Raw genomic sequence first — 57,671 nt, forward strand, 5'->3', positions numbered from 1 at the left:
ACCAGGCCCGGCTTATCTTTTCTATCACATTTAATCCCGTCTTCGGAGAGCTGGATCACTCGGTCGAAATCATTGCTCTTAAATGCTTTCTCTATTTCGTTTGTTCGGATTGAGGCGTTAGAAATATGCTGGCCGACATACTTTTCAACTTCATCCTCACTTTTAAATCGCCTCAATAAACCCAGCTTTAGAGATTGCGCTTGTTCCATTTCATACTCTCCGGATAACGTATCCAGACAACCCAAAATAACATCTGCTTCATTTTCCTTTTCAACCAAGTCACTGGCGAGATCTAATATTCCCAAATGCCAGTCCCAACCTTCAAATTTTTTTGTGTTAAAAGACCAAATGCAGTAATCATAAACCTGTTTTCTTAGGATCTCAGAAAGCTCCTGTTTTGATAGCTCTGAAAGTAAAGCCATTGCCGATTCAATAAAATAGCCCAGATCTCCACTACTGTCGTCAGCAAATTGGAAGGCATCAGTTACCTCTTCAAGCAAAGCTGTAGTTATAAAAAAAACATTTTCATAATTCCTATTTTTCAAAGAACGATTGGCATTCTCCAAAAAAGGCATTAAAGTATTTACAACATGTTTCATTTCCGACCAGTCAATCCAATCATATTTTCCGGCGGCTGTTCTTAAGATGTAATGAATTTGTTTTTGATAAACTTCTTTCGACTGGTTTTTACTTAAATAGCCAAAAGTCGCTAAAAAATAATTTGCAAATTTTTTATCATTCTTACACTGCTCTTCTGTGAAGGCGATGAGTTCCTGATGTGGAATGTCTTTTAACAACGCCTTTATTTGTTGGGCAGTTGAAGCGGTTTTTTTCTTTATTGTTATTTGTTGGGGAATTTCCGTGAGTTGTAAATAATGTTTTTGCAGATAGAAAATAGTTGCAACTACGTGTTTACACACAGAGCCGAAATAATAAGGGCAATCACATTGATGCTCATTGATGATTTCGTTCTCAATTGTTAACCGAACAGTGTAATGTTCCCTACCAGCAACAATAGCTTCATATTCCCCACTAGCATTCTCTGAAAGATCAATGACAGAGCCTCTTTTATAATAATTAACTCCTCGTTTTAAAATGGCTTCATCAACGATTTGTTCAAATTCGTTTAAAGGTATTTGCATAGCGTCAAGCTTTTATAAAGACTTAGAGATGGGTTCTTTTTCCAAATCGTAAACCCCTGTTGACAGCTCTACCTGAAACCACTCTTTAAACATTCTGTAATTCCTGTTTTGGGGCCATTGTTTTTTATTGGTATGTCTTTCTTCTAGTTCGAGAATAAATAACTTATCAAAGTTCTTTCTAAGCCAGGCTTCCACGTCCTCAATATCTTCACTTAACAGGTAAGTTTTTGTTTCAATTGTCTCATCCACATCTGGGTGCAAATTAGAATACCAATTCAAAGAAGGTTGCAATGGTTTTAGTATGATTGCACTGCGATTGATATAGTTTTCTTCGAAATCCTCCTGACTATGCTCATCTTCCAACTCCTCCAACATCGACGCCAGATAATCGTCTTTCGCTTGGGTAACCACAGATAAAATAGGTTCTCCACTGGTTTCTTTTATTTCAAAATCTACAATAAAACTATCATAGTCCTTAAATTTTACTGTTTTTGAGTAAATCATTCTCTTCAACAAATCCAAATTTATGTCCGTTTTCTTGACAGAACTGAGAATGGCATCAGTTTCTTCCTTTGGCAATAACATTTTCAGATTACCAAAATTCCAAGCATTGATGGCAAACTCAAAAATGTCTTCATAATATTCTGTATCAGCAAAATCTGACATATAGGGTTCTATGAACTGTTCCAGTAATTTTGAATATTTTACACCTTGGTTTTGGATAATCGTTTTATTTCCAAATAAATTGATGCCTTTGCTTTTCATTTGTTAATTAGTTAAATTATTTAATTTGCTTCAGTAACATTTATCAAAAATAATAAATCTTTTTAATGACTTTAAAATATCCCCTATGGTTGTATAAGGCACTTAGGAATAAAGTTCTTCAAGAAAGCATTTTTTTAACAAGTCTTCTATATTTTTCGCTGCTCGTAATGCCGTTTAAATTGGTCAGCCACATTTTCCATATTTTTGTCAAGTTTAAAATGAAATCACCGTTTCCTCAATTCGGGATAATCTGTAATCAGGTCGTTGAAGCGACGAAAAGGCTTTTCACGGGAAAGTGCCATGTAGAACTCTTCCTGTCTTTCAGTGGTACCACCTCACTTATAAAATCCTCTATCATGGTAAAGGTTGTTGTACTATCCATTCCTTCGAGTCGAATATAGTCTGCTCAATTTTTTCGATATCGTCTATAAAAAGTTCATCATAATATCCTATATTTTTCAAGGGGTCGGTATAAGACATAAGCTCTACGTTAACATTATCATAAAAACAAAGCATACCCATGTCCAATTGCTCCGCAATCACTTTGATCATTTCTATATCGGGCATCTTCATATCTTATCAATTTATTGAATTACCATTTAATTTCTGGGAAATCCCTGAATTCCAGTTCATGAATTTCACATCCATGGACCCGGGCGGAATGATTCAAATCTTGAATTATTCGTTTGTTCTCAGGCGACCAACTCGAAAAATAACTGTGCAGCAATTGAGCTATCTTGCGAAACCTTGCTTTCCCACCTGGCATGGATACAAAATCTATATGCAGTGTTTGGTAAATAATAAAAGCCATTTCGCCTCCAGTGCTCAGGCCACGACCGAAGAGCGGCACAATATCAGCAGCGCCCACGGCATCATATTTTAGCAAAGCCTGCTCAGTAACATATTCCAGCATATAAAGATTGGCCTGGTTCTTTCGGTCAGTCATTATAAAGCCAGCATTTTCTCGAAGCGTATTTATAAAAATCAGTAAATCGGTCCACACTAACTGAAAACCATAGTAATGATGAGATTGTTCATCGTCAAAAGAGACCTGTTGGATAAGCCGTGTGCCCTGGAAGGCATGTCTAAGCTCATAAGCAAAATTCAAAAGCAACATATGCGCCCCTTTTTGATAAATATTACTTTCATCCAGAGCATCAGCAACATGATGCACGGTATCATAGAGACTGTTCAAATCTCCATAATCTCCGTAGATAGAGATTCCTGTTCCGTTTTTTGTCGGCGTAGCTTGTAACATATTTGCTAATATTAATAATTTCTCCCCCTAAGTTAGGGAATCTCGGGAAAGCTCTTATAAACAATTCCACTTTCCAAAAAACAGGTTAAAATGTTTTTTACGATCTGCCTTCGGAATTTTATTTGAAACCCAAAAAAGGATCTCCTTTTCCGGCACTTATGAGAAATGTTCCGTACTACTGGAAAAGAATAAGTTATGACTAACTGCTGAAGATGAGCAGGATCAATACATCCTTAAACCCATTTCGGCGACTGGCAGAATGACAACAACACATACAATTACCCTAATTCTATTACAATTATTAATTATATTTACCCTAATTCTGTGACAGAAAGTGAAGTAATTAACCCTAATTCTGTGACAAAACATTCATTAATTAACCCTAATTTTGTAACAACAACTAGTTTTGGAATTAAAGTTTGTCAAATGTTCGATAGGATAATATTTACAGAGTTAGAAAAATGGCTTACCAAATCAAATCGTAAGCCATTAGTGATACGAGGCGCTAGACAGGTAGGTAAGACGACCGTTGTTGGGCAATTTTCAAAAAAATTTAAGCAGTACATCTATCTCAATCTGGAGCTTGCTGCTGACAGAAAGCCTTTTGAAGAATTCACAACGATCGAATTACTCGTGCAGTCTTTGTTTTTTATTAAAAATCAGTCACTTACCCAAAGAAACGATACGCTTTTGTTTATTGATGAAATACAGGAAGTGCCTGAGGCTTTAAACATTCTACGTTATTTTTATGAAGACCAACCAGGGATTGCGGTAATAGCCGCGGGCAGTATGCTCGAAACTTTGTTTGATAAAAACATTAGCTTTCCGGTCGGAAGAGTAGAATATATGGTTTTAAGACCTGTTTCTTTTCCAGAGTTTTTGAGTGCTATGGGTGAGCGGGAAGCGATAAGCTATTTACAACAGGTACCCGCACCAACCTTTACACATGATAAACTCATGCAGCTATTTCATACCTATGCACTTATAGGGGGAATGCCGGAAGTTATTAAAGAGTATAGTAAAAACAAAGATCTACTGGAGTTGTCAGCAATCTTCGATTCGTTGATTACGGCATATATGGACGATGTTGAGAAATATGCCGGTACAAATGCACAGGCCTTACATATAGGTCATGCGATAAGGGCATCATTTGGACAGGCCGGTCAGCGTATTAAGTTTGAAGGTTTCGGAAATTCGCCCTATCGGTCCAGGGATATGGGAGAAGCATTAAGAACGCTGGAAAAGGCGCTATTAATTGAGCTCATTTACCCCTCAAGTGATGTAAAACTGCCTTTGCTGCTAGACTATCGGAAATCTCCAAGGCTTCAGGTGCTGGATACTGGAATGCTTAATTATTTTGCTGGTATACAGACAGAGATTTTAGGAACTGATGATTTAAATAAAGTCTATCAAGGGACCTTAATTGAGCACTTGGTTGGTCAAGAGTTATTAGCCACACAGTTTAAATCTTTAAGTGCACTCCATTTTTGGGTACGGGAGAAGACTACTTCAAGTGCGGAGGTGGACTATGTTGTACCTTTTGAAGGGCAACTAATTCCGGTAGAAGTGAAATCAGGAGCTGAAGGTAAATTAAAATCTTTGCATATGTTTATGGATCTGTGCCCACATAATATGGCCATCCGATTTTATGCAGGCTCGCTGCACATTACTGATGCCGTTACCCCCGGCGGAAAGAAATACAAACTATTGAATCTCCCTTATTATCTGGTATCTCAAATCGAGAATTACCTAACCTGGTTCAAAACACAAATCTAGATTAGCAGTTTACACGAATTTTTTCAAAAGAATTAAAATTGACGAATCTTAGGCTTAATCTCTAAACATTCGGAAAGGCCTGTAATCAGGAAAGACAATCTTGAAGAACAAAGTATCTAATTATCTCGGGACAATAGTTCATACACTAAATACAAGTATTTCCTGCCCCATAACCAAGCAGATCTTTAAAATCTAGCCTAGAATATCGAGTAATTTAGCTGAATCAAACTTTGTATGCTCTCCTGATCTTACGTAACCAAGCTGGTTGGTAAGCATTGTTGTTTCACCGATTTTAAAAGATGAGGTGTTGTGGTGATGGTGACCATATATCCAATAAAGAGGATTATATTTTTCTATCATCTCAGTTAATTCTACAGCAAAGGCTTCATTCAGTATACTTCCCAAAAACCTGGAAGGATAGTTCATTAAAGTTGGTACATGATGAGTAACTACAATCTTTTGCTGTCCATTTTCATTTGATATTTCTCTCTGAATAAAGTCTAAGCTTTCCTGATGTAATTTATTGTAATCAGTTGGCCTGAAAACTTGCCCATTATTCCGGATTACGTAAAAATCAGACATCCCATCAAATATCTGTCTCTCATTTGGAGGACTAATGTGAGACCACATTGTTGAAAAGATTAAATCGTAATCTGTAGCTTTGATCGTAATGTTGTTGACCAGTTGAACATTATTTTTGATCTGCTCTAGATGGGACCCAGAACATCTGGCGATATCACCATAATAATATTCATGATTACCCGGGATCCAATATACCTGTTCAAAATTATCTGAAACATAATTAAAGAAATCCATACGTTTTTCAAGCTGGCTAAAAGTTACAATATCGCCAGCTAAAATCAATACATCAGCCTTAGGTTGAATTGGGAACTTATTCAGATAATCATGATTTTCAGGGAATTCTAAATGTAAATCAGATGCGTATTGGAAAGTCATGGTTATTAAGTGTTTTACAATTGAAAATTGGTCATCTATAATCTTACCAATAACTATAGAAATAATTTATAGCTAAGATTTATTGAAATATAGCTAAATGTAGCAATGGGAGAGTTTGCCATTACACCAAAACAAATGACATCATCTTTTTGTTGAGATAAAGATATCAATTGCCTGAAAATCAATAATTTATGGAAAAATCCGACGAAACCAGAACAAATTTTATTTAAACAACTTTCTGACTATCAAATACTTGTAAAACACAACTTCGACTCACTAACTGTCAAAATGACGGCTTTTGGACTCAAATGTTATCACTCAAATCTACAAAATTGATTCGTTTTACACAAGAAAAATCATCTAATACGTACGGCCAACTACAAAATATCAAGAAGATTAATAAATGACTTTCGCGAACATTTCAGCAACAAAAACATACATTTACCCTAATTCTATTACAGATATTACAAATATTTACCCTAATTCTGTTACAGAATAACAATCTATTTACCCTAATTTTGTAACAACACACAGGAAATTACCTTATTTGAGTTGTCGGTTACAAGTTATTCGTAATATAAAAATTCTGCTATATGGTTTCCCGTAACATTAACAACCTCCTTCATACTATTTTTAGTTAAAAATAAAATATGGAAACAATTCAATCAATCAAACCTGGCCCAAAGCCGAACAAACCAGATGGAACGCCTGACAGAAGGAGACGGGTTACACCAGAAACCCAACCAAAGCATCCTAAGCTAAAACCTCATGAACACAAGCCGGGTGATGCTAAATGATTTAAATTTTATGAATGTCAAATCATTTGATTTATTATTTCGGGTTGTGCTTCTCCATACAACCCGAAATATCTTATTACCTAGGTTTTAAAAAGATTAGCTTATTCGGCATTAATTTCCAACCCCCCCATCATTTTATTAACTTAGGAAATATTTAAACCCTCTTGAATTCATCCCGCCAGAAATACCTTAAAGCTTTTAATCGCCTTAAACAAGGTGTAACTAAATATGGTCCAGCGCCACACAAGCCTGTATTGCTGCTCAGCCTAATCGAACTTATTGAAAAAGGTTTAGTCACCAATAACCAGTTTGAAGTCAATGCTGATCTGGTGGCTACTTTTAAAGAGAACTGGTTATTGCTTGTACCCACTATGCACCAACCAGATTTTACGCAGCCTTTTTACTATTTGCAAAGCGAAAAAATAGAAGGACAAGCTTATTGGAAGTTACAACCCAATTTGGGCATGCAAATCAATGCACACATCAAATCGGTAACCCGGTTAAGCGAAACCTGTGCCTTCGGGTATTTTGAGCCACAGCTATTTCTTTTGTTAAGTGATTCAAACAGCAGGGCTTCGGCCACTGCAATGCTGCTCGATACTTATTTTCCTCACAGCAAAGCGAGATTTATTGCTGCTAAAAAACATGGCGAAGGCTACCTGCATGATCAGGAAGATTTCGTATTGAATGAGTCCGAAGCCAAATACAGGAGCATCATCATCAATACCGAAGAAGATGTTTTCGTTAGAAACGGATTGTTCAAAAAACTGGTGCCTAAAATTTATAATAACCAATGCAGTTTTACAGGCATGCAATGGAGCAGTACTTTCGGCCATAGCTTTGTTGATGCATGTCATATCGTACCTTTTAGCCAAACACATAATGATAAAGTAACTAACGGTATAGCCCTATGCCCAAATCTCCACCGGGCATTTGATCGCGGACTAGTGAGTATCTCTGCCGACTACACCATTCTCGTTTCTGATCATCTGATTGAAAAGGAAAACCATACGTATACTTTGAAAGGACTGGTAGGAGGAAAGATTTTATTGCCTAATAAACGGATACATTTTCCAGATGCGGAAGCAGTAGCGTGGCATCGGGAACATATTTTTAGGGGCTAAGTATCCAATAAGATATTTAGAAAACCAATGTCGATAACCTGTAGGTTACAACACTCCTGATTTTTACCATAGCTCTCATTACTCGTGGCTGTCGTTATAATGCGGCTCATTATAACAAAGTCTGGCGATAATGTTCTACTAATCATTTATAGTTCGCCATTCTTCCCGATTAATCCGGGGCGGTAAAACGTTGGTTTGCTTTACCTGATAAAAGCGCTCCTTTAAAAGCAAGGGGCAGCGAAGATACCACCTAACCATTAAGTATCTCGGTCACCGCATCCGCCAAAATAAAGGCCATATTTGCTAAACAAATCACCACCTATCCACTCACCAATTTAGCAGAATCTTTCCACAAGTAATTTGGAATAGGCTCTTGCAACTCCCAAGTAATAGACATCGGTTTAGAGCCTTCATATTTAATAAAGTTAGCGTCTCCAATAAAAACATAGCCTTGAGTATTACCATATTCGTTACTCTTAGCCTCTCTTACAAAAAGTAATATCTTTTTACCCAGCTTTTGGTGGTTAATATAGGTTAAACCTTTACCGCTATCACTACGGGTTTGATTTTGAGATTGCCAATGAAATAAGATCTCATTAATGGCATAATCATCATATAGGGTAGTAGGCGAGAAATCCTCTTCCGACTTAGTCAGGTCTATAAAAAGTAATTCGGTATTTAAATCTTTGTTTTCTGCTACGCCCTCGCGATTGCTTGATTGGCTAGATAAAGTACTTAATCTAAAAGCAACCAATACCTGGTCTCTCGTATACCTAGCGTGAAGTTTTAAAGGCTGTGCATAAGATAGATTTGTTAAATCATATTCCTCAAAATCGGTTTGAGCCAAACGGTAGGTTAAAAAGGAAATAATTTCAGCTACATAAGTTCTATTTCTCCCAATCTCTTCAATGCTTTCAACCAGACTGCTGTCCGTAGGTTTTTGCCAAAAGTCATAGTGCAGCATCACCAACCCTAACTCATCCGTCTTAGAGAATTTTTTGTTTTTGATCACGAAATTCGCTTTGGCCAAATTAAGTAGAAAAGTAAAATAGCTGTGCGAACTGGTGCTTAACCACTTATTCCTCAGCATAGCGGTGTATAATTTTTCGTTTAATGAATTATAGTCTGCTATTACGTTCGCTTCATCACATAGTTTCGACCAGCTGCTTCTTGCGTAAATCAAGTTAACATCTAAATGGTAGATGTATAAGAAATTACCTAAAGTCAAAGGCAAGTCGGTATGTTGCGTATAGCTCTTTATCTTATGGATTAGGTTTTTTCTGCTCAGATTAGTAGCCCGTTTAATATTGGCTAAAATAGTCTCTTTCGCTTGCTTCTCTAAAACGATAGCGCAGCCCAAGGGCAAATGTGGAAAGTCGTTCTCAATCTCTTTTTGTACCGTGGTATTGGTTTTGCCAATCAGCGTCCTAAACTTTCCTTCAAAATCGTATTCGGCATTGGCATTACCTACAAAATCCAATACAGTAAGCACATCCTTTCCATCATGTAATCTAAGACCTCTTCCCATTTGTTGTAAAAAAATGGTTAAGCTTTCTGTAGGCCTTAAAAACAATAGGGTATCTATTTCAGGAATATCTATGCCTTCATTTAAAATGTCAACCACAAATAAGTAGTTAATCTGCTTTGTGCGCAACTGCATTAAAGCTAGCCTACGTTCTTCGCTACTCGTATCGCTGGTTAACGCTTTAGATTTTAGCCCGGCCTTATTAAACCGTTCGCTCATAAATATCGCATGATCTTTAGACACACAAAAACCTATCGCAATCAAATCCTCAAAATCTTTAGTATACTGTTCTAGATTTCTGATAATCTCACTCACACGTCTATGATTAGCCGTATACACTTTGCTTAGCTCGCTGGCTACATATCTACCTTTTTCCCACTTTACCTGAGATAAGTCTGTACTATCTGCAATAGCGAAATATTGAAAAGGTGTAAGCAGTTTCTGGTTTAGCGCTTCCGGTAAACGTATTTCTGCGGCAATATGGTTATCGAAATAAGGTAAAATACTTTCGCCATCCATGCGCTCTGGCGTAGCGGTAAGCCCTAAAAGAATTTGTGGTGTAAAATAGCTAAGTGCCTTTCTATAACTATTGGCGGTAGCGTGGTGTCCTTCATCTACAATAATGTAATCGTAATAATCTGGACTTACCTTCATCGCTTCCAACTGATTATTGAGCGTTTGTACAGAGGCAAAAACGTGTCTTTTATCCGTAATCTCTAATCCATCTACCCAAAGTTCGGCAAAGCTTGCATCTCTTAAAATATTTCTAAAAGTATGGCGGGCTTGCGTTAGTATCTCTTTTCGATGGGCAATAAAAAGAAAAGTTGTCTGAGGGTTTTGCTGTCTAAACCGCTTAAAATCAAAAGCCGAGATCATCGTCTTTCCTGTACCTGTTGCCGCAACAATAAGATTTTTAAACCTACCATGAATATGACGCTCTACCTGCAATTTTTCCAATACCTCTAATTGGTAATGGTAGGGTTTAATATCAAAAAAGTTAATAATGCCCTCTTCTGCTTTTCCTATCCGGTTGTTTTTAATGGCACCACTAAGCTTTTCGTAATGTAGCAGATCATCGTAAAGCTCAAACTCTGCATTCTGCCAATAAGATTCGAAAGTTTTCTGAAACTTTGCAATAATATGTGGAATCTCCTTAGTGGTAATTTTTACATTCCATTCTAAGCCATCTGTTAAAGCAGATCTCGAAAAGTTGGAAGAGCCAATATACCCCGTATGAAATCCGGAATTTCTGTAAAACAGATACGCCTTTGCATGGAGTCTTTCTCTATCTACATTATACGATACCTTAATTTGGGTATTAGGAAGTTTGGCTAATTCTCTGATTGCCTTCGCATCGGTAGCACCCATGTAAGTGGTGGTAATTACCCTTAATTGGCCGCCATTAGCAGTAAAATTTTCAAATGCGGGTTTTAAAATGACGATGGCTTTCCATTTTATAAAAGAAACCAATAGATCAATGCGATCGGCTGAAGCTATTTCTTTTTTTAGTTCACTTTCTAAGGACAAACCTACATTGCCACCAGTAAAAAGTTCACTTTGTGTGAGTCTGGTTTGTGGGGTAATTTCTTTTAAGCGTAGATCCAAATCAGTATAATGATTGTCTATCGTGGTAAAAACTGCCCTTAGGATCGTTGCCTCCGCATCAATAATATCTTCTTTGAAATCATATTGCGCTATCTCCTGCTGTAAAAGGACAATAATTTTGTTAGCAATTTCAATCTGCTTAGTAATATCTTTTTTAATTAAATTAAACGCCTGCTGCATCGCCGAACTTAAATGTTGGGCTAGTATTCGTGAAGCTTCCTCTTTGTCTATCGGGGCGGTGTTGATATAAAACGATTGCCTGTCTAAACTGTCTAGTTTCGCTTTAAGTACTTCGGTAATTAACTGTTCGTATATGCCTAAATTCATCGATATAATTCCATTAACTTTTTCACCACTGGCACATCTGCCGCTGCCCAATCGTACGCCATTAGGTTGGCTATCTTTTCCCACTTTACTTGCGCATGCTCCACTGCGTTAAGCTCACCACCTTTGTATGTGCAAATAAATGGATAAAGGTGCAACGAAAACTCTGGGTAATGGTGCATTACGTTCGTTAAACCTTTGTCAACGCTGATTTCTAGATTTAATTCTTCTTTAATTTCCCTAGCCAGACAAGCTACTTTACTTTCGCCTGGCTCTACCTTTCCACCAGGAAATTCCCATTTCAAAGGTAATTTCATATTGGTGCTACGTTGGGCAATCAATACACGGTTATCTTTAAAAATGATGGCGCAAGTAACTTCTAGCATCAGTAATTTTTAGTTTCCTTAGGTGATTAGCAAGCTATACCCAGACAACTCTTCAAAGTCCTATAAATTACTTGCTAAACAAAATGATTATCCAACATTGGCTTTTGCCTAATATAGTGAGGAGTTTTTAATAATTAAAAATCAACAAAAAACTAAAATCTATTTAAAGTAAGATAGACTGTGGTAATATTGATTTTTCCTTTAACCATTCAAAAGAACTTACTATTTGTTCAATCTTAAATCTTTTTTTCTTATCATGCCAGCCATAAAAGATTTCTATTAATGCATCTAAGGAAACCCTATCAGTTGCAATTAATTCGAGAGCACAAGCAAGAACTGTAGCCGCAAGCTCTGTTTCTTCCGTTTTCTTATACCTAAACAGCTCTATTATGAACTGTATGTGGCTGTCTTGATCAGAAAAATAATTTTTATAATAGTTCTTTTGTGCGATTAGATTTTCTAATGGGAAGTATTTAGGAACAATATAATCTCCATTTTTAATATTTTTTGTTTCGAACCATTTTTGTTTTTTAAATTCGTTATTAATTGAATGCATAAATTTATTATCGAAAGGACCAGCAGCATGTTTCGTATACCTTGATAACTCCATATTGGATATATGTTCACATAAATAAACTAATTTCTGGAATTTTATGCGACCAAATGTAGGCTCCTCTCTTAGTTTAGATACTATCTCAGCACCTAAAACTGCACGTTTAAAATAGGTATTAGATTTCTCCCTAACTACTTTTTGTTCGTATTCTGAGAGCTCTTCCTTTTCTTCAAGTTCTTCTATAGATTTTGGAGTAATAAGCCCTAAAAGCATAAGTCCTTTCTCCAGATCATCCATCGAAAATATTGTATTATTGTTCTCCATTGATGATATCTATTTCCTTTTTTATTTTAAAAATTAAACGTTCGCGAAGTTTTCGTATTGCTGGTTCTTTAATATTTAATTCTAAGCAAAGCGATGCTACAACATCATCTGGTAGATATTTATGATTTCGCTTGTATTCTATATCAGCAATTAACACTTTCTTTTCTTTTTCGTTAAGTTTTTTTAATATACGTAAAGTGTATTCTTTTATCTGATGATTTTTTCTAACATCAAATTTTAATGTTTCTTGTAGATCTTCAAAATATGAACTTGACTTAACCCATGTTTTATTATTTTTATTGTGATAATCTTTAAATAGGTTAATATATATTCTGTAAAGAAAACCCATTATAGCAAGACGTTCAGTACTTCCTCTTAATTTGTTTCTATCAAACGATCTATATTTTTTAACCTTTTCGAAAGTATCATGGGCAATTTGTAATCCAATGTGTTTATCGAGTTTACGTCTTTCACATATTTTACTGCATTCAGTTTCGACATCTTTTATGTATCTACTTACGAACGAACTATATGAAACATCATTTGCATCATTTCTGCAAATGTTTTCCAACAGCTCGGTATCCGATTGATGTTGTAAATCTTTAGTTTTCAAGAGCTTCATTTAGATATACTATAAAGCGTGACAAGAAGTTTGTCACGCTTTATAGTATTATGGTTAAGCAAGTTTCCGAAATAACATTGGATTTTACAAGAGTAATCAAGTAACGATTTTAAAACTGATGTAGTAACATGAAAGTGAGCCACATTTTATTTATACGGAAGAAGTTTGCGAAATTAAATTATGAATTATGATTTTAAAAAAAGAAAATTTCAATGCTGGTAAATATGAAAGTGATACTTTCATTACAGAAAAACAGTTGGTAAGAATACTTGATAGTTGCCCAGAATTTAAGACGGATCTCCTGAAGATATTTAATGTTGATGATAAAAAAACAACAGTTCTGAAAGTTGGCAATTCGAAACAACTCATCCAGGCGCTCCATTCACTAGATAACCAATGTCAAAAGATTGATTTAACATGTAAAATGAGAGATGTTCATCTTAAAAAACTTTTGGAGGGTGAAAAGGCTACATTCGAAATTTTTTCCGTTAAAGATCAATATCTTGTTAAAAAGATAAAATCAGATTTATTAATTGCGGAAACGAGATATAATGCTAAATCAGATATATTGGATTATTATAATCTTAGCAAATTTGCAAACTACTGTAGGGATAACCAGTACGATGATTTAGTAGATAATATCCAAGAATACTTGTTAGATAAAAATAAAACCAACGTAGATCTTAGAAACTTTAGAATTGTACATCATAAAAGCGATGATCTATTTTTCATAAGAGCTCTAACTTCCAGTGGAGACTATAAAGATTTTGGTATAAATTTTTCAGTATTCGTTGCAATTAAATCTTTGGCCAATTACGTTGAGAAAAGTCAAAATGAAATTTTTATAGATAATTTTCAAGTAGATGATTCTAATGTCTATGTTTCATTTGCTTTTTCAAATAAAACTAAAATCAATGACAAAATAGACCTTTCTTTTAGTTTGATATTAGAGAATGACGAAGTTAAAAGAAGTGCAGTATCGTTCAATGGGCTTTTTAAATTAACATTTAATGACAAGGCTAATTCTGGATATTTATATATCAAACCAAAAGGACTTAAAAAAGACGATAATTATCATCCGGTAGATTTACTAAGTTATCAACACAGGGGCAGCGTAAAAAATGTTTTTGAAAAAATTCAAGAACTTCCGGATTCGATTGATTTCTTTATCAAGCAAGTAAGTGAGGATGCAAAACGAATTGCTTTGATAAAGCATCCCGATGATGTCAGGAAGTTCATCAGTAATAAGGTAAAAAACTCTAAAAAACCAGAATTTAAAGTGTATAAGGAAAAGGTTTTTAATAAGCTAATGAGCGTGAGCGTGGATAACACCTTTAAATTGTTTGCCCTGCTGAGGCAAATTGAAGATTTGTTTGAACATGATGATGTAATCTCACTAAATTTTTGGCGAACCAAGCTTTACGAGGCATTGGTAGAGAAAGAATAATTATTAGAAATAAGTGAATTACCTTTGAATGGATGAACATAGGTAAGTAATTAATAGTTACTCAATTTAAGAGTCCGAGCTAACGCACTAGGCGGAAATTATAAGTAGAAAAGCATGGCTAGTTTTACAAAAGCAGACCTTATTTATACTGGATACAAAGATTCAGCTAGGCCGGGAGACAATCCAAACGTCACTGGTAAACCTGATGGCAATCATCTAAATCGTTCTGAGTCATATGAGATGGTTTATTTCATAAACACTTATATGAAAACGAAGAATTGGCAACAAAAGTCAACGTTTAATAAGATTGAGACTTACCTAAAGAAAAGTCCGCATGTGAATAAATCACATGATTTTTGGAGAAAAGACCTCGATGCAAACTTTAGGTTAAATTAAAAATTGAGGCAGGGTGGTCGGCATTTCGACTGCCCTTTTTCTTAAGGGTTAGTTCTTTTATTTCAATTTTATGCTATTATGGCATTTAGGATATTTGGTACAACCCAAAAATACACTGTGCTTGCCAGTTCGCTTTACCATAAAGCCACTATTGCAACTTGTGCAAAGCATACTATTATTTAAAATATCTACATTTTTGAAAGTTTGGTTACAGCATGGGTAATGTGAGCAGCCTAAAAACTGACTATTGTTTGCAGGATTTTTTTTAATCACCAATTTGCCCGTTTTACAATAAGGGCAGTTGGTACTTTGATAGGATTCGCCATTTTTTGTTAAAAGATATTTGCCATCCTCAAGTAACTCCTGTACAAACGGACTAGCCTCATTAGGTATGAGTAATACTACCTCATTTTTTGTACGTGTTAATGCCACATAGAACAGCCTACGCTCTTCGGCAAACCTGTAAGATTCGTCATCGCTTAAAAGTAGCGATAGAATTGGGTCGTCAGTTACTTTGTTTGGAAAACCGAGCCAATCGTTTTTTAGGTTCAGCAAAATCACATTATCAGCCTCTGCACCTTTAGATTTATGAACCGTTAAAAAATTAATTTCTACATCTTCGAACCCTTTTACTTCTAGCTTGCCTGCTCTTTCTATAAATTTTACACTGCCATTAGAAAATTTAATTAAATCAATGATATCAAAGCTGTGTCTTCCTAATACTAAAATTGTTTTTTTCCCATATCGGCTAACTAAATTTTGCACTTCATTCAAAAAAATTGCCTCAACATCTTTAGAATTGTAATGCACAAATTTTACTGGCGAAGCCACAGCTTCCTTTTTTGAAATGGGATTTTTAGCAATTTGCTTAGGGTTCTTTTTTACGAAACTTGCAGACACATCTATCAAGGCTTGCGAGTTTCTGAAAGTTTGTTCTATCAATAATTGTTCATAGTAACCTACATATTTTCCAAAGTTGCTAAATAGGGAAATATCGCTGCCTGCAAAGCGATAGATAGATTGCCAGTCGTCGCCTACGCAAGTTAAACGAGCAGCAGAAAGATCTCTTATTTCTTTAATTAAATTAAACCGTGAAAACGAAATATCTTGGTATTCATCAATAATAATATACTGATAGCTATATTTAGGCTGGTTATTTCTAATTAAATCAGTAGCCCTATTAATCATGTCGTTAAAATCAATCTCGCAGCGGTCTTTTAAAGTTTGGTTATATTTATTTAGAATGGGTAACGTAAATCTTAAAAACATTTCGTGCCGCTCGGCCATAAAAAGATTTTTAATGCTAAACTTAGTAGCGTAAACGTCTTTTAAGCTCGACTCCTCCAGTTTTCTAGATTTACTTAGGTTAATAAATCCTTCAATAAGTTTAATAATTTCTTTTCCGAAATTGTGATCATTGGCCAAAACCTGCAAGTAAATGTCTTCTGCTTTTAAGGGCTTAAACAAAACTTTTTCTACTTCCAATATTTCTTTAAGCTTAATAAGCAAAATTTTGTCTCTATTATAATAAGAGTAGGTTTCAAGCAATTTTGTATTGAACGTTTTGTGGGTTTCGCGTTTCAATCGCATATCTTCCACATAGTTTTCTGCATTTGCAGGAGATAGCCATTTTGCTTCGTTGTTTTCATCAACACCAAAATGCTCTAAATAAATATGGTAATCCGTAAGATAAAAATCTGGGCGATATACCGTTGTACCATGTGGATAAGATTTTTCATATTCATACGCTATCCCATTAACGTATAAGAAATTCGCTATAATAAGTTCTTCAATGCTTTTTACCCTTTCACCCTGAATGGTGTCTAGTTTTAAGTTTTTAGCCAGATTTGCAGGCTCACATTTTGATTTTAACGTCTGGAAATCGATACCTTTTTCTGTATCGATTTTCTCGCCAAGCGAATGATAACTGTCATTTTCTTCTGGTATATTCATGTAGCAAGCCACGTACTCCACATAAGCTTCTAATGCTTTTTTATCGCTTAATATATCCGTTTTTAAATATGAGGTAATTACCTTGTTTAAGGTGTTTTCGTTGGTGGTAACTGGTGCAATGTCTTCAAATTGTTTGATGGTGTTGTAGCCTAATTTATGAAACGTTACCGCACGTGTACCTAAATCTAGTGCTGTTATTCTTGCGTTTAAATCTTCAACTGTTTTATTGGTAAACGATAACAATAAAATATTATCAGGGTTTACATTTTTTTTCTCAATAAGGTATTTTACTTTGGCCAGTATGGTTAAGGTTTTGCCAGAGCCAGCACCAGCAATAATTAGGTTCGAATACTCGTCTGTAACTAAAGCAGTGCGTTGCTGCTCATCTAAACTTTTACCTTCAATATCATCAAAGTATAATTTTAGCTTTTCCTTTTCAGCTTTAACGTAATTAAAATTATGCTGCTTAATGTTTTGGTTAAAGTTTTCGTAAGCATTGTTAAACTCGCTAATGCGTTCTTCTTGCTTGTAAAATTTGTTTTTGTTATTAAAGAAGTTCCCTGTGTTTGCAAATGCTAATTTTATTTTATCGCGTTCTACCCAGGTGATATAACCTTCTAAGGATTTAATCAGATTTAGAAATTCAACAAGTTCTTTTAGCCTAGCCAAATAAGTAGGATTGGTGTACTTTTTTTTGCTTTGCTTAGTAAGGTAAAGCCAAATTATAGTTACTACGGTAAGGGCTAAGGCTAATAGTTTTAACAGCTTGGACATCGAATTACCATTTACGTAAGTTTTGGCTGGTGATGACACCACCAGAATATTAAAATCAGTTATTAAGACTAAACTATACCTTTTTCCTTCAATAACTTCATTAATGCTTTAAATTCTATATGAGCTTTACTTGAAAGGTCATTCATTTTGTCAGAATCTATTCTGGCTTTATCTCGATTGCTATCTTTGAAAGGTACGAGGAAGCCAGCGGGATGGCCAGAAACATGATAGCCCATAAAGTCGGTAAATTTCTCTAGTTTAAAATTAAATCTTCCCAAGGCTAAATTAATATCGCTATCGAGGATTTCATTTTTTGATAACCTACTAGCATATTGATAATCTATAATGCTACTAACAGTATTTTGCCGATAACCATTCCACGCATCATTATTGCATATATCCTCCTCAAATGCATTCACATCCAATTTCTTCAACAGCCTGTTTAATGCTTTAATATCAGATTGCTTAGGCTGAGAATTGAGTAACTTAATTTCTTCTCTTTTAATTCTTAGTTCTATTAATAATATGCTACAAAATATAGTTAAACAGAATATAATGGTTATTCTCCAATCAGAGAACAACTTTGGCAGAGTGTAATAGTTGGTAAGATAGGTTAGTAGTATAGGTACAGCAATTAGTGATATATACCACTTTTCAATAATGCTTTTCATTAAGTAATCTTTCTAATTATTCCTGAACTTTTAAGTATAGCAAATAGAGGAGAACGCTTTCTGTAAATTTTACCACCTTTAAATGCAACCTTCGCCAAGCTAGTGTTGAAAGTTTCAAATTCAAATAAATTAGAAACTGTTTTAACAAAGTCTTCATAACTAATGCTCTCTACTGCCCCATTATTTCTAGATGGTGCCGAATAAGAGATATAAATGTCATTAATCTCGTGTACAGTATAGTGTATTTTATAATCTAAACTTTTCACGATAACATCATTATTGAGGCCTTGTCGAATTCGCTCCCACAATTCTATTGGATTTGTATTTTTAACTTCGAAAGAATAATTTGCCATAAGTTCTAATCTTGAAATTTTATAAAGCTTAATCTTATTTAGAAAGGGATTTACTGTAATAAAAAGTAAATGTGGACTCTGCAGAAATTGTCAGAGAATTACAAAATGTAATCAGTGCTCAACTCCACAATACATTTACTTCGAATAGCAACTAATGAAAATCAATTCAAAGCCAAATTGAATTAATTGATTTTCATTAATAAATACATTTCAACATCAATCCACTATTTGATGGTTCTTTAAAATATCAAAATTAATTTTCATATCTTTTTGGATCGAGAGTTCTGCTTGCAACGCTATAGTAATCTCCGACAACCATTGGCCCATTATCGAACTCTGGTGGTATGTAAGATGTAGTATAAATTACTTGAAAGTCGTTAGGATTAAATGACTTTAATCTTTCAATTAACTTCCTTTGGAAATTTTGTGCTCGTTCTTCCTCAATACCTTTATCCTCCATATTATCTGCTAGAATGAATCGTGGGTATCTCATTTCCGAAATGGATAGTGACGCTAGGAAAATTGCAAATCGGGCCGTGATTTTTAGATAAAAATTAGAACTTGCCGAGAACCTTTCATACTGAGATGATAAGAAAGCTATATTATTTGCAAAATCGATATTAAAAGCATTTGCGTCCTTAAATGCATCTTGGCGATGTAAATCGTTATTTAAAAAATATAATGCTTCAAGCTTGATTCGATGCTCAATGGCGTCTCGCAATGCATTTTGTTTAGCTTCAGCTTGACTTATCGACCAGCTTAAAGATTTTATCTCCTGGCTTAATAAATCAGCTCTCTCCTGAAGCTTGCTATAAAATTCTGCATGCTCAAGCATTGTTCTTATCTGCAAAATTTCACCATCAAGAAAACCTTTTTGTGTTGAAAGGCTAACAATTTCTTCTTGCCTACTAGAATTTACATCCTTTACCTCCTGATTGAATTGATTTTGAAGATCCTCTAAAATTGCCTTTTCTTTCTTTAATGATGGCAGAAGAATTTCAAGTTCTTTTTTCAGATCGGCTTGTATCTGATTAGACTCAATAATCTGAAAATCAATTTCTTGACTTAGCCTTCGAGATTGAGTTAATGCATAAGTGCTATCTAAGGGTTGCTTGCATAATTTGCAACTATGCTCATCTCTAAGTTGAGCATTATCTTTTATTTCTGATAGACACTCTGGGCAGAATTCTAAAGTGAAATTATTTAAAAATGCTCTAGTCTGAACAGAGTTATTCAAAGCTTTCTTTTTCTCTTCTAGACTAGTGATAAAGTAAACATTATCTGTAACTTCGAACTCATATTGTTGAATTTGCTCATTTAGCTCCGATACAATTTCTCTTCGCTTTACAATTTTATTTGCGAGTTCATAATACCTAAAATCATCAACCGAAATAGTAGTTTCCTTACTTTCTATTTTAAGTTGTGAAATTGTATTCTCTATACCCGAAATTTCTATCTGTATATTTTCTATCCTAGTCTCTAAATGCGTCGGATTTAAAGCTAACGCATCTGAATAAAAGCCTCTGGTTGCTCTTAGCTGAGCTCTGACTTCATCACGTTCTTTATTTGCATCAATCAGGCGTTTACGAGATTGATAAAGCTGATCATCATAAATCCCTAATAATAGATCCGAAGTGGTTTCTCTTGTAATTTGTGAATCAAATTGCTCATATAGAAAAAGAGAACCTGTTGGCGAATCTTGGTCAACATACATCAAACGTAATAGTTGATGAATTGTGATATTGCTATCAGCTTTGACTTGAGGAATATCAAGGTTATCAAAAATCACATTTGAGAAGCTTTTGATATTTGCTTGGGTGCGGTAACCAAATTTTTGCCAATGCTTATCTGGTGGAGGGTTTCTGCTATCTTCAAAGTCTCCCCAATAGAAGTACATTGGAGTTCTAGTTTTAACTTTATCACCTTCCAAAATTAAATCCCGACGAATGGTTATCAAAGCTCCGTTCATCTCCGTTTCTGCGAAAACACTCTCGCATTCCTTTGCTTCAGGAACAAAATCTACAAACTCGCCACCGAGAACATAAAATATAAAATTTGATATGGTAGATTTTCCAGCACTATTGTTACCCCGGATGATATTGACGCCCTTATGAAATAATTCATCATACGCGACACGACCATCATTAAGATAAACAACTAGCCTATTAATAAATAGATGATTTTCAGTCATATCTGCTTACCATTAATTTGGTTCTACTTTTTAACCCATCTGGACCGAACATCGATAGTTTATAAAAATGATTGACCATTATAGTTACAACATTTTGTTCAGTTGGAGTGAGTGGCTCAAATTTAGATTCATATTCACTCAAAAGCTCTTTCGAAATTATCGAAATTCTATTTTCAGCTAGTAACGACTTATTTATTATTCCATACGAAGCGAGACAATGCAACGCTGTCAACTGATAAGGTCTTAAACGCTCAAACACCTTCTTAGAGTCAATTAATTTATTGTAAGGATTATCCTTTCGGATGAAATTTTTTCTTAATTGTCTAATCTCTTTCTCATCTTGTTTTAAAGTGATTGTATGAACCTGTTCTGGAAACAAGAGATAAAAATCCCAAATCCTGATTCTATCCAATTCGACAAATTCAGTATGTCTATAGTTAGTCAAAATTCGGATCATCCTATAAATAGCGTGATAATAATCGAAAGCCTGGTTATACGTTATCATAAATTGTCCAATTTAAATGACACTTACCGGTAAGAAAGAAAATCATTCCGTAAATATCATCCATATCATAATTTAAAAAATCATCATAAGCACCGTGTTCATTTAAAAGCTCACAGATCGGATTAACTACCTTTTCTCTCACAGCCAACTTGATTTCCGACGTATTAGCCTTTTTTTCAATTAATGGTTCGATGTACGATTCAAAATTGTGGTTGATGAAAGAGAAAATCTCAAGATCAATTTTTTGAGCGGTTTCGTAAAACTTATTTTTCTCCATCTTTTTCCAATATTTATGCTTTCGAAGTGTCGCTCTTCGAATTTCAATGGAATTGAATCCTCCATCCTGTAACTTGTCAGGCATACTGCGTCCATCCAACTCAGTATTATAGTATTTAAAATCGTCAAGAAAATCCTCTACAGTTTGGTTCTGCTGAACTTCTTCTTGCAAACGCTTAAACCTTTGTGCAAGCCTACTGAGTGGTGAGACAAATATATCTCTCACCTGATTGGCGTTTATTTGATTTGTTACAGGTTCATTGTTTTGAACATTATTGGTACTGTCCATTAAAATGATAGATTCCCATTGATAATACCAGCATTGACTTGTTTTTCAACCTTCTCATTGTTCGTTATATTTTGCATAAGAGAATTTTTCAACAATTGTTGGGAGTTGGTCACAAGTTCTTGAAGTGATTTTGCGAAGTCAGGATCTTCTGTGAGGTACTGTTGTAATTGTGCAGAAAATTCCGTTTCGTTATTAACTGCTAATTCTTTAACTTCTTCCTCATTTCCTTTTTTCTGAAACGGCTTTTTTATAAGATTCCAGATGTCTTCCCCTATTTTACGACCTAAACCATCATTGGTGGCTTTAAGAAAAGCTTTTGCCATGGTAATGGCGGTGGGTGCGAGCGTTATTAAGTCCATTTATTATTTATTTAGATGTGGTACACTTTTTTTGAGATTATTGACGGGTTTAATGTAGGTTATTTTTAATAACTATGAAATGGCTAGCTCATTATTTTTGATTTGCTTTAGTTTTATTGATTTTAAACAAGGTCGAAAATAATTATTGCGTTGATTTTGCGAACCTCTCTCTAAAAGTAACCCCAGTGTTTCGGACTAAGCTAGACGGCTATTTGCTTTCCGGATTCTGCCTATGATGTCACTTTCCCTTTCGATGATAGATATGATATTTATTGTTGTTTCTTTCGTAGAACAAAATCCTTAAACTCTTTTGTAATCAGTTGTCTGTTTTTACTTCCATTAACATTTTGTGAATCATTAATCAGAGCATCAATGCCGTATGCTATTAAATTATCAAGGGAGATTTGTCCTTTTAGGTGTTTTGAAAAAATTGGAGTGAATGCTTCTGATAAATTTTTGATAATAAATTCACATTGATTAAGTGTTAAATCAACATTTTCTTTAAGTAAGTCAAAGGAATCTCCTAAGGATACATTATAAGTGCCAAAGTAGAACTTTATCAAGGCCTGTAAATTTTCATTGGTTTTTGGGAAAATATTCTCTTTTATATTTGGCATTACTATTATTACTTCTCCATTGAACTTACTTTTAAAATCTCTTAATTTTTTAATCAACTCTGGGTTATTCACCTTAACATTCACACCTTTTTTCTTGTCCAGTTTTTCAATCTCGTAAGGTATGCTTTCTTCTTTGTTCAATCTCTTTAGTTCTTGCTCAAGAGCTTTGGTTAGTCCTGTACTTTTTCTTCCCTGTTCTGCTAGTAAATCTCTATTATCAACTTCTAATAATTCTCCTATCTCATTCAAATTATCATCGCTAGGTTGCGAAGTATTAGCATTCCAGGCACTAACCGTGGTATAATTTACATCCGTCCACAATGAGATTAGTCGATTGGAAGCACCAGCATCAATAGCGGCATCTTTGATACGATTAATCGATTTTGCGTCACCAACTTTTTTTCTACCCATTTATTATAAAAAAAAATGTATTAAAAGTTTGCACTTAGTGCTAACTTTATTATATTTGTTAACAGTTATTTATAGCGACAAACAGAGTCGGGACATACCTGGCTTTAACGATGTCTCTCATGAAAGAAAACCGCTAAATTTCCACATGAGCCGATCGTGAGTTCGCCTATCTATTGAGTTTTGCTATCTTCGTGATATCTTATATTCAATAGGGCGATACTCATGTCAGTCTTTTGTGGAACACAAACCTAGTTTGTGTGGTTCTTAGCGGTACCTCTTTCAAAAGCATTGAGTTTCGCCCTATTGGTTTTTAACCAATTTGGTTTCCCATTTGCTTTTATTGAGCCTGCATCGTTTTACATAAAAATTAACCGTTTATGAAAACGAAAAAATTAAGCGCCATCAAAATGATTCACCTCCAGGAAGTGATTCGTAATTATTCCCTACAACTACTATTAAAGAACGTCATTTGTTCTCCATCGTAATACGTGCCAGAATTCCAAGTAAAAATATAGCCCAAAAGAGCGGAGGCTGTGTGAAAGAGAGAGCGCACAAAGTCCCGGCGGGTTAATTTAGCTTGGTACCAGCCCTTTATTGCTGATTAGGCAAAGGTGCAGTACGATGGTTTTTCGCAATCCCAAGGTAAGTATCTTTTTCCTAATAACAAATACGGTTTCCCGTATCCGCACATTAAAATGCGGAAGGGCTGGTTTTTGCCTAAATTTTAACACACCAATAAAGTCAATTTAAAAACATGAGCTTAAGCAACCACTATCATTTCGATAGGCTTTACCCTTTAAAGCCTAAGAATCCCGTATGATCTGAAAAAAACCAAAGGCAGGTAACCTGAATGGTTAAATAGAAATAGGTTCTTTAATGATAACCTGCCTTGGTTTTATTTCGAAGAGCTCTTCTTAAACCAACTAACTAAAATTCATGAAAAAAACGATAATTATATTAGTGATGGCTATGCTTTGCCTAATTTTTACCCAAAGACTTCCCGCTCAGACCTCTACTATTCAAGTCCTTAAAATTAGCGATAGATTAAGAGATGCTTTTTGGAGTCAGGAACACCAGATCTACTCGAACGGCGAGGTTAAAACACGGACTCTGAATGAATTCAAGGGAAAGATCCTGATCCTCGATTTTTGGGCCACCTGGTGTGGAGGATGCCTGGCCGAATTTCCAAAACTTTCGAAGATTCAGCAGAAATTTGACAGTTCTATCCAGATTATACTGGTAAACTGCGAAAATACTGGCGATACAGTCGAGAAGATTAAAACTTTCCATAACAAAAGAACTGACCTATTTCCCGGGCGCTCATTGCCTGGGGTAGTTATGGATAAATTCTTAATGCGCTCATTTCCACATCGCTTTATCCCACATTATGTATGGATAGACCAATCTGGAAAAATCTTAGCATTCTCAAACAGCACGATGGTAAACGAGGCCGTTATCCAGCAGATGATTACACAAAATAAATCAAAAGAGCAACCATGAGATACGTACTTATCATTTTAATAGTGGCAATTACAGGTAGTGCTTTTGGCCAAAATATAATAACTGGACAAATACGTGCTAAAAAAGATTCCCTGCCCATTGCAAACGCTATAATAAAAATATCAGGTCAAACTTTTAAAAGTGATCATGAAGGTAAATTTAAACTTCCGATATCAGCAGAAACTCAAAAAATTTACATCCACCAATTTGGCTATCTGGATCAGACCATTGAAGTAGATAGTAAAGTTAACAGGCCTCTATTGATTTTTCTGAACGAAACCGCTAACCAACTTGAAGATGTGACTGTAAGTACGGGCTATCAGAAAATCCCAAAAGAACGTGCAACAGGTTCTTTTACCCAAATTGACAACAATAGTCTAAATCTGCAGTCTGGAGCAAATATATTGGCACGCCTTGAGGGGATAGCAAGTGGCGTTCTATTCGATGCGAAAGAAACCAATACGAACCAACGCAAACTCAATTTCAGCATTAGAGGATTAAGCAGCATCAATGGACCATTGGACCCGCTGGTTGTGCTTGATAATTTTCCGTATGAGGGGAACATTGCAAACATTAATCCGAACGACGTGGAAAGCATTACCATACTGAAGGATGCTGCTGCGGCCTCAATATGGGGGGCGAGAGCAGGCAATGGCGTGGTCGTCATTACAACTAAAACTGGCAAGTTAAATCAGACTATGTCTATTGAATTTGGCGGCAATGTTATAATATCATCGAAGCCCAGATACGATAAATTGCCAGAAATATCTTCAGATCAATTTATTAATGTAGAACAGATGCTCTTTAATAGAGGCTACTTCGAAAATATAATTGGCTCACAGCCTTATCTGGCACTAAGCCCTGCTGTTGAAGTATTCTTAGCCAGGAGAAACGGTACACTTTCAGCAATCGATTCTGCAAAGCAGATTAACCTACTTAAATCGAAAAGTACATATAGCGATTACCAGAAATATTTTTTAAGGCAACCTCTTTTACATCAGTATTTTATCAACTTAAGTGGTGGTACATCTAAAAATGCATACTCGGGTTCTGTGAGCTTTGATCAGGCCTATTCCGCTCAAAATAGCAAAAGCGATAAGGTTAACTTGCGTTTCTCAAATACTTACAAACCAACAGCTGGATTGCGCATCGACATTGGCTTTTATTACACAAATAGCAATAACCATAGCGGCAAGCCCGAAGTAAGTTTACTTACGGTTGGATCAAAAAAAATTCCTTACCTGGATCTCGCTGACGAGGATGGTAATCCATTAGCAATCCCAGTTACCTATAGTAAAAGATTTACCTCTACCGCCGGGAATGGTAAGCTTTTGGACTGGAATTACTATCCGCTTGATGATTATAAACATGCCCTGTCCACTGAGAACCTCACAGACCTGCTGGCCAATGTCGGCATCCGTCAAAGGATATTACCATGGCTTACTTTAGAGGGTAAATTTCAGTTTGAGCGTCAGCAAGATGTATTGAAAGGCATTCAGGATGAATTTAGCTATGGGGCACGAAACCTCGTTAACAGCTTTTCTCAGATTGGAACAACCGGACTAGTGACATATAATGTGCCCAAAGGTGGCATCCTGAATGTATCTGAGACAAATTCGACATCCAAAAATGCCCGTGGCCAAATTAACGTAGACAAAGCCTGGCGAAAACATGCCCTGGTTGCAATTTTAGGTGCTGAGCTGAAAAGTTTAGATAACCAGGGTAATGGCGATATCTATTATGGGTACAGAGAATCACCGCTTCAGATTGCCAATGTTGATCTGGTAAATAGTTATCCCAATTTTATTACTGGGGGAAACCAGAAAATACCTGGAGGACCCTTAATCAGTCATTTGGTAAATCGCTTCATATCTGTTTTTGGCAATGCCAATTATACATTTTTAGATAGGTACTCCGTATCTGCGAGTGCAAGAAAAGATGCCTCGAACCTGTTCGGTCTCAATACAAATGACAAATGGAAGCCCCTCTGGTCTACAGGTTTGAGTTGGAATATTTCAAAAGAACCTTTATATCATATAGAATCCCTCCCCGTATTAAAATTGAGGGCTACTTATGGCTATCAAGGCAATGTAGATTTATCACGCACAGCGCTTACCGTTATGCGATACGCGTCGAATAACGCGGCCTCCAATTTAGCTCAGGCCAATATAACACAGCTTGGCAATCCTGAACTCAGATGGGAAAAAACAAGTCAGCTTAATGTAGCGTTGGATTTTAGCTTATCAAATGATATACTGATAGGTAGCCTGGAATACTATCACAAGCAGGGCAAGGATTTATACGGCCCTGTAAGTTATGACTATAGTACCTGGGGGAGTAGTGACCAGATTACCAAAAACGTTGCAGAGATGAGGAGTAATGGGATAGAGTTGAATCTGCAAAGTAAAAACCTAAATGGGGAGTTAAAGTGGAATTCACAATTCCTGTTCAATTACAATACAAGCATTACATCTGATTATTATGCGCCTACAGGATATTCGGCTGGTATAATTGGTACAGGCCAGAGCATTACACCCATAATTGGAATGCCGCTTTACAGTATTGGCAGCTACAAATGGGCAGGCTTAGATTCAAAGGGGAATCCACAAGGTTACCTGAAGGGAAAAATATCAACAGACTATGCTGCGATCAGGAACGATGTGAATATCAACGGAGTCGAAAGCGGCAGCATTACGAATCACGGATCCAGTATACCTAAAGTACTGGGATCGTTAAGCAACTCATTCAGCTGGCGCAACCTGGAACTTTCCATAAACTTATCTTATAAACTAGGGTATTATTTCAGGAGACCATCAATTTCTTATGATCAGCTTTACAGCCAGGGAGTGGGGCATCAGGATTTCGACAAGAGATGGCAAAAAGCTGGGGATGAAACGATAACAAATGTGCCTGCATTGGTTTATCCTGCTGACAGTAACCGGGACTATTTCTATTCTTTCTCTGAGGCAACGATAGCCAGGGGCGACCAGATTCGTATTCAGTATATCAACTTTAGCTATAAGCTACAAAACGAATTTATAAAAAAAATTGGGGTTGGTTATGTCAGGCTATTCGCCTACGCCAGCAATCTGGGCGTAATATGGAAAGCAAATAAGGATCATATTGACCCGGATTATGTTTACGGTCTGGCGCAGCAGCAAAATTATACTATCGGCATGAGAGCAAAATTTTAACCATATCAATGATGAGAAATTACAAGTACACCAATCTGAATTGTAAAAGCAAAGCACATACTCTGTTATTCATTCTTTTAACAATCGTCTCACTTTCCTGTAAAAAATATCTTGAGGCTAAACCTGATGATAAATTGACTTTGCCGGAGAATTTACAGGATTTGCAGGCGCTATTGGATAACGCAATCGTAATGAACAATAAAACAGCATGTTACGATGAAGCCTCCGCCGATAATTATTTCTTAACCCCGGCAAATTATCTGGCAATTGGGCTTAAAGGACAAGCGGCTTATAGCTGGCAACCGTATCCTAACAATTATACAAATGACTATGCTTCTGCGTATTTAGTCGTTTACAACAGCAACGTTTGCCTTAATGCATTGGATAAAATTGAAAGAAATCAACTTACCGCTTTAAGTTTCGACAACGTACGTGGTTCCGCACTTTTTTTCAGGGCCTCACAATTCTTAAAGTTATTATGGATATACGCAAAGGCATATGACCAGAGCTCAGAAAATGATTCCGGTATAATTTTACGTTTAGGCACTGACTTCAACGAGGTATCAAAGCGTTCTTCAATAAAGGATTGCTACGACAGAGTGATTCAGGATTTAACCACCTCAATAGACTTACTACCCAACATTCCTCAACATGTTCTTCGACCATCAAAGGCCGCAGCATATGCTATGTTGGCCAGAACATATCTCTCTATGCGGATTTATGATAAGGCGTATGAATTTAGTGATAAATGCTTGAAAATAAAAAGCACTTTAACCGATTATAATAAAATTAGTCCGTCTGCAACTTCTCCCTTTCAGAGCTATAACGAAGAAGTGATATTCCATAGCGATATCAGCACAACCTATTATTTCAACATTTCTCCAACATATTCCAGCATTGACACCACCTTATATAGGTCGTATGCGTCCGATGACCTTCGCAAAACACTTTATTTTGCAGCTGTAGGTAACTACCAGCAATTTAAAGGCAGCTATGCGAGTAGAGGAATTGGTACCAGGCCGCTTTTTACAGGCATAGCAACTGATGAGGTTTATCTTATGCGTGCCGAAGCACTGGCCAGAATAGGTGACCGGACTGGTGCTATGAGAGATCTTAATACTTTGCTGAAAACAAGATGGAAGAATTCCATCCCTTATAAAGAATTGATGGCCGAAACTGATTTGCAAGCGTTGAACTTGGTCCTTACTGAGCGCAGAAAAGAACTAATTTATAGGGGGCTTAGATGGATGGATATGAAGAGGTTAAATAAAGAAGGGTACAATATAATAGTGAATAGAACAATAGATGGAAAAACATATATCCTCCTTCCAAATAGTGACAAATATGCTTTGCCTTTGCCAGCTGATATTGTTGTTTTAAGCGGTGTAGATCAAAATCCAGGATGGTAAGAATTACGAGATAGCGTAATGCTATCTCGTAATTGCCTGTTAAGGGTTTTTATAGGTTGCACCCAAAATAATTGTGTGATCAACTATCGGATTTTTATGAGCTCCGCTGGTAACTGCAACATTGCTATTAAGAACCCGAGTGGCCCCAGATGGGGATGTATAAGTCTGGTCAACTTCAATTGTACAGCCATCATTCACCCCCTCACATTCTGGCAGGTCTTCTGGAGAAACTAAAACCCAAAGAGTTTTATCGTTTTCAGAACCGGCGGGGCCAGTATATCTGAAATAATCTGAAGCACGTTTGTGTTCAGTTGTAGGTGAGTTTGATGGTTTAAACGCAAAAGTTAAACCCATAATTGCAACTAGTGCAAGTGTAAACACAGCTCCAAGCCATGTTTTTTTAGTATTAAATGATTTGGTATACATACCGATATTGTTTAAATTTAAAATGATTTAATTATGGTCGCCCTTGTGGCGGGCATTCCGAAAAAGGACTGTTCAGCTTTGGACAGCCTTTTTCCTTTTATCAGGCCTCACGGCCTCGCCGGGAACAGCGCATATTTTCGAACATGTGGAAAATAAACAACTACTCTCTTTTGGGCATGGCATTTATTGGTTTGAGTTGATACAATTGAAATTATTATTCCAGCTCTTGCATCAAGACATTTTTTAATGATACTGAGCAATAGCATCGCCAATTCAGCAGGGCAGATCCCGAAAAATATTCCCGGTATCCGTTCAATCCATATCGCTATCCTTGAAGTATTCATAATTCATGTCTTTAACTAACATTTACCCTTTGCAACAACCTGGCTGTTGCCTGCCAATTTTTAAAGATATTTGCGCTTATCGCTGCGCCTGCGCCCCTTGTGAAAAGTCCGGTTTAAAACTTGCGAGCACCCGCCGGTTTCCGCACCAATAACCCAATCAATCTCCGGGCGGGTTATCTTAGCGCTTTCTACTTAACGCCCGGGAAGGGCGGCTGAACACAGGTGCTGCCCTGCATATTTTCAGTATCACTTATAACCCAATCAATTGGGCTTTATTTCTTTTTCGGAACGATGTTTTTCCTGTTCTTTTAGCCTCTTAATGAGTTCCTCCCTCTTAGCTGCACAAATGATGACGCTTTCCCGCTGCTGCTGATAATGGATAACCTGCCTATTTCCCTGACGGGCAAGGGTTTCCAACCTCAGATCCGTTACCTGATCCTCACAGGTGCAATTTTCTTGCGGAAATAGTATCGCCAGGCCAACTGCAATGATCACTGTGATAAACCCATAAAGGGTTTGATATATGTCCCTTTTTTCGGCTCTTTTAAATCTCATCCAAAGAAATTTATACTCTTTTCTTCCAGGGCCTGACGGCTGTTCATTGAAATCATTGCTCATTACCTATCGATTGCTTGAATAAAATTAGGCTTATCCCTTCAGAAAAACAGAAGCAAAAAGGACGTTTTTGCGTCAACTGCACCAATTTTGGAGGTGAACTGTCCCTCTATTTGATGAATCGTCCCTTACGACTACCCAATAAAAAGGTGTTTTTGTATTTTTATGAAACTAATAAGGCAGTTTATGCATGACAAGAAATCAGACGGCCAAAACCTTCCAAATTATTTTAGCCCCGGCTTGATGATGGTGATCTCGCTATGCATAACGTTTTGTTTAAACTGGCCAACAATGAACTCGCGTTTTTGGCAGACATTTGCACAAAGCTGGTACCAGATCGCATTTGCGAATACATTTGCGACAATGTTCATCATGATAACCTTCACCAATTTTTTCACAGGTTATCTGGATTCAAAGTTACTATGGGAACAAGATTTTTGGAAAAGGCTGGTTTTTCAGATTCTTTTAGGATTTATGGTACCGATACTCATCTGTTATCTTTTCGGCTGGATTTCTTTTTATTTCCTTAATGTCAATATCAGCTCAACAAGATATATCCGGAATATGTACAGCTTACTTGTGCTGATCTGTATCACCATCAATCTCCTGCATATGGTATACTATTATGTTTCAAGATCTACAATATGGTTAAACCGCGATGTTGCAGAAACAAAACCAGAGCCAATTACACACCTCTTTATTCCTGATGGAAAGGGACAAAAGAAAATTTCAACCGCAACTATAGCCTACATTTTCGTAGAAAATGGAACGACCTACATTCAACATCATAACGGCGAACGTAATGTGTGCTTTATAGCTTTAGACAATCTTTACAAAAAACTTGATCATACATCTTTTTTCAGGGCTACCAGAAGTTATATTATCTCAGCCCTCGCGGTAGAAGGCTATGGAAGAACCGAAGATAAGGGCCTTTTAGTCAGATTACATCCAAAAATTTCAGAGCCCTTGTATGTCAGCCGTTTAAAAGCCGCCCGATTTGTCGACTGGTTAAGGATAGCTGATTGATAAAGCCCATAAACAATATCCTCATTTACCTTGGATTATAAATCGGTGAATAATTTAATGCACCACCTGTCCCAATAGAGTTTAGCAATAAATATTAATAGGAGGATTCAGTTTTTTCCGTATATGCAAAAGCAAACGAAGGGAAGGCCTAGGGGATGGGGTTTGCAGGCCGCAATTGTGCGGGGGCAATCCAACCGGCCCTTATTAATTTAGCCTCCCGGACACTTTTGCTATACCCTTAACGCTGCATACCCCGACCTTGCTTTCTTGACTTTTTACGTCTTCGCTTTTCAGCCTCCTCAACGGTATCTGCCGCAATATCGGGAACATAAACAGGCGCGATCAGTACCTCTAAAAACTCTCCAACTAATTTACCTGTCACCTGCAACATATCTCCGACAGAAGAAAACAATCCTTTAGCTACATCACGAGCAAGATCATTAGCTACTAATCTACTTTGATAACTTTTTGCAGCCCCCTCCAGCAGAACATCCAGCTGCTCCCTTTGCTGTAAAGTGCCGTTCTTTAAAATATTGGCATGGGCCAGCGTATCTTTCAGGTTTCGCTCAAAGCCAAACTGCTCATCAAACAAACGTTCCCCACATTGCTTAAAAGCCATCCGGTCAAACTGCCCCATTTTTTTGGAGTGCTCAGCATTTTTACCTTTCGAACTGTTCATGGGACTGAGCTTTATTTTATTGCTAATATCCCTGCGGCTGACGATTACCTGTACATGCAGCTGGTTCCCGTTCTTTTTTTCTCCACGTTTGCGGCTACCATCTTTAACCGCTGCATCCTTATGGCTGTAGTACCGGTTGTGCTCAACTTTCCCAAACCAGAGCAGATCCTTATTACTGTTTATCCCAGAGCGTCTGAAATTCTTTGCATATTCATCCATTACTTTCTCCGTATATACTTTCAGCACATTTTTCACATGAGGATCCCCAACCGATTTCCTTAAATGCTCCAGTTCCTTTTGGCTTGGACTGATGTTGATCAGGAAAAACTTGGCCTCATGTCGCCCCAGCTTGGCATTGTTTCCATCCAGTGCCCTGCGCACTTCATAGGCCTCCACATCCTGCCGGCTTCCATTGAACCATAGTTCTGGCTGCTTTAGATCCTCAGTCCGGTTCTCCTTTTCCAGGTAATTTACCAGCCCACTACTGCTGCCCTTGTTACTGGCTTCCTTATTGTCCGTAATATTGATGTACATGGTTATAAAAGATCAATCTGGTTTTTGGCGATCCTGATCAGGTCCTCTTTCTCCTTGGCCGAGGTCATTATACCAAAAGCATCCCTGTTTTTGATGTAAGTGCCAAGTATGTAGTGAAACTGTTTTTTAAGCTGCTCTTTGGTAGATAGTTTCATTAGGATGCTTTTAAGCACTACATCTGTATTCGATAGTCTGCTGCTGTAGTTTTTTCCAGCTGATAAAAGTTCATCCTGTCCACTAGCTAGCGTACCACTTTTTTTCTCCAACTCTTTAAGAAGGTTATTGATATCTAGCTGGGCACCCGTCATCCGATCCACCTCTCTTTTGATCGGAATAAGCAGGTCATTTTCCTGGGTCTTGATAAAACCGATGTAATCCTTGTGCTGTTTGAGCAGTGTATTCTTCAACAGCTCATCATTGATATCCAATGGATCTTTCTTACTCCGAAAGAAGTAATCCACCATCTGCGCAAAAACCAACCGGTTCGGGCGGCCAAGCTTTTGCGCGATCTTATCCATTTTGACCGCGATCTGTGCATTATATTTTATGGTTCTTAACGTTTCCATTTTCAGCTCTTCATTGTTCATTAATTAACTTGTTATATACATTACAGTATATATTGCCCTATAGATATGCAGCTATATGACTATGCACATATCTGTATATCCTGAACCCTGCCAAGGGTTCCTGTTTCTTTAATCCTGCCGCCGTCAGCGTCCAAGAGAACCCCTGGAGGGTTCTCCAAACAGCCTTTACGATAGCGTAAAGGCCAGATGGTGAGGCTCTGCCCAACCACCGCTTGCTCCTTTTTTTCTGGAAATGAAAAAGGACCTTTTGCATATTGCTTTAACCCCTCAGAGTTTTTTAGTGGGAGACCAATCCCAACAGCTCTCCCATAAGAATTATTCAAAAAAACTATTTTGAAATGCTCAATTGTTATGTTGCACTCACAACATCCATAGTCGTCCTTAAGATAAATTGCAGCTCAACATAGTTTCGTCTTCAAGGTTCCAGGATACCCGGCTTCCGAGGAATGGATTATAGGATGGGCTGTAAAAGATGTATCCAAAAACCTGAAGTTCACCAATACACTTGTGATAGGTCGAGGTTGAATAGATCTTGGATGAACGCATCAGCTTGCTCCGGCTCACCTGAAAAGGGTGAGTTAACCCAGAATCTTCCGAAGCAAAGATCAGCGCAGCCAAAAGACTGACGTGAAATGCTGAAAGCCTTTGATCCGCCTGAATCCGGTCTTTGAGATAATCAAGATTTTTATTTACGCTCCCCATGTGCCTCCCCCCGAAATAATCTTTTCACAACAGCATTTTCAGGCGTCCCGTTACCCAGTATACGCCTGATATCCTCACGGCTAAAATATACAATACGGCCAATCTTGGTAAAGGGCAATTTGCCGCTCACCCGTAAGTGCAGCAAAGTACCTGCAGAAATTTTCATCAGTTTCCTGACCTCAGAACTTTTCAGGTATTCATCAGGCGTTGCCATTTGGAGCGGAACAATTTTTTTGATCTCTTCGATAAGCTCGCTTTTTAGTTCAAGCAGATCACTTTTGGTTACCAGGTCTAAATTCATATCTCTTAAAATTTAATGATCGATGCTCTCCAGCTAGCCATAACAAGAAGCTATCTGTTTGGAGATTTCACATCAAAAGTGAGAACAGAAACGTGTAATCAGATGCCCAATGGAGATGTTTGGGCATCACTGCGCATTAAACTACGCTAATGGTGATCAACAGGCTTAACCGGAACAATATTAAAAGCCCTATCCTTGTCGGATATAAAAATATATTTAGAAGAGTCTTCAGAAGAAAAATAATTCTGAGCGGTTGCCAGCGGTATCGGTTTATCTCCATGAACAAAATTTTTGGCAATCATCTTATACCAGGGGCTGTAACCCTGAGTTCTCACCAGTCTTTTACCATTTGGAAGCACCAGTTCTTGAAACTGGCGCATTAGATCCATAAATGCCGCTAAATTTCCGCTGTTGATTACTATTTTTTCACTTGCCTCATACTGCTGGATTTCATCGAGCTGAGCCTGTAAATCTGCCAGATTTCTTTTAAGCTGCGTAATTTCTGCATCCCTTTGACGCAGCATCTTTTCTGTCGAAGTGTTTACATTCCATTCATCAATGGTATTTAAGAATCCTTGGAAGGCTTCTAATTTATCAAGGTTGGCCAAGTGAATCTCATATACGGATCTGAATGGATCCTTAGCTGAATAAAAAGTAATTCTTCTTTGGATGCTTCGGTTGACCTTGCGAAAGAAAGCTTCTTTTCCATTCGGATTTCGTCTCAGATAATGATCTAGGTGAAAATCATAAAAGGCTTTATATTCGCCATCTGGCAGGCTATACAGTTTTAGGGCAAAAAAATTATCCTCTAATTTTTTGTTAGAGAATATTGGATTACCGATTTCATACGTATGTGGAGAAAAGTCAAATCTTCCCCGAAATTTAAAAAAACGTTCTGTCATGATAAATTATGGAGTGAGGTTCCCTTTTAGTAAACAAACAGGGAACTGTTAACAATTGAAACCAATATACGACTATTGATTAGCTAACTGCCTGATATCCCATTTCTGAATTTGTTTTTTAGGAATGCAAGTTAGTTTATTCAGATCCTTCCTGAGTTATTCATGGTCTTACTTTAAAAGGCATTTAGCACCATGATCCAAAATTAAACCTTTTTTTTAAAGGGCGTGTTTGGGAAATTTTTTTCATCGATAATAAAGTGTCCTATAATCATGCTTCTGCAGTTTTTTTATTTAGTTCACAATGTAAAAAACTGGAATCAACGTAGCTTACTCCAATATTATTTAATTAAGGTGGAAAAAATTATCAAAATAGATCGGACTTCTTTTATATTCGTTTTTAATTCCTTTTAACGTGCTCAAAAAAATAAAATCCGAAAAAGGAGCATTATGCTCTAAATTAATCTATAGTGAATTGATCTACCTCAGATCAAGTTCTGAAAAAAAACTATATACAATCCTTATTTCAATTCATGAAAGTAATATTGTTAAACACGCATGTTAGATCAATCTTACTCATTTTCCAATTTCAGAACCATCTTTGAGATTGAGAACCGCAAAGGTGGTATAGAAAAGCATTTTTTTTCTAAGGAATACTTAGAAAAAAACGAAGAAATTGCAGAAAAAAGGATTCAACTGGAAGATTACATTCCAGTTGAGGAGGAGGATCCTACCTTAATCCAGTTGACAAGAGAATTCGAATCTCTGCTCGCACAAAAGGAGACAATCTTGGAAAACGATCTTCTTGCAATCAGTCAGCAGGTTAATCAAGTTGACTTTAGCTTTCATTTGAATAAGTTTAAGGATAACTCCGAGAAAATAGTGTATACCGTTGATAAAAGCAATGCATCACTATTTGCAATGAAACAGCTGCAGCACAACATTCATCGAAGCTTTAGTGTAAAACAATCTGACCGTTATCAAATTGTAAAACAGGTTAAAAAGCTGTTGCAAGATAACTTTGAAAAATATATTGTGAGGACTGATATAGAAAATTTCTATGAAAGTGTGCCGCAGCAAACTCTGATGCAGATTATAGATGGGAATCAGCTTCTCTCACCAAAATCAAAGAAATTGATTAGAAACCTTCTTTATCATTTCAATGATCTTAGTGGACAACTTAGTCTTCCAATTGCTGATCGCAAAGGTGTACCCCGGGGGGTCGGAGTCAGCGCATATTTAGCTGAACTATACATGAGGGTTATTGACGAGCGTATTCGACAACTCCCAGGCTTGGTCTTCTATGGTCGCTATGTCGATGATATTATAGCCATATTTTCTCCACTCAAAAAACTTGTTTCTAATAGCTGTCTAGAAAATATTGAGCGTATTGTAATTGACCAAGGTCTGAAATTAAAGAAAGGCGTTGCTGGTACACCAAACAAAACTTACGAAATTAATGCATTTGACAGTTCTGCGGAAAATTCATTAGAATTTCTGGGATATCGCTTCAGGTTGAAAGGCAAACGTTATGATGGAATCTATCTTTCAAACAACAAAATTGAAAAGTACACTTTTAGGTTAGCGACGAGCTTAAATGTTTTTATAAAGGATTGTGTATTTGATTATAACAATGCAAAACGACTTCTTATTCATCGGTTAAATTTTTTAACAAAGAACACACATTTACAGCGACCCAAGAAAGGTATCATTGGAATTTATTATTCAAATAGCTTACTTGAAAAGGACAGCAGCTGCCTTGATAAATTGAATCAAATCATGTACGGATTGATTGACATCAAACTTCCACTAGGATCTCATCCTCAGCTAAATCCGAGATTGAAACGCTTTTGCTTTCGCAAAGGATTCGCCGAAAAACAGTTCTTCCATATTTCTTCAAAACGAACTACTGCTGGAGGAACGAGAGGTAAAAATATTCCCGATATGAGACCCAAATCGATGAAATTGGCTAAACCGAGTATTAATAATTTTGAAAAAATTGTTTTAGCCTGGAAAAAATGAAGAAGAGAAATACTAAGACACATAGCTATACCAAAGATAGAGCCGTGCTGTCGGATACACTTGCATACGAAACTCCACTTACCTTCTCTAATAGATATTTTTACCGGTTTTTGAGGGATAATCAGGTAGGTCTACATACCTCTACAGAAAAAAATACATTCCAATTTGTACAATTTAATGGCAAAGAAGATGCGATGCTGGAAACTGTAGTCAAAACTCTTTTCCACATTGGTGAGGTCAAGCCAATACAGGAAATAAGATTCAACAATGTAAATGCTTTTCAACATGCAATTGATAATCTTATTGTTCACGCAGGATTAACAAGTTTTTCATTCACTGCTTATCCGAAATCTATTTTAAAAATTTTGGATAGAAAAAACTTTCTGATCCTATTGTCTAGAATTGAGGGTTTAAAAGGGGAAACTAAAATTATTTCAAATAGCCTGAAACGTAATTATGTCGGTCATATACAAAATCACTCTGTGACGAGAATCATCTCTCTTTTGTTTCAAACATACTGCAATGTAGCTATTGATATTGAAAAACACTCTTTAAGATGTTCAACATCGCACCCCATTTTTTCTTCATTTTCGTCATTTAGCATTATTAGAGAAAACTGCCTAAAGCTGAATGATAAAAAACTCCGGCGAACTTCCTTTAACTATAAGATCTCGCATAAAGAAAATGACCACCGCGAACTTTCAATTCCCCATCCAAAAACACAGGCCGAACTGGTCGGGTTCTATGAGGATTATAAAGAGCTCATAATCTACTATTGTAGTCTAAGTCCTTTTTCTATTAGGAAGCCGCATTCAATTGCTAATTACATTTTTTTTAACGACAGACTGCATATTAAAAATAGGGGAGACAAATATGACAACGTTGAAGAAAGCGGGAAAGAATACGAATCACTAAAGACGTTCTTTACCTATCGAAAATATCCAAACATACACCGCTTTTACGAAGATTATAGATACCATAGAGCTGAGAAGAAATACAATTCCATGTTCAAGTTCGACATCTCAAAATGTTTTGACAGCATTTACACTCACTCAGTAGCTTGGGCTATATACGGGAAAACGATAGTAAAGGAGCGATTGAAAGGGGCTGATATTACTTTTCCAGGACGATTTGATAGTTTTATGCAGAATGCGAATTTCGGTGAGACTAACGGTATATTGATTGGGCCCGAGTTCTCCAGAGTTTTTTCCGAAATAATTCTGCAAAGTATAGATAAGGAAATTGAATCGTCGCTTAGAGAAGAGAAGGCCTTAGTTTTTAAGCGTGACTACGAGATTTATCGTTATGTGGACGATTATTTTATATTTTATAATGATAATGATACGAGAGATGAGATCCTTTCTCAATATAAAGTGGTTTTAAAGATATTCAAAATGTCAGTATCAGATGTGAAGAATAAGGAATATAGCAAACCGCTTATCACGGAGCTAACGATTGCCAAGGATAAAATACTCGAACTATTTGATTCTGAACTATGCTTCAGCATAAAGAAAAAAGAGAAAACCGAGTTTGCGGATCTTGACTTTCGGTGTAATGCTAAAAACCTGATTACAAAATTTAAGATTATCATTAGTGAGTCTGGAGTAGCTTACAAAGACATCATGAATTTCACTTTAGCTGTATTGAATAAGCGTATCGACAAAGCTGTTGAAAAGTTTGACGACTATTATAGTCACCTAACTCGATATGAATACAAAAATACACACGATCCAGACGTTTTTACGGTAGATGATGTGACAAGAAAGTTTAAACATGAAAATAGCTTTACGAATTTTCTAATTGAAATGTTAGACTTTACCTTCTTTATATATGCTGTAGATCCAAGAGTGAACTTTACGATCAAGCTTTGTCGTATTCTTTCGAGACTAATAATGATCTATACTGAGAAAATAAAGTTCTTCACCGGCGCATTCAGGAATATGAGGCTCCGTACGGGGCCAATATACACAGAACCGCAGTCCAAATTTTTGCTTGAAAATCGAGATCGGATGTTTAAGAAAATATCTGACGAGATCAGGTTAATTTTAGAAAAGAACAAAGTTAAAAAATATGCTCAGATTGAGTCTTTGTATTTGTTGATTGCAGTGCAGCAGCTTGGCAAAGATTTTAGTTTATCCCCAGCCCTGTTAATCAAGTATTTTGGTTTCAAACGTTTGGAAACTGGTGAGCTTAATTTCGATTTCATGCCCAACTATTTTGTGATAACGGTTTTGTTATTCTATATTAGGGACGCAAAAGCCTACATAGAGATTACTGACCTAATAAAGTCCTGCATTCTGAAAAAACTAAAGAATGTGGAAGGGGAAAAAGGAATGGACACGGAGATTACGTTACTTTTATTTGATATATTGGTATGCCCATATCTGGGCGCAAAATTCAAGAGAAAGATGCTTGCCGAGTTCGGGATAACAAAAGCATTAGAGCAAGACCATCTTATCAATTTTAAAAAGAGGCAAAAATATTGGTTTACAAAATGGGACAAGTTTAACTTCCTCGATGAGATTGAGGCTAAGATTGCTCACGAACCATATTAAAATATTGGGGAAGCACCAGTTGATACAGGTTAATCTATCGCATATCTTTTAGATGCCACACACCAGCTTTCCCACTTCACCCAAAAGGTGCCCCGCAAGGGAAATTATAGCCGGATCACTGGTAGGCTATTTTTTGTTTTTCAGTTTTCAAAATTTCACTTGCTGTAACGCTATATTGTTCTTGCATATACCTACCTTAAAAAAACCAGCTTGAGATGGAACAGAATAGAGACATACAGGTTGCGTTAGCACATGAGTTTTGGTGTCGTAAGGTAAACCGTAACAGCGAACTTTCTTAAAAAACATTTAATCTTGAGATTTCAATTGCTAGGCAGACTAGTCACTAAGAGTAACTACCCACATGTCATTACCAAAAAGTAATCTTCAAAAAATTATCCAAGTTAGTTGTGCGATTATCGTTTCTGAGGATCGTAAGATATTAGTTACCCAAAGAAGTGCAAGCATGTCATTACCGTTAAAGTGGGAGTTCCCTGGCGGTAAAATTGAAAAAGAAGAAAGTCCAGAACAAACAATTGTTAGAGAAATTAAAGAAGAGCTAAATATTGAAATTAGCATGAGTAATAAATTGCCATCGGTGACTCACCATTATGAAAACTTCAGCATCATTCTCATTCCTTTTATCTGCAAAATAGAGCACGGTGAGATAAAACTCAGCGAACACCAAGCATTCCGTTGGCTGAATCCTAATAAGTTATTAGATTTGGATTGGGCAGAAGCTGATATACCAGTGGCTCAATATTACTTACAAACGCTCAATAAATAAAATATGTCATTTGAACTCGGTCTGTACGAACAATTGATTACCAAAATAATTGCTTCAAAACTCGACCAAATGGATGAGGAAAAGTTCTTCATTCAAAAAGCTGTACTCGATAAATCAGAAGCGGCCAGATACTTAAGTGCTTATCTTTCTGAAACTATCCAGTTTGCTTTACAACAAATAAAGGAAGGCGAACACGGCGGCATTCAAAAGAAAATTGAACTATCCAATCAGATTATACAGGTACTTATTTCTGCGTTACCCGATTTAACCCTAACCAATAACCTAATAGTCTCTGAAGGGCAACTCTTAGAAGCCGTTTTATCTATTGAAGATTCACCTTTTCCTGACCTAAAGGAGCGGGTAAAGCAGATTATGCCTTATACAAGATTAAGTCAGAGCGAATTATTTACCGGCAGTAATGCAGGCATCTCTTTAGAAAGTGAAATCAAAAAAGAAATCCTATCAGCCGATGAAATCTGCTGGCTCGTATCCTTCATCAAGTTTTCGGGCATTAGGATTTTTAAAGATGAACTTCAAACTTTCACCAACAGTGGGCGGAAATTAAAAATCATCACGACCACTTACATGGGGGCTACCGATGTAAAGGCAATAGAATTCTTATCGGGATTGAAAAATACAGAAATTAAGGTTTCTTATAACACAGAGCATGAACGGTTGCATGCAAAGGCTTATTTGTTTTTAAGAAAATCAGGTTTTGATACGGGTTATATTGGCTCTTCCAATCTATCCCGTTCAGCATTGACCAATGGCTTAGAGTGGAATTTAAAGGTCACCCAAAAAGAAATTGGGCACATTATAGATAAGTTTAAAAAAACCTTTAATACTTATTGGGCCGACAAGGAGTTTGAAAGTTATACTATCGGTACTGACAAAGCCAAATTAGGCAATGCTTTAAAGCAACAAAGCACCCGCAATGATCGGGGTATTCTATCTTTCTTTGATATCACGCCCAAACATTTCCAGCAAGAGATTTTAGAACAATTGGAATCTGAGAGGATCAATCATCACCGCTATAGGAACCTCATTGTTGCTGCAACCGGCACAGGTAAAACCGTTATTTCCGCATTTGACTATAAACGGTTCAAGGATCATAACCAGCAGGCTAGACTACTCTTTATTGCGCATAGGAAGGAACTACTTGAACAGGCTCAGGATATGTTTCGCCATGTGTTACGCGATGCCAACTTTGGAGATTTGTGGGTAGACGGAATAGAACCGATACAATATGAGCATGTTTTTGCATCCGTACAAACCCTGAATAACCGCTTGCCTAGTTTAAAACTAAGTGCTAACTTTTACGATTTTATCATTATTGATGAGGTACACCATATTGCTGCAAACACCTACCGGCCAATCTTAGACAGGTTCAATCCTCAAATATTGCTTGGTTTGACTGCTACACCCGAGCGGATGGACGGCGTTGACATTTTAAAAGATTTTGATCATACAATTGCAGCAGAAATCAGGCTCCCAGAAGCGCTGAATAGTAAACTCCTTACCCCATTTCAATATTTTGGCATATCCGATTCAGTGGATCTTAGTCAGGTTCAATGGAAAAATGGTAGGTATGAAAGTAAGGAGCTGACGAAAATTTACACCAGTGATGACCGGCGGGTTCAAGAAATCTTAAATAACTGCGAACAGTACCTCACTGACGTTCATCAGGTAAGAGCACTTGGTTTTTGTGTAAACACCGAGCATGCCAGGTATATGGCAGAAAAATTTGTATTTTACGGCTGGAAGGCAGATTACTTAACTTCTGAAAATGCATCTGCTAAACGGGACGGAATTCGTAAGCGCTTATACAATAAGGAAATTAATTTTCTGTTTGTGGTAGATATGTTTAATGAAGGAATAGACATCCCAGAAGTTGATACTGTGCTTTTTTTAAGGCCCACTGAAAGCTTAACCGTTTTCTTGCAACAGCTAGGCCGGGGTCTGCGCCTGGCACCAAACAAAGATTTCCTAACAGTGCTGGATTTTGTAGGTCAAGCGCGTGTAGAATATGATTTTGAACATAAGTTTAGGGCACTTGTAGGAAAAACCAATACACCTATTTTGAAAGAAGTGGAAGGAAATTTCCCGCACCTGCCACTCGGTTGTAGCATAGTTTTAGAAAAGAAAGCAAAATCCGTAATTCTCGCTAATATTAAAGCAGCAACAGGGCTAAATCGTAGGCAGCTTATTGTTAAGCTACAGAATTTCAAACACCAATCGACACTTGGTCTATCTCTGCAAAACTTTCTGAACTTTACAGGCTTGGAATTAGCCAACATCTATAAAAAGGGGAGTTGGAAAAGGTTATGTGCAGACGCGGGATTAATAGAGAATTTTCAAGAGCCCCTAGAAATTCAGATTACCAAAGGCATTAAAAAACTCATGCAGTCCAATTCTATTTCTTACTTTAAATTTCTTTTGAATGTTATTGAAAATGATTTTAGCATCAGTGCACACGTTACAGAGGAGGAAAGGTTAATGAGCCTTATGTTCTACTATGACTTTTTCCAATCCGATAATAAACCTGATTATAAAACCCTATCGGATTCTTATCAGGCATTGAGATCAAACCCTGTAATGTTAGGCGAATTAAAGGAAGTGATTCATTACCTTATTCATCAGGTTAAATTTGTAGAAAAACCAATCAGTCTACCATTTGCGTTTCCATTACGATTACATAGCAGATACAACAGAGACCAGATTTTGGTGGCCCTGCAGCTTCATCAATTTGAAAAAGCTTCATCCAACCGTGAGGGGGTAGCTTTAAATAGCAAGCTCAATACAGAAGCCCTATTTGTTACTTTAAAAAAATCAGAAAAAGAATACTCTCCCACAACACTATATGAAGACTACGCCATTAATGAAACGCTATTTCATTGGCAGTCTCAAAATGCAACTAGTTCAACCTCGCCCAAAGGCAGATCGTACATTGAACAAAAAAAACTCAACAAACACATTTTAATCTTTGTGCGAGAGCAGAATGATGACGAGTTTGGGAATACCATGGGCTATGTGTTTTTGGGAAAAGCGGGATTTTTAGAAAGTGATGGAGATAAACCCATGAATATTCTATGGGTGCTGGATGAACCTATGCCAGCATACATTTGGAAAGATACTGCTAAATTAGCCCAAGCCTAAACCGAAAATAATTACTGAAATTTCCCAGCATCCATTATGGATTTTTTCTTAAATTGGACACGATTAACCCTATGACAGAAGAGCTAACTGCAGCATTATTAAAGTTTAGAGATGAGCGTGACTGGGCTCAATTCCATAATCCGAAAGATTTAGCGCTCGCCTTAAATATAGAGGCCGCCGAACTTCTGGAGCTTTTTTTATGGAAAGACGCTAGTGAGGCCAATGTCGATAAGATTAAGGAAGAGCTAGCTGATGTTTTTTCCTACGCAATATTGCTAGCCGAAAAATACAAGCTCGACATTAAAGAGATCATTCTTGATAAAATCCAACTCAACCAAGCAAAATATCCAGTTGATAAAGCCAAAGGATCAGCGAAAAAATATAACGAACTATGAGCGCGTCTCTTGAAATCTCTATTGACGTTTCTGATCCGTACGACTTTAATAAACAGAGCCTAAATAAAATCCAGCAGAATCCATGGGTAAAAAGTCAATGGCCCTTGGTATACTTCATTCAAAACCAGACGACAGCCGAAGGCTATGTAGGAGAATCTACTAATGGCTACAGCAGAATAATAAGCCACCTGGCTAATTCAAGCAAAGCATCCGCCTTTGATCAGATTTCGATTATTGGATGTGACAAATTCAATAAATCAGCAACACTGGATATTGAGTCCAATCTTATTCGCTACATCGCTGCTGAAGGTACTTACAAACTGCAAAATGGTAATTCAGGATTAGTAAATCATAATTATTATCAGAAGGACTTATATAAGAGTTTATTTAAAGAAATTTGGACAAAGCTTGTAGAAAAAAAGTTTGTAAGCAAGTCTCTCAGAGAAGTTGAAAATTCTGAGTTATTTAAGTATTCCCCATACAAATCGCTTAATGAGGATCAGTATAATTCTGTATTGGAAATCCTTGAGGGGTTGACTCAAGAGCGTGATCAAACCATCTTTGTTAGGGGTGGGGCTGGAACAGGGAAAACAGTTGTTGCAACCTACTTAATTAAACTGCTAGCCACCAATATACTTCGGATCGATATATCGGAATTCAATGATGAAGAACTCAGAGAGGTGAGTTTCATCCAAGCATTTCAAAAAAAATATCCAAATGCCAAAATAGGATTAGTTGTTGCCATGTCATCCCTGCGAGATTCGCTTCGGACAGTATTCAAACAAGTTCCTGGTTTAAGCTCATCAATGGTCATTAGCCCATCCGAAACTTTTAAAAACAAAGAAAAATACGATTTGCTCATCGTAGATGAGGCGCATCGATTGCGTCAATACAAAAATATCAGCTGGATGGGCGCATTCAGAAAGAATAATCAAAAGCTAGACTTGGGAGATACCGGTAATGAGTTAGATTGGATTATGGCAAATAGTAAAAACCAAATCTTTTTCTATGATGAAGCGCAGTCTGTAAAACCATCTGACATTCCTGAGGCACATTTTTCTAAACTTTTAGTTGCTGATCGAACACTAAAATTAGAGCTTCAATCACAAATGCGCGTGCAGGGCGGCGAAAATTATATTAAGTTTATCGATGAACTATTAAAAGTACATCCTGAGAGACTTCCCCTATATCAATCGACAAATTATGAGTTGGTTTATTTTGACTCACTTGCGGAACTCTATGAGGAATTAGCTAAGAAAGAACAATATTTTGGTTTGTGCAGAATGGTAGCAGGCTTCAGCTGGCCTTATCAATCGAAAAATGATAAGGATGCCATTGATATAGAAATCGAAAGTTTATCCTTTCAGTGGAACCAGACAGAAGAAGACTGGGTGAACTCTCCAAACGCTTTTAAAGAAATTGGATGTATCCACACCACTCAAGGATACGACTTAAATTATACAGGAGTAATCTTCGGCAAGGAAATCGACTATAATGTGCAAACCGGCCAGATCGAAATCGACGCAAAGCAATATTTCGATGTCAATGGCAAAAAAGGAATAGCCGATCCGGCTCATTTGAAGTCGTATATCATCAATATATACAAAACTATACTTTATCGCGGCATTAGAGGCAGTTTTGTTTATGCCTGCAAGCCAAACCTGGCTGCCTACCTGAAAGAGCATTTGATCATATTTCAAAAAGACACTATATCCGAATAGCTAAGTCATAAACGCTTAACAAATCTTAAACAAAATCTAATCAGAAATATTGAATTCTGCTCTTCAAAAATACCTAAAAGCATTTGTAGGCCTTAAACGTGGTATTACTAAATATGGCCTTGCTCCACATAAGCCAGTTTTATTACTTAGCTTAATTGAACTTATAGATAAAGGTGCAGTAACCAACAACCAATTTGAAGTAAATGCCGATTTGGTAGCAACTTTCAAAGAAAACTGGCTTTTACTCGTTCCGACATTACATCAATCAGATTTTACTCAGCCGTTTTACTATTTACAGAGTGAAAAGGTAGCAGGCAAATCCTTTTGGTTGTTACAGCCCAATTTGGGCATGCAGATTAATTCGCACATTAAGTCAGTGAATCGATTAAGCGAAACTTGTTCCTTTGGTTACTTTGATCCAGAGCTCGCTGTTTTATTGACTGATGAAACAAATAGAATGATTGCAAGAAATCTTTTATTGGATACTTATTTCTCAGCTGATAAAGCTAATTTCATATTGGCGAAAAATCACGGAGAAGGCTACCTGCACCAGCAGGAAGAGTTTGTATTAAATGAACCAGAGGCGAACTATAAGCGGGTTATCATTAACACAGAAGAAGATCTCTTTGTGCGAAACGGACTCTTCAAAAGGCTCATCCCTAAACTCTACGGTAATCAATGTAGCATTACTGGCATGCAGCTTGGTAGCACATTTGGCCACAGCTTTGTTGACGCTTGCCATATCGTACCTTTCAACGTCAGTCATAATGACAAAGTAACAAATGGTATCGCTTTATGTCCAAATTTACACCGTGCTTTTGATCGTGGACTAGTTAGCATCTCCAATGACTATACTGTTTTACTTTCGAATCATTTAATTGAAAACGAGAAACATACCTATGCATTAAATAGTCTGGACCATAGAAAAATTCTATTGCCAAAAGAACGAATCCATTTTCCTGAGCTTGCGGCAATAACATGGCATAGGGAAAATATTTTTAAGAATTAACTAGGAAACCAAAACTGACACTTTACTCCGTAATCATGCGTCAGTTTGAAAACGGAACGATCGGCCATTTTTCCTGAAATATCCATTTATACTATACCTGCAACCGAGGAAACAATGCTTAATATGTCAAAACCCTTGCTCCCTATTTCTCTGATGATCTTGAATGTTCTGGTCTGCCTCACATTTCCTTCGAGCTGATTGAAAATCTCGGAGTGGTTTCCTTTGCTGTCGGATGAAATGGTTTTAAGGGCCTTGACCGCGGATAAAATATAGGTTTTGATTTCTAAAAAGGAATCTTCTAGTCTCTCTGCATTTAGACCTACCAGGATTGCATCAATTACTTTGCGTCCATCTACCTGAAAGAAGAGTAGGGCTGGATAGGAAACCTTGATGTCTGCATTAAAGTAACGGGAAATAATCTGGTCGGTTGTCACGTCCGGTTGCTTGTTGGAGGGGATTGCTGTCATTGATTCCATACCTTTTTTTGACCTTTCTTTATCCACATCCCAACTGGGTCTTTCTGGGCCTTTATGTATGCTAAAGACGCTCAAAAGGTCACCTGATATCAAATGTAGTGCGGTCCAATAGTCATCATCTCTTAGGATCTTATTGATTTGGGGATTTGTAAAATCATACAGAATAAATGCGAACGCCAGGGCCGAGACTTCATTTCGATGGTTATTGCAGATCTCAATGAGGTTCTCTTCAAAGCTTTGAGGATCGTGTCCTTCCTGGTTACTGTTCTTGAATACTGGATACATAAAAGATTGATTGGGCTTATAAAATATATTTCAAAATAGGTCTGTTAGGCTGAACTTACAGCTTTTTGTCGTGTTGCTATGTTTTATGAGTATAGCAGGGTCAGGATTATATTTTCTCCTGACCTGCGTTGATCATAAAAATTAGCGTTCACCCCTGGCATTTAATTCTGCTTGTTAATTCACTGTTTATGTTATTTTGTGCCATATAAGTTCATTTCTCCAGCAGGGTTAACCAGATAAGCATTAAATTCGATCGGGTCTATATCTGGATCCAATCCATGCTTTTTGCGAATAAGCTCCAGTAGTTCAATGGATAAGCTTTCTTTGATTGACAGGAATGCATTTAAATTTTCCAAGTTGTCATCCAGGAGCCTGACTCTTCTGAAGCTACCTTCGGAGAGATACCGGGTTACAATTTTCTTTTTCTTTTCAGCAACGGTACCTTCCTGGATATTGCCGGTCCTTTCCACATACATTCTCGATGAATTGATGTCGATGCCATATTTTCTGAAGGTGTTCAGGAACCTGTCTTTGTTGTCAAAATCACTTCTTGCGGTCAGGAATATGATTTTACTGCCTTCTGATCTGGAGGTGATGATATTTAGTATTCTTTTGAGTTCTCTAATGACCGCAACGATCGGTTTCGAGGTCGCCAAGAAAGCTTTTGCATCCTTAAAACTTCCAAAATCATAGGTTTCTCCTGCTGAGAGTGTGTCTGTATTGAACTGTTGGTTGTCTAGGGTTCTGACCAGCACATTGTTTTTGATCACTTTTATGGTTGCGAAGGTGTTAAAGATTGTCTCGTCTATATCAACAAAGGTAATTCCGTAGCCATATATGGAAGTGGGGACTTTATAGGTAAGGTCGACTTCTTTTTCGAAAAGACCTGATCCTATAAAGTCGTTTTCGTCCCTGACTCCGGGTGGGCAGAAATAATATCCCCCATCAATACTTTTCAGCACACCTTTTGCATAGAGTGCGTCAACTCCTGTACCTTCGACTGGAAAATTTGGGTTCATCTGCCACATATTGGTCACATGCTCGAACTGGTCCTGTATACTCTTCATAAAGGCCAAAAAATGCAAGCCGTTTATTGATTTTCCATTTTCGTCGACGCCGTCGAAGAAAGGGTAGGGTCTGCGCAAAAATCTTCTGTCAAGATCATTTTTGCCGAACATATCCGGTGTTTGACGTCTAGGTTGTACCTTTCTGATGTGCGCGTTCAATGGGCCGTCTCTGGCATCTTTAGGGGCTGGGTATACAGGGGTAAGGTTATTAGTACCTTCTTTTTGCCGTGATAAGGGCTGCCCGCTGTCTTTTTCCCTGCCGATGATGTGTTCCTGCTGTTTGTTCGAAAAGGCTTCCCATATGGGCATCATTTCCCTTATTTTTTTATAAACAAGGTAAGAACCATTTAGGCACCATTCCGGTTCATTGGAGAAGCTGTCGACGTAGACCAAAGGTTCAAGGTCGGTTCCTGAACGCAGGTTGTCGATCCCATCGTTGAATTTTAGAAATTCCCTCAAGTCCGGCCGGCCAAAACCCTGTTCTGCAGACCGTACCTTAAATACACTTTTGATGGAAGGGCTACCGGTCTTCTCTGCATGCTTTTTGTCTGTATATTCTGCAAAAAACCTGGTTGTAGCTATATTAATGTAAGGGTGGTCGCTCGCAACTACGATAAGTAGGTCGGAAATGGTTTCGGAAGCATTAAATTCATCCCCATGGAATCTGGGAATCAGTTTAAGGTTTTTTGGTTTTTTATAGCTAAGTCCGAACCGGTCGTTTCCCTGTGCATCGATGAACAGGGAATATCCCAGTGCTATGGTGATGGTGAGCCTCCAGGAAACTGGGATTTTAGCTATATCCAGTGCCAACATGTTATTTACAGATGGTTTTTTTAGCATTTCTTCCCTCGACATATCGGATATTACCTTCAGCAAGGTTTTCAATGCCTGTTTCTCCTTGACAAAAACATCTGCTTTGATTACCGTAAGGTAATTTTGCTTATCGACCAATCCTTTATACAGGTCGTAGCTAGGCTCATCCTCCAGCTCTTGGGGTGGTAGGAGTGAATATTTTGGGTCGGATATCCCACTTTGATAAGGTGGTTCCAGTATGGGCTGTGGCGGTGTTAATTTAAATTCTGCTTGCATACAATTATTCTTTAAATAATGGCCTTCTTTTGTGCTGTTCTTGAAGTGTTGGGAAAAGGGAAATGAAAAACTCGCTCCAACCACCCATGCGGACCCTCACCAGATTATAATCATCTGGACTGATCTGTGCGTTGGAAAAGGTTTCTGGATCGCTGACTGTGACGGTGAGCATATTCCCTCCATGGCCTTTTGCAAAGGACTTGAATATCGATGATAATTCTTTCAGACTGAAGTCTTCTTTAATATTGAAATCTGGGATTGCCCCATCAGAGAGCAGCTCAAGCGCTTCAGATCTATAGCTGGATAAGCCATCCATAAATCTGACTTCTGGGTTTTGGGGTATAGGCTGGTCACTGTGGTGCGGGGCGGGAGATAGATCAGAGGAAATCGGATCAAAAGCAAACCTGCCATCTGGGGTAGCGCCAATAAATGAACCCGAGAAATTATATTGTTCAAAGGTGCCGATGCCGGGTGCAATGAGTATTTCAAAGTCTTCTCCTTCGTTTTTGTAAACTTCCGCTAGTCTTTTCCAGTCTTGTTGATGTACGCTACCGTTTCTTGCATCTTGCAGGGAATTATAAAACGTATCAATCAATTGGTATGCGATTTCATCTATAGCTTTGATCCCCTGTCCGAATTTTGGCTGTCGTATACACGCTGCCCGAATTTCAGTGATTCTTTCTTCTGATATTTTGAGCCCCTGAACTTCCTTGTTTCTGCCCCAGTTTGTCCTTAGACAACTTACCAGTTCCTGTAAGGTAAACAACTGTTCGGTATAGACGAGTTGTTTGATTACCCAGAGGGAGTCCACTGCCGTGCTGACTCCTGTCATCAAAGGAGAAAAAAGATGATATCTCGCGCCGCCGCCTGCCAGATCTCTTCCTTTGCCGATGCAGCCGTTGATCATTGCTGATAAAAGAGGCGATGGTGAAACGTTCTCCTTGATGCCATATGCACTGAGGATACCATGGAAAAACCTATGACAGCCCAATAATAGCTGTTGCTCAAATATCTCCCAAAATTCATGGTATGTTTGGATATTTTGAGCCTGTTTTGTTCTGAGCCCGGCTTTGCTTCCCCTTAAATAAGTTGCACCTGAGGCACCAAAACCTGCTCCACTGTTCAATGTCTTTTCTAGAATGTCAAGTGCACCCACAAAACCGAAACTAAACTCTGTTTCACCTGCAAATAAAGTTTCATAACAACCGTCACAAGCATAATTTCTCGCGCTTTTTAATTCAACAGTACCCCCGGTTTTATATTGTAATGCAGGAATGATTTTATCGTCATTCATTAGGATAGGGTGTGCACCTCCGCTTAGGACAGTTCTTGCTGCAAGATCGAGCAGCTCATCTGCCGTGCCCTTATGTACCCGTAGATCAAGCGTAGGGCTGTTAAGTGGCAGCCGTCTTGCAGCTTCCAGGCACATGAAAGTAATATCATTTGCAGCATCAGCGGCCAATTCGTCATTATTGGCAATTGTTCCCCCAATGGTAACCTGCTGCATCCATTGATTGATTAAGGCGCCTTGGTCAAAGTTACTTGGTCCGCCAGAACCTAACAGGGCTCCGTCGGATGAGGTGAATCTATCTTCTACAAACCTCCGGTTCAGTACCACCTTTTCGTCAAGCTTGATCCAGAAACAATCTAAAGCCTCCTGGGCCTGCTCTTTGGTGATGAGCCCTTTAGCCAGATCGTTTCGATAATAGGGATGTAGTAGCTGATCCAGACGTCCGATTGGTACGATTTCTCCAGTAAAATGAAGTGCACAATGCATAATGAAAATCGCCTGTAGGGCATCCATGAAAGTTTCGCATGGTTTTGCAGGGTACTCTCTCAGCCTCAGGGAAATATCGGTCATTTTTTTTGCGCGTATGTCTTCTTTGTTGTATTGCTGCGCAGTTGCTAAGGCTAGATCAGCATATGCGTTTATATAGTACAATACTCCTTCTAGTGAACTGATGACTGAATCATAAAACTGGGACTTTTTGATTTCGGTCTCTACATGCGCTTTCTTTTCCTGGCATTCTTGAATAATTCCCAGGATTCCCTTTGTAAGAAGGGCCTCGTGATCTGGTACAATGTGGCCGAACGGTGACCATTCATTTAAATACCTTAGTTCCCAATAAAGACTTTCTTCGACAGTCAGATATTTCATCAATTCCTTACCCTGACCAACTGAGTACGGGGGGAGTGTACCAATGATGATTTCGTTCGGATTAATTTCCATGGTGCCATGTTTTTCCCTATTGCCTTCGTCACAGATCATCGTAAACATTTTTTTTATCGCCAAACCTTTTCGTTCGGCAACCGACAAAGCGACAATCCTGGGTAGATCAGATTGACTGTAATGGTCAAATAAATGTCCCATCTGTCCGAAGGAAAGCCACTTTGGCCTTGTCTGCCACTTTTCAAACGTTTCCTGCAGTAGTATGCAGACTCTGGGACTGAGTGTATCAGGGTGGTCTTTTGGCAAGGTTTCTAGGTATTGCCAAAAAGAAAGAATATTCTTATGCATGCTTTACATTTTTATTTCAACGGTACACCTCATGGTTTGGGCAACGATCAGACCGTCGTGGATCACAAAAGTGTCGACACCGTTTGTAATCCTTGTTGTAGCCGATTCTGCTGTCCATTCAAATAATACAATTCCTTCCTGCAGGGTTTCACTGGTAATCTGGGTGGTTGAACTTGTATCCAGGTTTTCGAAGTGCTGTTTGTACAGTGCTTGAATATTTTCCTTTCCTAAGATACTCTTGCCCGGGCTGATATAAATCGCATCAGGAGCAAAATCGCTCATTACCGCTTCTAGGTCAACGCCAGCAAATGCTTCGCAATGGTGTTTCCATACCTCTTCTGTAGTTCTTTTCATTCTGTTAGTGGTTGATAATGGGGGAAATCACATGATTAATTCTATTCTATGATACTGACGCGTCCTTTTGCCGTAACGTCGGCATCATGGAGCGTCTGATCGAAAATTACACCGGACCGTTCTGTGATCGTCTCAAGTGTTACCTGCATTGCCCGGACTTTTCGCTCGAACCTAGGTAAACCTTCTTTTTCTACTCCGGTTTTCTGGACCTTATCTGCCTGGCTGAGAATGAACCCATAAACAAGATTACCCTCGGATTTACTATGGATTGCAAAAATTTTCCAGAATTCCAAAGGATATTGGATGTCCATATATTCAGGATCATCGTCCTTAAAGATCGGGCCCGACAATATACATGCACGCTGACTATAATCTTTATTTGCGTTCTCCGGGTCGTTAACAATGAATTCCAGTTGCTTCTTGATCGCATTTTCCAATACCCCCCATAATCCTACACCGGCGTATGGAGCTACATCGCGGTTGAAGGCTTCATGCTGTGGGGTGCAGTTAGTCCAGTGGAAAGTGTCCGCATTGGCATATTCTATACCAATACTGTCTGTCTTTCCATCTTTGAGTTCAGACCAGCAGTTGTCATCTCGTCTTACAATATGTCCTTTGTCGACCAGAGTGGCCGGGTCATAAAATTCTTTGGCCTGGATCTGATAGATTTCAGGTATTCTTTTATCCAACCGCCATGCACCATTGCCGAGTTCTGCCCTGCTTCTGGAGTCGCGGAGTGCTGGGTTATAATCGACGTTTGCTGCACTCCACATCAGCATTCTGCGTTTTTTGTTCATGATCAGCGTGAAATGATGATAATGGGCTTTGTAAGGAACTTCTGTCTCAAAAGAGTTGTAAAGCTGTGACTGTAGCTCCTGCTTTACCTTAGGAAACGGAACGCTGAAGTCTGGTATGAAGTTTTCCAGATATCCTTTACGTGAATTGTAATTTTCGTCAAAACGCTCTTTTTTTTCCAGTAGTGCACTGATATTTTGAACTGGATGGAGTGGGGTCTCCTGGGCGTCGGTTACAAGCTCTCCCTGATTGATATAGATCCTGGTTGGTCCGTTAAAGTTCATTGTTATATTTGTCATTTTGGGTAGGGTTTTAGGGTGATGGAAATTTTTGTTTTCTTGTGATATCGAGGGATCAGGTGTTGCAGATAGGATAGACCTGAGGTATATTTTACGAGCTTCGGGAACCTGGGCAGATTTAAGGTGCTCGATTATTTTACTGATGCTCGTTCCCGCGTTTGAGATCCAGTCTACTTGGTCGTCTGACATTGTTTCGTTCCAGATCTCGCCAGTTCTGGTAAGCCAGTTACCATCGGAATTTGTCCTGGGAACAGATGTATAGTGCAGTGCCGCCACTTCCCAAAGTCTGTTAAAGCAGGGAGAGCCCGAAGAGCCGCGCATAGTGTCGGTTGAGTAGTAGAATATGCCCTTGGCTTCATCAATAGCTGTGACTGTATTTTCTTCGGTGGTATATTTTTTTATGCCCCCGTTTGGGTATTGGATAATATTGATCGCACCGTGCAATGCAACCTTTTCTGTTACTGGTTTTAATTCCAGGGTCTCCTGTAGTTCCAATGAGTGCTGTCCGTCAATCGATTCACCGCAAACATAGATTAGGGAGAAGTCCAGTTCAGGGCAGGTGTAGAAAAAGGTTTCAGGCTGGATCTTAAACTCTGATCCCTTAGATATCTCTTTGGTAATGGCATTTTTTTCATAAGAAAAATTGACTGCGCAGTCGTATGCCTCCTCAGGAGAGCCAAAAATATGGTTGTTGGTAATAAGTATATTCGGTGCAATCAAAAAGCCGGTGCCAAATCCCTTTGGTTCTGTGACCGATTGTATTTCGAAGATCCTCCCTACCGGAATACCGTGTTTTTTGGCCAGATCATTTGGTGGAATTTCACTGCTTTCATCCCGGGCTCCGATAATGCGCTCAAATGCCTTCAAATGAGAAGGTAGCACATCCTGCATTCGTTTTTTATATTCTTGGGCTGCCTGAGTCGCTATCGCAATCCTTGCTTTTCTTATTTTTGATAATCTATCCATCGCGTTAATTGAATAAGTTTGTCAATACTCTTTGATGACTTCTTTGAACTCTAAAAAGCTGCATTGGATCTCAATGAACATAAGGACGTCCTGATAAAGGATATTAATATCACCTGGTTCGGTAATGTCTTTTATTTCCATACCCCACCGGCCAGCTAAGAAGCGGTTTAAATCCATAGATTTTGTGAACTGTTGTTTGCACAGTTTCACACCCTGAACAAAATCTGATTGGTTCCAAAATAATCCAGATAGTTTTTCCATTTTTTTCTGTACCTCCGATTGCGATATTGCTACACTGTCTGATAAATAATACTGGTAAGTTTTAGGTGGGGAAAAGTTTTCTTTATAGCTAAGAACTTCTCTCAGCTGTTTCAAGATATCAAAATCAGGTTTTTGTTGGGTTCTTCCGATCATTCTTAGGTAGGAAAATACAAAGTTGATTGTGATATTAAAATCTCTGGGCGCATTTGGGCGCATATCAAGTAAGTGTTTTTCCTCCTCCAGCTGTTTGAAACTTTGATAATAATCGAATTCATATTCAAAAGCATTCGATAATAGCAGATGGAAGCCTTGAGGATTATCATTTTTAGATTGTGCTTTCATGTAGTCGTACAAACATTTTCTTCCCCGTTCTATCTCGTTTATTCTAATATAAAGCTTTGACTCATAAAAAAACAACCAATTATCAGCACTTCTGTCTCTTCTTTTGCTCAGTTCTTTGGTAATGAGCAATAAATCCTTATCGTCTCCCTTTTTGAATGCATCACGGATTTCGTTAGTCAGCACCCGTTCCCAGCTACTATGGTCACTTTTGACAACAGCGCTTCTGTGTGCGTAAATATTTAACAGTGGCGCAATACTTAATCTTGCTGATTCTGAAAGTTCGATAAATGAACGTTCCAGATAAGGTCTCATCGCGAGATCAAGATAGGGTTCTATTTCTTCGACACTATCGCCTCTCATTAACCTATGGTATAAGTATTCTGCTCGTGACTCCTCATCCTTAAACCGCCCATAGTAACTAATGGCAGTGGTATGGATAGCTGTTGCTTTCTCCGGATTTTGTTTTACTATAAGGTCTTTTAGCGCGATCCTTAAGTCCTGCCTGAAATAAATGTCGGGGCCATCTTGCTGGATCAGGAAACTTTCGAGTTTCAAAGCATCAAAGATTGCCCGGGCCTGATCAAGTGTGATTTTGCCAAGCCCGCAGGGTCCGGCTAAAACTTCACGGATTATCTCGGGGTTGATCAGGCGTACCAAGATGCCTGGAATGGCGATGTCCCTGACTTTTTGGTCTCTGATATGATCTAAATTTCTTCTTACAAGTTCCTGCTGTATCCGCGCTTCATCTACCTTTATGAAAAAACTGGATACTTTGACAGAATCTAATTTTTCGTTCGCCAGGTTCTCGTTTTGAAGTAAATTTATAACTAGGTTAAGAGTAAGTGGGTTGCCTCCAAATTTGTCGTAAATCTGAGTGGAAATCTCTTTGTCTTCTAGTCCGTGTCCCGAAAGAAATCCTATGGCAGATTCTTTGTCGAAAGAACCCAGTTTGAGGTGTTCGAATTCTATGTCCTCAAAAATGACTTCTGCCCGGCCTACAAATACATACCTGATCCTAGGCATGTAGGTGTTGAGCTGCGATAAAAAACTAAAAAAAACTCTCAGTTCTGCACCGGATGCCCTGGCCTGGATTTCTTCAAAAGAATCAAAAACAATGAGGACTGGAATTTTTAGGTCCAGATCGTATCTGCTGTTTATTGTCTCCAAAAGATCTATCTGATCAATGGAGCGGCTGTTGTTTGCAATTTTATCTCGAGATAGATAATTGGTTTTCAAAGTACCTATGATCTCGTCGAAAATACTGCCTAGAGTTGGGAACTGGACTTTTAATTGACTTAACGATTCAGCAACGAGGAGCATTACATTTGACAGGGATAGACCGGGCCTGTCGAAGTCTAGGTATACAAATGGGAGTGGCCCTTTACCCTGGTAATCAAGATGATCAATAATGAATTTTCCTATTAAAGTTGATTTTCCGATCCCGCCTAATCCTGTAACCATTAACGGGGGTCGTTTTTTCCAGTTTAGTCTATCGGTAATTGCCGTTTTGATGTTCTGTATGATTGAATCAGTTGGCAACCATTCAACATAATTTTTCAGTAGTGCCAATTCTGCTGCCCTGCCGGCAAAATGCTTTGTGATGCTATAAAATGGACTTAGACGTTCTTTAGACTTTATAAGATCGAGAATATTCTTGGGGTCTGGCTTTTCCAGAGAAAGATGTCCTACCCAGGCTAAAAGCTGATAAAGAGAAACCAGATCATTGATCCCAAAGTCCTGATATGCAATTTTTCTCTCTAGAAGTAGTTTATTAAGCAGTTCTTGCTTTTTGCTCTGTTGTCTAAATTGTATACTGTTTAACAGCGAAGTAATTTTATTTATCTCGCCGAAATTTTTATATACGAGCTCTCGGACAGTATCTTTTAAAACATAACTGTTGATTTCCTTAACAGTCGTCAGAGTGCTCTGGTCTATTAAGAAAGCAGTTTCTTGTTCATTTA

The 57,671-nt window shown here is 37.7% G+C and carries 43 protein-coding genes (1 of these 43 running past the window's edge); 14 read left to right on the forward strand and 29 right to left on the reverse strand.

What is annotated here, in order from left to right; translation table 11 throughout:
• From R2S57_RS18775 to R2S57_RS18790, 4 genes are all read right to left on the reverse strand, one after another.
• Positions 1-1,142: SWIM zinc finger domain-containing protein (locus tag R2S57_RS18775; RefSeq protein WP_316846476.1), on the reverse strand; the 1,142-nt coding region annotated here is incomplete at its 3' end.
• A gap of 12 nt (positions 1,143-1,154) precedes the next feature.
• Complete coding sequence (locus R2S57_RS18780) at positions 1,155-1,907, reverse strand: hypothetical protein (protein WP_316846477.1); 753 nt, start codon at positions 1,905-1,907, stop codon at positions 1,155-1,157.
• A gap of 354 nt (positions 1,908-2,261) precedes the next feature.
• Positions 2,262-2,480 (reverse strand): hypothetical protein, encoded by a 219-nt coding sequence (locus R2S57_RS18785; protein ID WP_316846478.1) that lies wholly within the window; start codon positions 2,478-2,480, stop codon positions 2,262-2,264.
• A 19-nt stretch (positions 2,481-2,499) separates the two neighbouring features.
• Positions 2,500-3,165, reverse strand: coding sequence for a DUF6904 family protein (locus R2S57_RS18790; protein WP_316846479.1), 666 nt, complete (start codon positions 3,163-3,165; stop codon positions 2,500-2,502).
• A gap of 324 nt (positions 3,166-3,489) precedes the next feature.
• Between R2S57_RS18790 and R2S57_RS18795 the strand changes: the two genes are divergently transcribed.
• Positions 3,490-4,941 carry an ATP-binding protein gene (locus R2S57_RS18795; protein WP_316846480.1) on the forward strand — a complete coding sequence of 484 codons (1,452 nt, stop codon included), beginning with the start codon at positions 3,490-3,492 and terminating at the stop codon, positions 4,939-4,941.
• A 192-nt stretch (positions 4,942-5,133) separates the two neighbouring features.
• On the opposite strand, the gene R2S57_RS18800 is transcribed toward R2S57_RS18795, so the two are convergent.
• Positions 5,134-5,898, reverse strand: a complete 765-nt coding sequence (locus tag R2S57_RS18800) for a metallophosphoesterase (protein ID WP_316846481.1) — start codon at positions 5,896-5,898, stop codon at positions 5,134-5,136.
• A gap of 961 nt (positions 5,899-6,859) precedes the next feature.
• Between R2S57_RS18800 and R2S57_RS18805 the strand changes: the two genes are divergently transcribed.
• On the forward strand, positions 6,860-7,819 hold the full coding sequence (locus R2S57_RS18805) for an HNH endonuclease (protein ID WP_316846482.1): 960 nt from the start codon (positions 6,860-6,862) through the stop codon (positions 7,817-7,819).
• 319 nt (positions 7,820-8,138) lie between these two features.
• Here the strand turns inward: R2S57_RS18805 and R2S57_RS18810 are convergent, their stop codons facing one another.
• From R2S57_RS18810 to R2S57_RS18825, 4 genes are all read right to left on the reverse strand, one after another.
• A complete protein-coding gene (locus R2S57_RS18810) occupies positions 8,139-11,276 on the reverse strand; it encodes a DUF3427 domain-containing protein (protein WP_316846483.1) in 3,138 nt (1,045 codons plus the stop codon).
• Positions 11,273-11,659 (reverse strand): (deoxy)nucleoside triphosphate pyrophosphohydrolase, encoded by a 387-nt coding sequence (locus R2S57_RS18815; protein WP_316846484.1) that lies wholly within the window; start codon positions 11,657-11,659, stop codon positions 11,273-11,275. Before R2S57_RS18815 ends, R2S57_RS18810 begins: the two co-directional genes overlap by 4 nt.
• 163 nt (positions 11,660-11,822) lie before the next feature.
• A complete protein-coding gene (locus tag R2S57_RS18820) occupies positions 11,823-12,536 on the reverse strand; it encodes a hypothetical protein (protein WP_316846485.1) in 714 nt (237 codons plus the stop codon).
• Entirely contained in the window at positions 12,523-13,149 is a 627-nt protein-coding gene (locus R2S57_RS18825) for a hypothetical protein (protein WP_316846486.1), read from the reverse strand. The genes R2S57_RS18820 and R2S57_RS18825 overlap by 14 nt, the downstream gene beginning before the upstream one ends.
• A 196-nt stretch (positions 13,150-13,345) precedes the next feature.
• Between R2S57_RS18825 and R2S57_RS18830 the strand changes: the two genes are divergently transcribed.
• Positions 13,346-14,605: a hypothetical protein gene (locus R2S57_RS18830; RefSeq protein WP_316846487.1), complete on the forward strand. Its 1,260-nt coding sequence runs from the start codon at positions 13,346-13,348 to the stop codon at positions 14,603-14,605.
• 453 nt (positions 14,606-15,058) lie between these two features.
• Here R2S57_RS18830 and R2S57_RS18835 read toward each other — a convergent pair whose 3' ends face one another.
• The 8 genes from R2S57_RS18835 to R2S57_RS18865 form a co-directional block, all read right to left on the reverse strand.
• The gene (locus R2S57_RS18835) at positions 15,059-17,728 is read right to left on the reverse strand and encodes a UvrD-helicase domain-containing protein (protein WP_316846488.1); all 2,670 of its coding nucleotides are present in this window, start codon (positions 17,726-17,728) and stop codon (positions 15,059-15,061) included.
• A gap of 68 nt (positions 17,729-17,796) precedes the next feature.
• The gene (locus tag R2S57_RS18840; protein WP_316846489.1) at positions 17,797-18,399 is read right to left on the reverse strand and encodes a hypothetical protein; all 603 of its coding nucleotides are present in this window, start codon (positions 18,397-18,399) and stop codon (positions 17,797-17,799) included.
• Complete coding sequence (locus R2S57_RS18845) at positions 18,399-18,752, reverse strand: hypothetical protein (RefSeq protein WP_316846490.1); 354 nt, start codon at positions 18,750-18,752, stop codon at positions 18,399-18,401. Before R2S57_RS18845 ends, R2S57_RS18840 begins: the two co-directional genes overlap by 1 nt.
• 253 nt (positions 18,753-19,005) lie before the next feature.
• Positions 19,006-20,943: a hypothetical protein gene (locus R2S57_RS18850; RefSeq protein WP_316846491.1), complete on the reverse strand. Its 1,938-nt coding sequence runs from the start codon at positions 20,941-20,943 to the stop codon at positions 19,006-19,008.
• Entirely contained in the window at positions 20,936-21,448 is a 513-nt protein-coding gene (locus R2S57_RS30550; protein WP_410479086.1) for an ABC-three component system middle component 5, read from the reverse strand. Before R2S57_RS30550 ends, R2S57_RS18850 begins: the two co-directional genes overlap by 8 nt.
• Positions 21,435-22,013 carry an ABC-three component system protein gene (locus tag R2S57_RS18855; protein WP_316846492.1) on the reverse strand — a complete coding sequence of 193 codons (579 nt, stop codon included), beginning with the start codon at positions 22,011-22,013 and terminating at the stop codon, positions 21,435-21,437. The genes R2S57_RS30550 and R2S57_RS18855 overlap by 14 nt, the downstream gene beginning before the upstream one ends.
• The gene (locus tag R2S57_RS18860) at positions 22,013-22,372 is read right to left on the reverse strand and encodes a hypothetical protein (RefSeq protein WP_316846493.1); all 360 of its coding nucleotides are present in this window, start codon (positions 22,370-22,372) and stop codon (positions 22,013-22,015) included. Before R2S57_RS18860 ends, R2S57_RS18855 begins: the two co-directional genes overlap by 1 nt.
• 269 nt (positions 22,373-22,641) lie before the next feature.
• Complete coding sequence (locus R2S57_RS18865) at positions 22,642-23,400, reverse strand: hypothetical protein (RefSeq protein WP_316846494.1); 759 nt, start codon at positions 23,398-23,400, stop codon at positions 22,642-22,644.
• A gap of 936 nt (positions 23,401-24,336) precedes the next feature.
• On the opposite strand from R2S57_RS18865, the gene R2S57_RS18870 reads away from it, so the two are divergent.
• The 3 genes from R2S57_RS18870 to R2S57_RS18880 are packed head-to-tail and all read left to right on the forward strand — an operon-like array spanning position 24,337 to position 29,503.
• Entirely contained in the window at positions 24,337-24,900 is a 564-nt protein-coding gene (locus tag R2S57_RS18870) for a TlpA family protein disulfide reductase (protein ID WP_316846495.1), read from the forward strand.
• Entirely contained in the window at positions 24,897-28,094 is a 3,198-nt protein-coding gene (locus R2S57_RS18875) for a SusC/RagA family TonB-linked outer membrane protein (protein ID WP_316846496.1), read from the forward strand. Before R2S57_RS18870 ends, R2S57_RS18875 begins: the two co-directional genes overlap by 4 nt.
• Before the next feature lie 8 nt (positions 28,095-28,102).
• Complete coding sequence (locus tag R2S57_RS18880) at positions 28,103-29,503, forward strand: RagB/SusD family nutrient uptake outer membrane protein (protein WP_316846497.1); 1,401 nt, start codon at positions 28,103-28,105, stop codon at positions 29,501-29,503.
• Positions 29,504-29,542: 39 nt separating this feature from the next.
• On the opposite strand, the gene R2S57_RS18885 is transcribed toward R2S57_RS18880, so the two are convergent.
• Both R2S57_RS18885 and R2S57_RS18890 read right to left on the reverse strand, forming a co-directional pair.
• The gene (locus tag R2S57_RS18885; RefSeq protein ID WP_316846498.1) at positions 29,543-29,929 is read right to left on the reverse strand and encodes a hypothetical protein; all 387 of its coding nucleotides are present in this window, start codon (positions 29,927-29,929) and stop codon (positions 29,543-29,545) included.
• A gap of 605 nt (positions 29,930-30,534) precedes the next feature.
• Complete coding sequence (locus R2S57_RS18890) at positions 30,535-30,891, reverse strand: hypothetical protein (protein ID WP_316846499.1); 357 nt, start codon at positions 30,889-30,891, stop codon at positions 30,535-30,537.
• Positions 30,892-31,179: 288 nt separating this feature from the next.
• Here R2S57_RS18890 and R2S57_RS18895 point away from each other — a divergent pair, with 288 nt between their 5' ends.
• Positions 31,180-31,914: a LytTR family DNA-binding domain-containing protein gene (locus tag R2S57_RS18895; RefSeq protein WP_316846500.1), complete on the forward strand. Its 735-nt coding sequence runs from the start codon at positions 31,180-31,182 to the stop codon at positions 31,912-31,914.
• A gap of 238 nt (positions 31,915-32,152) precedes the next feature.
• Here the strand turns inward: R2S57_RS18895 and R2S57_RS18900 are convergent, their stop codons facing one another.
• From R2S57_RS18900 to R2S57_RS18915, 4 genes are all read right to left on the reverse strand, one after another.
• Positions 32,153-33,127: a DUF5712 family protein gene (locus R2S57_RS18900; protein WP_316846501.1), complete on the reverse strand. Its 975-nt coding sequence runs from the start codon at positions 33,125-33,127 to the stop codon at positions 32,153-32,155.
• A 2-nt stretch (positions 33,128-33,129) separates the two neighbouring features.
• Positions 33,130-33,714, reverse strand: a complete 585-nt coding sequence (locus R2S57_RS18905; protein ID WP_316846502.1) for a BfmA/BtgA family mobilization protein — start codon at positions 33,712-33,714, stop codon at positions 33,130-33,132.
• A 685-nt stretch (positions 33,715-34,399) separates the two neighbouring features.
• Positions 34,400-34,717, reverse strand: coding sequence for a helix-turn-helix domain-containing protein (locus tag R2S57_RS18910; RefSeq protein ID WP_316846503.1), 318 nt, complete (start codon positions 34,715-34,717; stop codon positions 34,400-34,402).
• A 146-nt stretch (positions 34,718-34,863) separates the two neighbouring features.
• Positions 34,864-35,619 carry a hypothetical protein gene (locus tag R2S57_RS18915; RefSeq protein WP_316846504.1) on the reverse strand — a complete coding sequence of 252 codons (756 nt, stop codon included), beginning with the start codon at positions 35,617-35,619 and terminating at the stop codon, positions 34,864-34,866.
• A 555-nt stretch (positions 35,620-36,174) separates the two neighbouring features.
• On the opposite strand from R2S57_RS18915, the gene drt3a reads away from it, so the two are divergent.
• The 7 genes from drt3a to R2S57_RS18950 all read left to right on the forward strand — a co-directional run bounded on the left by drt3a (position 36,175) and on the right by R2S57_RS18950 (position 47,258).
• The gene (drt3a, locus tag R2S57_RS18920; protein WP_316846505.1) at positions 36,175-37,638 is read left to right on the forward strand and encodes an antiviral reverse transcriptase Drt3a; all 1,464 of its coding nucleotides are present in this window, start codon (positions 36,175-36,177) and stop codon (positions 37,636-37,638) included.
• Positions 37,635-40,193, forward strand: a complete 2,559-nt coding sequence (gene drt3b / locus R2S57_RS18925; protein ID WP_316846506.1) for an antiviral reverse transcriptase Drt3b — start codon at positions 37,635-37,637, stop codon at positions 40,191-40,193. Before drt3a ends, drt3b begins: the two co-directional genes overlap by 4 nt.
• A 361-nt stretch (positions 40,194-40,554) precedes the next feature.
• On the forward strand, positions 40,555-40,977 hold the full coding sequence (locus R2S57_RS18930; RefSeq protein ID WP_316846507.1) for a (deoxy)nucleoside triphosphate pyrophosphohydrolase: 423 nt from the start codon (positions 40,555-40,557) through the stop codon (positions 40,975-40,977).
• 3 nt (positions 40,978-40,980) lie between these two features.
• Entirely contained in the window at positions 40,981-44,133 is a 3,153-nt protein-coding gene (locus R2S57_RS18935) for a DUF3427 domain-containing protein (protein WP_316846508.1), read from the forward strand.
• 71 nt (positions 44,134-44,204) lie between these two features.
• The gene (locus R2S57_RS18940) at positions 44,205-44,528 is read left to right on the forward strand and encodes a nucleotide pyrophosphohydrolase (protein WP_316846509.1); all 324 of its coding nucleotides are present in this window, start codon (positions 44,205-44,207) and stop codon (positions 44,526-44,528) included.
• On the forward strand, positions 44,525-46,249 hold the full coding sequence (locus R2S57_RS18945; RefSeq protein ID WP_316846510.1) for a DNA/RNA helicase domain-containing protein: 1,725 nt from the start codon (positions 44,525-44,527) through the stop codon (positions 46,247-46,249). The genes R2S57_RS18940 and R2S57_RS18945 overlap by 4 nt, the downstream gene beginning before the upstream one ends.
• 49 nt (positions 46,250-46,298) lie before the next feature.
• Positions 46,299-47,258 carry an HNH endonuclease gene (locus R2S57_RS18950; protein WP_316846511.1) on the forward strand — a complete coding sequence of 320 codons (960 nt, stop codon included), beginning with the start codon at positions 46,299-46,301 and terminating at the stop codon, positions 47,256-47,258.
• Positions 47,259-47,344: 86 nt separating this feature from the next.
• On the opposite strand, the gene R2S57_RS18955 is transcribed toward R2S57_RS18950, so the two are convergent.
• The 6 genes from R2S57_RS18955 to R2S57_RS18980 form a co-directional block, all read right to left on the reverse strand.
• The gene (locus R2S57_RS18955; protein WP_316846512.1) at positions 47,345-48,019 is read right to left on the reverse strand and encodes a hypothetical protein; all 675 of its coding nucleotides are present in this window, start codon (positions 48,017-48,019) and stop codon (positions 47,345-47,347) included.
• 191 nt (positions 48,020-48,210) lie between these two features.
• Positions 48,211-50,175 (reverse strand): Dyp-type peroxidase, encoded by a 1,965-nt coding sequence (locus R2S57_RS18960; RefSeq protein ID WP_316846513.1) that lies wholly within the window; start codon positions 50,173-50,175, stop codon positions 48,211-48,213.
• A 4-nt stretch (positions 50,176-50,179) separates the two neighbouring features.
• A complete protein-coding gene (locus R2S57_RS18965; RefSeq protein WP_316846514.1) occupies positions 50,180-52,693 on the reverse strand; it encodes a pyruvate formate lyase family protein in 2,514 nt (837 codons plus the stop codon).
• Positions 52,694-52,696: 3 nt separating this feature from the next.
• Positions 52,697-53,047 carry a nuclear transport factor 2 family protein gene (locus R2S57_RS18970; protein WP_316846515.1) on the reverse strand — a complete coding sequence of 117 codons (351 nt, stop codon included), beginning with the start codon at positions 53,045-53,047 and terminating at the stop codon, positions 52,697-52,699.
• 41 nt (positions 53,048-53,088) lie between these two features.
• Entirely contained in the window at positions 53,089-55,107 is a 2,019-nt protein-coding gene (locus tag R2S57_RS18975) for a DNA/RNA non-specific endonuclease (RefSeq protein WP_316846516.1), read from the reverse strand.
• Positions 55,108-55,128: 21 nt separating this feature from the next.
• A protein-coding gene (locus tag R2S57_RS18980) for a hypothetical protein (RefSeq protein WP_316846517.1) crosses the window boundary here: on the reverse strand, positions 55,129-57,671 show its 3' portion. 169 nt of this gene lie beyond the right edge of the window; only the last 2,543 of its 2,712 coding nucleotides appear in the window; its start codon lies beyond the right edge, outside the window — the gene reads right to left on this strand; the stop codon is at positions 55,129-55,131.

It is taken from the genome of Pedobacter psychrodurus (genome assembly GCF_032678585.1).
Classification (GTDB): Bacteria; Bacteroidota; Bacteroidia; order Sphingobacteriales; family Sphingobacteriaceae; genus Pedobacter; species Pedobacter psychrodurus_A.

Excerpts from the sequence above, each read along its gene's own strand:
- R2S57_RS18910 (WP_316846503.1), bottom strand. The coding sequence starts at position 34,717 with ATGAATTTAGACCTGGTAACCAAAAGTGATCTGCTTGAACTAAAAAGC.
- drt3b (WP_316846506.1), top strand. The coding sequence starts at position 37,635 with ATGAAGAAGAGAAATACTAAGACACATAGCTATACCAAAGATAGAGCC.
- R2S57_RS18810 (WP_316846483.1), bottom strand. The coding sequence starts at position 11,276 with ATGAATTTAGGCATATACGAACAGTTAATTACCGAAGTACTTAAAGCG.
- R2S57_RS18940 (WP_316846509.1), top strand. The coding sequence starts at position 44,205 with ATGACAGAAGAGCTAACTGCAGCATTATTAAAGTTTAGAGATGAGCGT.
- R2S57_RS18860 (WP_316846493.1), bottom strand. The coding sequence starts at position 22,372 with ATGGACTTAATAACGCTCGCACCCACCGCCATTACCATGGCAAAAGCT.
- R2S57_RS18915 (WP_316846504.1), bottom strand. The coding sequence starts at position 35,619 with ATGACAGAACGTTTTTTTAAATTTCGGGGAAGATTTGACTTTTCTCCA.
- R2S57_RS18945 (WP_316846510.1), top strand. The coding sequence starts at position 44,525 with ATGAGCGCGTCTCTTGAAATCTCTATTGACGTTTCTGATCCGTACGAC.
- R2S57_RS18905 (WP_316846502.1), bottom strand. The coding sequence starts at position 33,714 with ATGAACAATGAAGAGCTGAAAATGGAAACGTTAAGAACCATAAAATAT.
- R2S57_RS18840 (WP_316846489.1), bottom strand. The coding sequence starts at position 18,399 with ATGAAAAGCATTATTGAAAAGTGGTATATATCACTAATTGCTGTACCT.
- R2S57_RS18855 (WP_316846492.1), bottom strand. The coding sequence starts at position 22,013 with ATGGACAGTACCAATAATGTTCAAAACAATGAACCTGTAACAAATCAA.
- R2S57_RS18955 (WP_316846512.1), bottom strand. The coding sequence starts at position 48,019 with ATGTATCCAGTATTCAAGAACAGTAACCAGGAAGGACACGATCCTCAA.
- R2S57_RS18885 (WP_316846498.1), bottom strand. The coding sequence starts at position 29,929 with ATGTATACCAAATCATTTAATACTAAAAAAACATGGCTTGGAGCTGTG.
- R2S57_RS18815 (WP_316846484.1), bottom strand. The coding sequence starts at position 11,659 with ATGCTAGAAGTTACTTGCGCCATCATTTTTAAAGATAACCGTGTATTG.
- R2S57_RS18965 (WP_316846514.1), bottom strand. The coding sequence starts at position 52,693 with ATGCATAAGAATATTCTTTCTTTTTGGCAATACCTAGAAACCTTGCCA.
- R2S57_RS18930 (WP_316846507.1), top strand. The coding sequence starts at position 40,555 with ATGTCATTACCAAAAAGTAATCTTCAAAAAATTATCCAAGTTAGTTGT.
- R2S57_RS18875 (WP_316846496.1), top strand. The coding sequence starts at position 24,897 with ATGAGATACGTACTTATCATTTTAATAGTGGCAATTACAGGTAGTGCT.
- R2S57_RS18820 (WP_316846485.1), bottom strand. The coding sequence starts at position 12,536 with ATGGAGAACAATAATACAATATTTTCGATGGATGATCTGGAGAAAGGA.
- R2S57_RS18785 (WP_316846478.1), bottom strand. The coding sequence starts at position 2,480 with ATGAAGATGCCCGATATAGAAATGATCAAAGTGATTGCGGAGCAATTG.
- R2S57_RS18870 (WP_316846495.1), top strand. The coding sequence starts at position 24,337 with ATGAAAAAAACGATAATTATATTAGTGATGGCTATGCTTTGCCTAATT.
- R2S57_RS18780 (WP_316846477.1), bottom strand. The coding sequence starts at position 1,907 with ATGAAAAGCAAAGGCATCAATTTATTTGGAAATAAAACGATTATCCAA.
- R2S57_RS18895 (WP_316846500.1), top strand. The coding sequence starts at position 31,180 with ATGAACTCGCGTTTTTGGCAGACATTTGCACAAAGCTGGTACCAGATC.
- R2S57_RS18890 (WP_316846499.1), bottom strand. The coding sequence starts at position 30,891 with ATGAGCAATGATTTCAATGAACAGCCGTCAGGCCCTGGAAGAAAAGAG.
- R2S57_RS18900 (WP_316846501.1), bottom strand. The coding sequence starts at position 33,127 with ATGTACATCAATATTACGGACAATAAGGAAGCCAGTAACAAGGGCAGC.
- R2S57_RS18960 (WP_316846513.1), bottom strand. The coding sequence starts at position 50,175 with ATGCAAGCAGAATTTAAATTAACACCGCCACAGCCCATACTGGAACCA.
- drt3a (WP_316846505.1), top strand. The coding sequence starts at position 36,175 with ATGTTAGATCAATCTTACTCATTTTCCAATTTCAGAACCATCTTTGAG.
- R2S57_RS18935 (WP_316846508.1), top strand. The coding sequence starts at position 40,981 with ATGTCATTTGAACTCGGTCTGTACGAACAATTGATTACCAAAATAATT.
- R2S57_RS18975 (WP_316846516.1), bottom strand. The coding sequence starts at position 55,107 with ATGGATAGATTATCAAAAATAAGAAAAGCAAGGATTGCGATAGCGACT.
- R2S57_RS18845 (WP_316846490.1), bottom strand. The coding sequence starts at position 18,752 with ATGGCAAATTATTCTTTCGAAGTTAAAAATACAAATCCAATAGAATTG.
- R2S57_RS18880 (WP_316846497.1), top strand. The coding sequence starts at position 28,103 with ATGATGAGAAATTACAAGTACACCAATCTGAATTGTAAAAGCAAAGCA.
- R2S57_RS18790 (WP_316846479.1), bottom strand. The coding sequence starts at position 3,165 with ATGTTACAAGCTACGCCGACAAAAAACGGAACAGGAATCTCTATCTAC.
- R2S57_RS18850 (WP_316846491.1), bottom strand. The coding sequence starts at position 20,943 with ATGACTGAAAATCATCTATTTATTAATAGGCTAGTTGTTTATCTTAAT.
- R2S57_RS18865 (WP_316846494.1), bottom strand. The coding sequence starts at position 23,400 with ATGGGTAGAAAAAAAGTTGGTGACGCAAAATCGATTAATCGTATCAAA.
- R2S57_RS18800 (WP_316846481.1), bottom strand. The coding sequence starts at position 5,898 with ATGACTTTCCAATACGCATCTGATTTACATTTAGAATTCCCTGAAAAT.
- R2S57_RS18835 (WP_316846488.1), bottom strand. The coding sequence starts at position 17,728 with ATGTCCAAGCTGTTAAAACTATTAGCCTTAGCCCTTACCGTAGTAACT.
- R2S57_RS30550 (WP_410479086.1), bottom strand. The coding sequence starts at position 21,448 with ATGATAACGTATAACCAGGCTTTCGATTATTATCACGCTATTTATAGG.
- R2S57_RS18830 (WP_316846487.1), top strand. The coding sequence starts at position 13,346 with ATGATTTTAAAAAAAGAAAATTTCAATGCTGGTAAATATGAAAGTGAT.
- R2S57_RS18970 (WP_316846515.1), bottom strand. The coding sequence starts at position 53,047 with ATGAAAAGAACTACAGAAGAGGTATGGAAACACCATTGCGAAGCATTT.